Below are 54,384 nucleotides of genomic sequence, written 5' to 3' on the forward strand. Positions count from 1 at the left end.
GATGGCGACGCGGGTACGGCCGTCCTGCCACGGCATGATGCTCTGCACCACGCCGTCAGCCGGGGAGATCACCCGGCCCTGGCCGATTTCCCGCTCCGGGTCCCGGAAGAACCACAGCATCCCGGCGGCGAGCGCCGTCGCGGGTACGGCGACCAGTGCGGCGCGCTTCGACCTGCGGGCGCGTGCCAGGCTGAGAGCCGCCGTCGCGACGGTCGGGACGAGCCACGGCGAGGCTCCGCGTGCCAGGCGCACCCGGGGTGTACCGGGCGTGCCGTGGTCGGTGCCGGACGAGGGAGAGCCGCTGGGTGCTGTGGATGGGCTGTGGGGCATGAATGACCTTCGTAGCGGAGGGAGCCGCGTAGGTGACAGGGGGACGGCGGCTTTCCCGGGATGCTATCGGTTTCTGATGGCAACTGGGCAAGCCAGCGGGCCAGTCAGTGACCGAAGTCCCGGTCCGGGGTGCGCCTTGAAATTTCAAGAAAACACCCCGAAACGGTCATTCAGCCCTGGCTGCGGTACTCCTCCAGGAGCCGCCGGCCCACGATCATTTTCTGGATCTCTGCGGTTCCTTCGCCGATCAGCAGCATCGGCGCCTCCCGGTAGAGCCGCTCGATCTCGTACTCCTTGCTGAAACCGTACCCGCCGTGGATGCGGAAGGCGTCCTCCACGACCTCCTTGCAGTACTCGGAGGCGAGATATTTCGCCATTCCCGCCTCCAGGTCATTGCGTTGGCCGGAGTCCTTCTTGCGGGCGGCACCCACCATCAGGGCGTGTGCTGCCTCGACCTTCGTGGCCATTTCGGCCAGCTTGAACTGAATGGCCTGATGCCCCGCTATGGGCTTGCCAAACGTGTGACGCTGCTGTGCGTAGTCGATACCGAGCTCGAACGCACGCTGCGCGACCCCGCAGCCACGTGCCGCGACATTCACCCGGCCGACCTCGACCCCGTCCATCATCTGGTAGAAACCGCGCCCGGTCGCGCCGCCGAGCACCCGGTCGGCCGGAATCCGCAGGTCGTCCATGATCAGCTCGGTGGTGTCGACGCCCTTGTAGCCCATTTTGTCGATCTTGCCGGGGATGGTGAGCCCGGCCCTGACCTGGCCGAAACCAGGCTCCTTCTCCACCAGGAACGTCGTCATCGACTTGTGCGGAGGCGTGCCGTCGGGATGCCCCTCGTCCGTGCGGCACAGCACCGCGACGAGCGTGGAGGAGCCGCCGTTGGTCAGCCACATCTTCTGCCCGTTGAGCAGGAAGTCACCGCTGCCGTCCGGAGCGGGGACGCCCTTGGAGGTGATGGCCGACACGTCCGAGCCCAGGCCCGGTTCGGACATCGAGAAGGCGCCGCGGACCTCGCCCGTGGCCATCTTCGGCAGGAAGTGGTCCTTCTGCTCCTGCGTGCCGTGCTGCTTGAGCATGTACGCCACGATGAAGTGCGTGTTGATGATGCCGGAGACGCTCATCCAGCCGCGTGCGATCTCCTCCACGCACAGCGCGTAGGTGAGCAGCGACTCGCCCAGCCCGCCGTACTCCTCGGGAATCATCAGGCCGAAGATGCCCAGTTCCTTCAGGCCCTCGACGATCTCGCTGGGGTACTCGTCCTTGTGCTCCAGCTCCGTGGCGACCGGCAGGATCTCCTTGTCGACGAAGCTGCGCACCGTCGAGAGGATCTCCTGCTGTATCTCCGTCAGACCCTCGGTCTGCGCCAGCCGTCCCATCTCACCTACCGCCCTTCGGCGCCGGCTCGCGCAGTTCGGGGCGGCCCGGCTGCTCACCGCCGCGCTCCTTGACGTAGGTCTCGGTCGGCACCATCACCTTGCGCCGGAAGACGCACACCAGGGTGCCGTCCTGCTTGTAGCCCTTGGTCTCGACGTGCACGATCCCGCGGTCGCTCTTCGACTTCGACGGGGTCTTGTCCAGCACCGTCGTCTCGCCGTAGACGGTGTCGCCGTGGAAGGTCGGCGCCACGTGCTTGAGCGACTCGATCTCCAGGTTGGCGATGGCCTTCCCCGACACGTCCGGCACCGACATGCCCAGCAGCAGCGAGTAGATGTAGTTGCCCACCACCACGTTCTTGCCGAAGTCGGTCGTCGACCCGGCGTAGTTGCTGTCCAGGTGCAGCGGGTGGTGGTTCATGGTGAGCAGACAGAACAGGTGGTCGTCGTACTCGGTGACCGTCTTGCCCGGCCAGTGCTTGTAGGTCTCGCCGACGGTGAACTCTTCAAAGGTGCGTCCGAACTGCATGGATCAGTCCTCCGGAGGGGTGAAGGAGGTGGTGCGCCGCATGCCGGCGGCGCGGCCCTTGCCGGAGATGACCAGCGCCATCTTGCGGCTGGCCTCGTCGATCATCTCGTCGCCGAGCATCGCCGAGCCCTTCTTGCCGCCCGCCTCGGAGGTGTAGTACTCGTACGCGTCCAGAATCAGCTCGGCGTGGTCGTAGTCCTCCTGGGAGGGGGAGAAGACCTCGTTGGACACCTCCACCTGGCCCGGGTGCAGTACCCACTTGCCGTCGAATCCGAGCGCGGCGGCGCGCTGGGCGACCTTCCGATAGCCCTCCACATCGCGGATCTGCAGATAGGGCCCGTCGATCGCCTGCAGGTCGTGGGTACGGGCGGCCATCAGGATCCGCATCAGGATGTAGTGGTAGGCGTCGGCCGGATAGCCGGGCGGCTGCTCGCCCACCACCAGCGACTTCATATTGATGGACGCCATGAAGTCGGCCGGGCCGAAGACGATGGTCTCCATCCGGGGCGAGGCCGCGGCGATCTCGTCGACGTTCACCAGGCCCTTGGCGTTCTCGATCTGCGCCTCGATGCCGATGCGGCCCACATCCAGGCCCACCGTCTTCTCGATCTGGGTCAGCAGCATGTCCAGGGCCTGCACCTGCGCGGCGTCCTGCACCTTCGGCAGCATCACGCAGTCCAGGTTGGCGCCCGCGCCCTCCACGACGGTCACCACGTCGCGGTAGGTCCACTCGGTGGTCCAGTCGTTGACCCGCACGACGCGCGTCTTGCCACTCCAGTCGCCCTCGTTGAGGAACTTCACGATGGTGTGCCGCGCCTCCGGCTTGGCCAGCGGGGCGCAGGCGTCCTCCAGGTCGAGGAAGACCTGGTCGGCGGGGAGGCCCTGCGCCTTCTCCAGAAACCTCGGGTTGCTGCCCGGCACGGCCAGGCAGGAACGGCGCGGGCGGAGCGCACGCTGCCGGTTGTCGCTGTTCACGAGGTGACCTCCAGTGGTTCCATCTGGTCGCGCTCGCTGCGCTCATCGCGCGTATCGAGCTTGTGCTGTGTCCGGATCTCGTCGACGATACGGCCGATGATCCGGGTGATCCCGAAGTCCTTCGGGGTGAAGACGGCGGCGACCCCCGCCTCGCGCAGCGCCCGTGCGTCCGCGGCCGGGATGATTCCGCCCACGACCACGGGGACGTCGGCCGCGCCCGCCTTCCGCATCCGCTCCAGCACGTCGGGCACCAGTTCGGTGTGCGAGCCGGAGAGGATGGACAGGCCCACGCAGTGCACGTCCTCGGCGAGCGCCGCCGAGACGATCTCCTCGGGTGTGAGCCTGATGCCCTGGTAGACCACCTCGAAGCCCGCGTCCCGGGCCCGTACGGCGATCTGTTCGGCACCGTTGCTGTGGCCGTCGAGCCCCGGCTTGCCCACCAGCAGCCGCAGCTTTCCGACGCCCAGCTCCGCGGCGGTGCGCTCCACCTGCTGCCGCACCGCGGCCAGCTCGGAGCCCTCCTCGGCGGTCACCGCGACCGGGGCCGAACTCACCCCGGTCGGCGCGCGGAACTCGCCGAAGACCTCGCGCAGCGCGCCCGCCCACTCCCCGGTGGTGACCCCCGCGCGGGCGCACTCCAGCGTGGCCTCCATCAGATTGGTGTCGCCGGCCGCCGCCTGGCGCAGCGCCGCCAGGGCCTGCTCGGCGCTCGGGTGCAGTCCCGGCTCGCGGGTGCCCTCGCGCCAGAACGGCTCGTCCCGGGTCTCCCGCCAGCGCTTGACGGCCTCCACGGTGGCCGCCTCACCGGCAGGGTCCACCGTGAGGATCGCGGTGTCCAGATCGGCGGTCAGCGGGCTCGGCTCGGTCGACTCGTAGCAGTTGACGCCGATGATCTTCTCCTCGCCCGACTCGATCCGGGCACGCCGCTGAGCGTGCGAGGCGACCAGCTGGGACTTGAGGTAGCCGGACTCGACGGCCGCCATCACCCCGCCCATCTCCTCGATCCGCGCCATCTCGGCCAGCGACTCGTCCACCAGTGCGTCCACCTTGGCCTCGACGACGTGCGAGCCGGCGAACAGGTCCTCGTACTCCAGCAGATCGCTCTCGTACGCCAGCACCTGCTGGATGCGCAGCGACCACTGCTGGTCCCAGGGGCGGGGCAGACCCAGCGCCTCGTTCCAGGCGGGCAGCTGCACGGCACGCGCGCGGGCGTCCTTGGAGAGGGTGACGGCCAGCATCTCCAGCACGATGCGCTGGACGTTGTTCTCCGGCTGGGCCTCGGTCAGCCCGAGCGAGTTGACCTGCACGCCGTAGCGGAAGCGGCGCTGCTTGGGGTCGGTGATGCCGTAGCGCTCGCTGGTGACCCGGTCCCAGATGCGGGTGAAGGCCCGCATCTTGCACATCTCCTCGACGAAGCGGACGCCCGCGTTCACGAAGAACGAGATCCGCGCGACGACCCGCCCGAACTCCTCGGGCGGCACCTGACCGCTGTCACGTACCGCGTCCAGCACCGCGATCGCCGTCGCCATCGCGTACGAGATCTCCTGCACCGGCGTGGCCCCGGCCTCCTGCAGGTGGTAGCTGCAGATGTTGACCGGGTTCCACTTGGGCAGGTGGGCGACCGTGTAGGCGATCATGTCGGTGGTCAGCCGCAGCGAGGGCCCCGGCGGGAAGACATGCGTCCCGCGCGAGAGGTACTCCTTGACGATGTCGTTCTGCGTCGTGCCCGTCAGCTGGGTGATGTCGGCGCCCTGCTCCTCCGCGACCACCTGGTAGAGCGCCAGCAGCCACATGGCGGTGGCGTTGATGGTCATGGAGGTGTTCATCTTCTCCAGCGGGATGCCGTCGAAGAGCCTGCGCATGTCGCCCAGATGGGAGACCGGGACCCCGACCCGGCCGACCTCGCCGCGGGCGAGGACGTGGTCGGGGTCGTAGCCGGTCTGGGTGGGCAGGTCGAAGGCGACGGACAGCCCGGTCTGGCCCTTTTCGAGATTGCGCCGGTACAGCTCGTTGGACGCCTCCGCGGTGGAGTGGCCGGCGTATGTGCGCATCAGCCAAGGGCGGTCGCGCTTCCTGTGCTCCCGTTCCTCACTCATGGGGGCGCCTCACACGTTCCGGAACCTGTTGATGGCCTCCAGGTGCTTCGCCCGCTTCTCCTCGTCGCGCACGCCCAGTCCCTCCTCGGGGGCCAGCGCGAGGACGCCGACCTTGCCCTGGTGCACGTTGCGGTGCACGTCGTGGGCGGCCTGCCCGGTCTCCTCCAGCGGGTAGCTCTTGGAGAGCGTCGGGTGGATCTTGCCCTTGGCTATCAGCCGGTTGGCCTCCCAGGCCTCGCGGTAGTTGGCGAAGTGCGAGCCGACGATCCGCTTCAGCGACATCCACAGGTAGCGGTTGTCGTAGCTGTGCTCGTAGCCGGAGGTGGAGGCGCAGGTGACGATGGTGCCGCCCTTGCGGGTGACGTAGACGCTCGCGCCGAAGGTCTCGCGCCCCGGGTGCTCGAAGACGATGTCCACGTCCTCGCCGCCGGTCAGCTCGCGGATGCGCTTGCCGAAGCGCTTCCACTCCTTGGGGTCCTGGTTGTGCTCGTCCTTCCAGAACCGGTAGCCCTCGGCCTTGCGGTCGATGATGGCGTCGGCGCCCATCCGGCGGCAGATCTCGGCCTTCTCCTCGCTGGAGACGACGCAGATCGGGTTGGCGCCGCCGGCCAGCGCGAACTGGGTCGCGTAGGAGCCGAGTCCGCCGCTGGCACCCCAGATGAGCACGTTGTCGCCCTGCTTCATACCGGCGCCGTTGCGGGAGACGAGCTGCCGGTAGGCGGTGGAGTTGACCAGCCCGGGGGCCGCCGCCTCCTCCCAGCTGAGGTGGTCGGGCTTGGGCATCAGCTGGTTGGACTTGACCAGCGCGATCTCGGCGAGCCCGCCGAAGTTGGTCTCGAAGCCCCAGATCCGCTGCTCGGGGTCGAGCATCGTGTCGTTGTGCCCGTCGGCGGACTCCAGTTCGACGGAGAGGCAGTGTGCGACGACCTCGTCGCCCGGCTTCCAGGAGTTGACGCCCGCGCCGGTGCGCAGCACGACGCCCGCCAGGTCGGACCCGATGATGTGGTACGGCAGGTCGTGCCGCTTGGCCAGCGGCGAGAGGCGGCCGTAGCGCTCCAGGAAGCCGAAGGTCGACAGCGGCTCGAAGATCGAGGTCCACACGGAGTTGTAGTTGACCGAGGAGGCCATCACGGCCACCAGGGCCTCTCCCGGGCCGAGTTCGGGCACCGGCACCTCGTCGAGGTGCAGTGACTTGCGCGGGTCCTTGTCCCGGGTCTCCAGCCCTTCGAACATCCCGGCGTCGTCCTTGTGGACGGTCACGGCGCGGTAGGACTCGGGCAGCGGGAGGGCGGCGAAGTCCTCCGGCGAGGTGTCGGACGCGAGGATCGCGTCGAGGATCTGGTTCACGGTATGCCTCCGGCGAAGCGCGAAGTTACAAGATCGCTTGAGGGACGTCGGTGGTGAGGCAGTGCCGTCGGTTCGGCTCTTGCGGTGTTCGCGCGGGTGTGCGCGGCTCGCTTGTGACGCCAAGCGTTCCGGGGCACACGGTTTTCGCCGTGGGGACAGCGCCCGGACTGATGCCAAGCTATGACACCCAGTGCCAGAGCACAAGACACTGCGTGCCGCGAAATCTCACATGGCGCGATCCCTACTCATCTGAGCGATGATCGATCATCGCGGCCCCTCCAGGAGCGCCCCTCTTCCCCGGCCCAGGCGCGCCGCTTGCGTGTCCTGCAAGGGGCTGCGCTTGCCGGCCCTGCGCCCTGGGGGCACCTCCCGGCCGAAGGCTGGGGGAGCAGAACTCCCAGGCGGAAGAGCTGAGGCCTTCAGGGGCGCGGGCAACTGCGCGACCAGCTACAACTCACCCGCAGCCTGCGACGGCGAAAACCGGGGCAGCCCCTCGGCGGAAGCGCAGCAGCCCTCACGGCACGTGGTGCGGCGTCGGCTCCTCGCCCCGCCGCAGCCGGCTCTTCCGCCGCCCGTAGACGGCGTACAGCACGGCCCCCAGTGCCATCCAGCCGGCGAACCGTGCCCATGTCTCACTCGGAAGGTTCAGCATCAGCCACAGCGAGGTCAGTACCGAGGCGATCGGCAGCACGGGCACCAGCGGGGTACGGAAGGCGCGCGGCAGATCCGGCCGGGTACGCCGCAGAATGATCACACCCAGTGCCACCACGGCGAACGCGAAGAGCGTGCCGATGTTCACCAGCTCGGCCAGCTCGGAGAGGCTGACGAAGCCCGCCACGACCGCGACCAGCACCCCGAGCAGGATCGTGGAGCGGTACGGGGTGCCGAAGTGCGGGTGCACCCGGGCGAAGAAGGGCGGCAGCAGCCCGTCCCGGCTCATCGCGAAGAACACCCGCGACTGTCCCAGCAGCAGGATCATGCACACGGTCGTCAGTCCGACCGCCGCCCCGAAACTGATCAGTCCGGCCCAGAACGGCTCGCCCACGGCCTTGAACGCGTCCGCCAGCGGAGCGTCCACCGTCAGCTCGGTGTAGTTGCGCATCCCGGTCACCACGATCGAGACCGCGACATACAGCACCGTGCAGATGATCAGCGAGCCGAGGATGCCCCGGGGCATGTCCCGCTGCGGGTTGCGGGTCTCCTCGGCGGCCGTGGCCACCACGTCGAAGCCGATGAAGGCGAAGAAGACGATGGCCGCGCCGGTGAAGATGCCCATCACGCCGAACGTGGTCGGCTCGTACCCCGACATCAGCTGGATCAGCGGCGCGGCGAACCCGGAGGCGGACTCCGCGGTGCCCTGCGCGGGCGGGACGAACGGGTCGTAGTTGTCGGCCGTGACGAAGAAGGCCCCGGCGACGATCACCAGCAGCACCACCCCGACCTTGACGGCCACGACGGCGGAGGTGACCCGGGCCGACAGCTTCATCCCGGCCACCAGAACGGCCGTCAGCAGCAGCACCAGCACGCAGGCCAGCAGATCGAAACCGAACCCGCCCTGCTCGCTGCTGCCCGAGAGCCACCCCGGCAGATTCCACCCGACGCTCTCCAGCAGGGAACGCACATATCCCGACCAGCCGACCGCCACCACCGCACAACCCAGCGCCAGCTCCAGCACCAGGTCCCAGCCGATGATCCAGGCGGGCAGCTCACCGAGTGAGGCGTACGCGAAGGTGTAGGCGGAGCCGGCCACCGGAACGGTCGAGGCGAACTCGGCGTAGCACAGCGCGGCCAGCGTGCACACCACACCGGCCGCGGCGAACGAGATCGCCACCGCCGGGCCCGCCGTCGACCTGGCCACCTGGCCGGTCAGGACGAAGATGCCGGTGCCGATGATCACGCCGACGCCGAAGACCGTCAGGTCGAGCGCCGAGAGCGATTTGCGCAGCCCGCCCTCGGGGTCGTCGGTGTCGAGGATCGACTCCTCGACGGACTTGGTCCGCAACCAGGGCCTGGATCTGATCGCCTTGTGCCTGGGACCCTTCGCCCCGCCCGGCGCCATCGACACTGCCGCACCTCCACGTCGCCTTCGCGTCATGGTTCCGGCTCGCCGCGCCGGGAGCGGGTACGCGGGGCGGGAAGGCGGGGCAATTCACCCGACTCCCTCGCGGGAAGCCGGGGGCGAGGCTCAGTCCCGGGAGAGCGCGCGTTCGATGGTGGACATGATCTCGCCGAGCGGGGCGTCGGTACGGGCGACCGTCACCAGCACCTCGTCCCGGCGCTCCACGGACGCCGCGGGCTGCTCGGCGGCGGGCCGGTGCGCGCCGAACCCGGTGCCGAACGTACGCCGCACGATGGCGAAGGCGTGGTCGAGCTGCGCCATCACATCGCCGGCGGCGCCCGAGCGCAACCAGCGCCGCAGCACATGGTTGTGCGCGGTCACCACCGCTGAGGCGGCGACCTCGGCCAGCAGCGGCTCGTCGTAGCCGCTGACGCCGTCGCGGTGCGCCTCCTCGTCGAAGTGGCCCAGAAGATAGCGGGTGAACAGCCGCTCGTAGCGGGCCACCGAGGCGATCTCCCGCTCCCGCAGCGCCGGTACCTCGCGGGTGAGCTTGTACCGCTCGACGCTGCCCTTGGGGGAGGCGGCGTACATCTTCATGACTTCCTTGATGCCCCGGCACACGGTGTCCAGCGGGTGCTCGTGGGCGGGTGCCGCCTCCAGTACCGCCTGGGCACGCACGAGAGTGTCGTCGTGGTCGGGGAAGATCGCCTCTTCCTTGGAGCGGAAGTGCCGGAAGAAGGTGCGCCGTGCGACGCCCGCGGCGGCGGCGATCTCATCCACCGTCGTCGCTTCGTAACCCTTCGTGGCGAAGAGCTCCGTCGCAGCGGCGGCCAACTCGCGTCGCACCCTGAGTCGCTGGGTCGCGGCACCGTTCGCACGCTGGCTGGTCGTACGGGAGTTCTTCTCGGGCTCTGGCATGTGGTGAACGTTACACGCCGTTACAGGCTGGGGGGACGGGCCGTTGGCCGTGCTGCTCACCGACGGCTCCAGCAGCCCGCCCCACCCGGCGACGCCGCCGGTCACCGGCGTGCGTACTCGCGGAAGCCGCGCCCTGTCTTCCTGCCCAGACACCCCGCGGCCACCAGATGCTCGAGCAGCGGGGCCGGTGCCAGCCCCGGGTCCCGGAACTCCTCGTGCAGCACCCGCTCGATGGCGAGCGAGACATCGAGGCCCACCACGTCCAGCAGTTCGAAGGGGCCCATCGGGTAGCCGCCGCCGAGCTTCATCGCCGCGTCGATGTCGTCCAGCGAGGCGTAGTGCTCCTGGACCATCTTCACGGCGTTGTTCAAGTAGGGGAAGAGCAGCGCGTTGACGATGAAGCCGGCGCGGTCGCCGCAGTCGACCGGGTGCTTGCGGACCTTGGTGCAGACCTCGCGGACGGTGGCGTGGGCCTCCCGGTCGGTCAGCACGGTGGAGACCACCTCGACCAGCTTCATGGCGGGCGCCGGGTTGAAGAAGTGCATGCCGATCACGTCGTGCGGCCGGGAGGTGGCGCGGGCGCAGGCGACCACCGGCAGCGAGGAGGTGGTGGTGGCCAGTACGGCACCCTGCTTGCAGACCGCGTCCAGCCGCCGGAACAACTGCCGCTTGACATCGAGGTCTTCGGCCACCGCCTCGACCACCAGGTCCACCTCGGCGACCGCGTCCAGCGACCCGGCCGGGGTGATGCGCGACAGCGTGGCGTCCCGCTCCTCGGCCGTCATCCGGCCCTTGTCGACCGAGCGCCCCAGCGACCGCTCGACGCGCTCCTTGGCCGTCGCCGCCTTCTGCTCGCTGCGCGCCGCCAGCACCGTCGGGTAGCCAGCCTTGGCGAAGACCTCGGCGATACCGCCCGCCATCGTCCCCGAGCCCACGACGCCCACCGCGGTGACGGGGCGGCCCTGGGCGCGGGGCGCCGACGGGTCCCGGGTGAGGGCGTCGGGCACCACTTCACTGCTGCCGGGCGCGGCGTAGGTGTAGAAGCCGCGGCCCGACTTGCGGCCGGTCAGCCCCGCCTCACTCAGCTGTCGCAGGATCGGCGCCGGGGCGTGGAGCCTCTCCCGGGACTGCTCGTACATGGCCTCCAGTACGGTGCGTGCCGTGTCGATACCGATCAGATCGAGGAGGGCGAGCGGGCCCATCGGCAGACCGCACCCCAGTTTCATGGCGGAGTCGATGTCCTCGCGAGTGGCGTAGCGCGACTCGTACATCGCGGCTGCCTGGTTCAGATATCCGAACAGCAGCCCGTCCGCGACGAATCCGGGACGGTCACCGACCGCGATCGGATCCTTGCCCAGTTCCCGGGCCAACTCGGTGACGGCGGCCACCGCCTGCGGCGAGGTGAGCACCGAGGAGACGATCTCCACCAGCTTCATGGCCGGTGCCGGATTGAAGAAGTGCAGCCCCAGCACGCGCTCGGGCCGGTCGGAGTCGGCGGCCAGCCGTGTCACGGACAGCGCGTTCGTGCCGGTCGCCAGAATGGTGTCCGGCTTGACGACGGTGTCCAGTTCCGCGAACACCTGGCACTTGGTGTCGTACTCCTCCGGCACCACCTCGATGACGAGATCGGCCTCGGCCGCCGCGTCGAGGCCGGTGAAGGTGCGAAACCGCGCCAGCACGTCCTGGCGCTCGCTCTGTGTCATCCGCTCGCGTTGCACCGAGCGCGCGGTGGAGGACTCCAGCGCGGCAACGGCCCGCCGCGCGGCTGCTTCGTTCGTGTCGATGCCGATGACCTCACGCCCGGCGCGGGCGAGAATGTCGGCGATGCCGGTGCCCATCGTGCCGAGGCCGACGACGGCGATCGTGCGCAGGGGAGGACGGTCCATCAGGGGACTCCAGAGGGTGTGACACAGGCCCCCGGCCAGGGGGCGCGATTGATGAGGGTGAGGGTTTCGTGCACTACCGGGCGCGCGGGCGTACGCACGCGCAGGGCAGGGGAGTTACCGGTCACGCCCCGCTGCGCGGCCCTGTCCCGGGGCCCGGTCACGAGGCGGTCCGTACGGGTCCGACGCGCCTGGGCGCGTGCCGGGCCCACTGCCGAACCGACGTCACTCTCGGCGGCTGCGTCACCAAGCCGCCTGAGCGGGGGTACCGCTCTGATGAGCACCTTAACTCGTGGGTAACCATAAAGCCAGGGGTAGGAACACTTCCACCGCTGTGGAACTCAGCACGTGAGGGGGAGCCGGAGTGGGCGACGCGTTCCGAGCGCTGATCGACCGTGTGCGGCCCGAGGCCGAGCCCGTCGAGTACGCACGTCTGGTCACGCTGGCCAGGCAGCGCAGCACAGAGGCGCGCGACCAGCTCGCCGCCGTGCTCGTGGAGACCGAACGGCCGCTGTGGGCCCGCGAGATCGCGGCCTTCGCGCTGGGCAGCGCGGGGGACAGGAGGGCCTTCGAGACCCTGGTCTTCATGCTGAACTACCGAGACCCGGTCTGCTGCGCCAGCGCGGCCCAGGCGCTGGAACGGCTGCGCGACCCCCGTACGGCCAAGGCCGCGGCGGCCCTGGCCACCAACGAACTGCGCACCGCCTACGCGCTCTACCCGGTACGCCTGCTGACCGCGCTGCGCGCCCCGGAGTCGGTGCCCACCCTCATCAACGTCCTCCAGAGGCTGCTGATCGGGCCCCTGCACTACTGGCCGATCGCCGAGGCCTGCGTCGTCGGCCTCGGCGCGCTGGGTGACAAGCGCGCCATCCCGGTCCTCGACGCGGCAGCCGAACACCACCGCCTCTCCCCCTCCGCGAAGGCGGCGCTGGCCCGCATCCCGGCCTGATGCTCCACGCCCCCTTCTCACTCCCCGGTCAGGACGCGCACGTAGCGGACGTCGGGCACCTGCGCGCCCCCGACCAGGAAGGTGTCGGTGCGGCCGTCGGCGGCAAAACCCGCCCGCTCGTAGAAGCGGCGGGCACGGGCGTTGCCCGCCAGGACCCACAGGAACATCCGGGGGCAGCCGCGTGCTGCGGCCCCGTCGAGGACCGAGGCCAGGAGCAGCCGGCCCACACCGGTCCCGATGTGCTCCGGACGCACATACAGCGCGTACAGCTCCTCGTCCTCGCCGGGCGCTCCCGGTCGCGGTACGGCGTCCGAGGTGCGGTACGGCCCCACCGCTGCCCAGCCTGTGACCCCGCCGCCCGCGGTGTCGTCCTCGGCGACCACGTTGTGCACGAATCCCCGGCTCGCGCCGAAGTGGCCCCGGCGCCGCTGCGCGTCCTCGGCAGGCGACATCTCCTCCAGATAGTCCTGCGGGACCAGCCCCCGATAGGCGTACTGCCACCCGCGCACCCGTACTTCGGACACGGCGTCGATGTCGTCCTCGGTCATCTCTCGTACTCGCATGGAACGAGGGTGGTCCAAGGCCGTGCGGCTCGGCACCGGATTTTCCTCCGGCCGACACGCGATACCCGACGGAAGATGTCCGGTTACCGCGTCAAGGTGGTGCCATGACGAGGACGCACACCAGGGAAGAGCTGTCCGCACCCGGCGCGAGCTGGGCCGAGTTCCACAAGGCGGAACCCGCGTTCGCCGAGACGGTGGAGCAGCGCTTCCGGAAGTACACGCACCATGTACTGGCCACCCTGCGCAAGGACGGGTCACCGCGGCTGACGGGGCTGGAGGCGGACTTCCGGGCGGGTCAGATGTGGCTCGGGATGATGCCGAACTCGCTCAAAGCGCTGGACCTGCGCCGGGACCCCCACTTCGCGATGCACGCCAACCCCGGCTCCGGCACGGAGATGGACGGCGGGGACGTACGGGTCTCGGGGCGCGCGGTGGAGGTCACGGACGACCCGGGGGAGATGGCGAGCTGGGCCGCGGGCGTGCCCGCGGGCGAGGTGCCCGAGGTCTTCCATCTCTTCCGGGTGGAGGTCACCGAAGTGGTGCGGGTGACCATCGAGGGGGAGCAGATCGTCTTCCGCACCTGGCGGCCCGGGCGTCCGCTGCGCACCATCCGGCGCGGCAACGACGACGCGCCGCCGCGCGAGGACCCGGTGGGCTGAGGACTACTGCGGCGGTGCGGGGTCGGCCTGCTGTCCGGTCTGCTGCCCCGTCGGTTGCCCGCTCTGCTGGGTGCGGGTGCCGGAGCGGCCGATCGTGTGGACGAACAGTTCCTTGCGGCCGGGCGCTCCACGGCGCTCGGGGACGGGCAGCTCGTAGGTGACCGGGCGCGCGTGATCGGCCAGCTGCCGGTCGGCGTTGTAGACGCGGCCGAACTTCCACAGCATGTGGGCGAAGTTCGTCTGGCCGTGTGCCAGATTGCGGCCGAGGACGCGCATCGCGCCGATGGCCGTGCGCAGCCCCAGGTGCTTGCGGTTGATGACGGCCTGGGTGCTGACCAGCTCCCGGTAGAACTGCTCCAGCGGCAGCCGGGTGGGCACGACGGCGTGCTGGATGTCGAAGAGCCGGTAGTCGCGCGTGGTGAGCTGGCGGCCCTCGGTGTGCCACACCTCCGTGCCGGGGTACGGCGTCATGACGGTCAGGTGCACGATCTCCGGTACCGCCAGGGCGAACTCGCGCACCAGACGGAACTGCTCCTCGTCCCAGCCCGGATCGACGATCAGGTTGATCGCCACGCTGATGCCCATACGGCGCGCCGTCTCCAGCGCCTTGAAGTTCTCGTCCGGGCTGATGCGCTTGCGGAACTGGTCGAGCCCCTCGGCGTCCAGCGCCTCCATGCCGAGGAACATGTACTTCAGCCCCAGCCGGGTCCAGCGCTCGAAGACCTCCTCGTTGCGCAGCAGGACGTCCGCGCGGGTCTCCAGGTAGTACCGCTTGCGGACGTTGCGGCGCTCCAGCTCGGCGGCGATGCCGTGGCCGTGGTCGGGCTTGATGAAGGCGACGTCGTCGACGATGAAGACGTTCGGCTCGCGGATGGAGGCCATCTCCTCGGCGGCCGCCTCCGGCGCGGCCCGCCGGTAGCTGCGGCCGTAGAACGTCCACGCGGAGCAGAACGAGCAGTCCCAGGGGCAGCCGCGGGTGAACTCGATGGAGGCACAGGGGTCGAGCTCGCCGATGAAGTAGCGGTTGCGGCGGCGCATCAGGTCCCGGGCGGGGCGCGGCCGGTCGATGCTGTCGAGCATCTTGGGCGCCGGGCCGCGCCCGTCCGCCGTCACCACGCCGGGCACGGTGTGCGCCGCCTTGTCCCGTGCGGCCTCCAGCAGCGGCACGATGACGGTCTCGCCCTCTCCCCGGGCGATCGCGTCGACCGCGCCCTCGGCCTGCTCCAGCACATGGTCGCCGACGAAGGAGATGCTGTGCCCCCCGAAGAAGACGAAGCACCCCGGGGCGGCCGCCTTGGCGCTCTGGGCGATCCCGATGGCCTCGGGGATGTTGGCCAGATAGTTGAGGGAGATGCCCAGCGCCTCGGGCTGGTAGGAGCGCAGCTCCCTCTCCAGCAGCTTCCGGTCCAGCACCTGCAGGTCCACCACGCGTACCTGGTGTCCGGCCTCCCTGGCGGCGGCGGCGACGCGTTCGAGCCCGAGCGGCTCCAGACGGAGGAAGATTTCGGAGTACATCAGCGCACTCGGGTGGACCAGCATCAGGCGCATACGGGCGCTCCAGATCTCCAGGGCGAGGCGGTCGGCGTGCGGTCGTGGCCAGGGAGCGATGGCCAGGGACATGCCCCTTCGAGGAAATTATCCGTTCAACGCCTTTTCGTCCTGGGACACGCCGATTCGTCCACGTATGCCCGAGTCGCTGCCGGGTGGTCCGCCCGGAGCGGTCATCCCGGCGGGAGCACGGCGAACGCTTCGACCTCCATGAGAAGTTCCGGCCGTATCAGCCCGGCCACCTGCACGGCGCTGCTCGCGGGGAGCCGCCCCGGGTCGAGATACCGGTCGCGTACGGCACGCAGCGCGGGCATGACGGACAGGTCGGTCACGAAGAAGGTGAACTTCACGACGTCGGTGAAGCCGGCTCCGGCCTCCCGCAGACAGCGCTCCAGGTTGGCGAACACCTGCTCCGCCTGGGCTTCGGGGTCGCCCTCGCCGACGACCTTGCCGTCCGCGTCGAGCGCGATCTGCCCGGATATCGCGGCCAGCCTGCCCTCCGCGATGACGAGATGGCTGTAGCCGTTGCCGGGCGCGAGGCCCTGGGGGGCGATGATGTGAGTGGGCGACGATGACATGCGGCGCATGCTGTCAGAGCAGAGTGAGCTGTGTGCAGTGGTTTTCCCCGGCGTCGGCGAGCTCCGGGGCGTCGAGTTCTGCGTCGTCGAGCGCCGGGGCTTCGAGCTGGGCGCCGCCGGGCACCGCGCCGCCGGGCGAGTTCGGTGCGTCCGGCTCGATCCGCCGGGCCGCGCCGGACGTCGAGGGCCCCACGCCGTACTCGGCGGCCAGCTCGTGCACCTGCCGCGTGATGCGCCGCTGGTACCACTTGGGCGCGTACGCGCCGCCCGAGTAGAGCGCCTCGTAGTGCCGCACCAGCTGCGGATGGTGCTGGTGCAGCCACCGGAAGTACCACTCGCGGGCTCCCGGCCGCAGATGCAGCGCGAGCGGAGTGACGGAGGTGGCCCCGGCCGCGGCGATGGCGCGCACGGTCGTACGCAGCTGCGCCGGCGAGTCGCCCAGGAACGGGATCACCGGAGCCATCAGCACCCCGCACGGAATACCGTGCTGCGCGAGCGTGCGTACGACATCGAGCCTCCGCTGCGGAGCCGGGGTGCCGGGCTCCACCGTGCGCCACAACTCCTCGTCCGTGAAGCCCACGGACACCGAGATCCCGACGTCCGCGATGGCGGCGGCAGAGCGCAACAGGTCGAGATCGCGAAGGATGAGTGTGCCCTTGGTGAGGATGGAGAAGGGATTCGCGTAGTCGCGCAGGGCGGTCAGAATGCCCGGCATCAACCGATAGCGTCCTTCCGCCCGCTGATAACAGTCGACGTTCGTGCCCATGGCGATGTGCTGGCCGCGCCAGCGGGAGCTGCTCAGCTCCTTGCGCAGCAGTTCGGGCGCGTTCACCTTGACGACGATCTGGGTGTCGAAGCCCTCTCCCGTGTCCAGGTCCAGATAGCTGTGCGTCCTGCGTGCGAAGCAGTAGACGCAGGCGTGGGAGCAGCCCCGATAGGGGTTCACGGTCCATTCGAACGGCATCCGTGAGGCGCCGGGTACCCGGTTCACCAGCGAGCGGGCCCGTACCTCGTGGAAGGTCATGCCGCGGAACTCCGGGGTGTCGAACGTCCTGCTCGTCACGGCGGAGGTGCCGAAGAGGGCGGGCGCCGCGGTCCGGCTGTGCTCGTCCGTGTCCCTCAGCTCGTCCCAGCGCATCGTCGGCCTCCTCGGTGGTGGTGTCGCGTCCCTCTGGCGGCACTGTCGCTTCTTCGTCCTCAGAATAGAACACTCGTTCGCACCGAACGTGTCAAGGCGGATTTGGGGAGCCGACCCGAGGGTGATTGGCTGGCCACCTCGTCCACCACAGGCCGTCCCAACACAGGCCGTCCAACCACAGGAGGAGTCATGGCGCAGGTCGAGGCGACCACGCAGCGGGAGATCGCCGCCGGGCCCGATGAGGTGTTCGATGCGCTGGCCGACTACAGCGGGACCCGGGCCGAGCTGCTTCCCGACCACTTCAGCGAGTACGAGGTCAAGGAGGGCGGCGACGGCGAGGGCACCCTCGTGCACTGGAAGCTCCGGGCGACCAGCAAGCGCATCCGTGACTGCCTGCTCGACGTCACCGAGCCCGAGGACGGTGAACTGGTCGAGAAGGACCGCAACTCCTCCATGGTCACCACCTGGCGGGTGACCCCGGGCAGCGAGGAGAAGACGGCCCGGGTCACCGTGACGACGGTCTGGAACGGCGCGGGCGGTATCGGCGGTTTCTTCGAGAAGACCTTCGCACCCAAGGGCCTGGCCCGGATCTACGACGAGGTGCTGCAGCGGCTGGCCACCAGGATGGAGCAGACCGGCTGACCCGTGCCCCGCACCCGGGGTCTCGCGGCGCGGCGCGCACTCACCGGATCGGGTGGTTTCCGCCGAAGAGTGCTGCTGCGCCGCTGATCCTCCGCCTCGGCGAAAACCCCTGCTCGGCACGGTGACGGACGCCTCGGGCAACCGAATTCGTTCCCGCCGGCCCCACGCCGCGCAGCCGAACCGTGCTTGAACGCTCTTGTCGTGCAATGCGAGAAATACTCCCCCAGCAGCAGCGGCAAGGGGAGTGCGATGGGCGGGACCGGCGGGGCGATCCTCGACAGCAGGGACGACGAGAATCCCGTGCCAGGGGCGGGAGTTCGCGCGGGCGGCCCCGGCGCCCGGGGCGGTGCCCGGGTCACTCCCGCCACGGCCGCCCCGGCCGCCGTCGAGGTCACCCTGGAACTGCCGGGCCGGCGTGAGATTCCGGTGCAGGCCACGCCTGTATGGGCGCCCGCGCCTGCGGGTGCTGAGGCTGCTGCTGGGACTGCGGGCGCTGCGGGGCCTGTGGGTGCTGTGGGTGCTGCGGAGTCTGAAGCGCCGATGGGGGCTGCTGGGCCTGCGGGTGCTGCTGGGGTTGCAGCAACGGCGGGTACTGCGGGGGCTGCAGAGTCTGGGGGCCCTGCCGCGCCTGGCGGGGCTGCGGATGCTGGGAGGTTCGGTGCGGTCGGGGCGCCGACCGCACCGCCGTCGGCACAGCCGACTCCCTCGTCTGCTGCGACTCGGTCGGCCCCCGCGCCCGGCCCGCACCGGCCGTTCCCCGGACCCGACGCGGCGGTGCCGGACGACGGTTCACCGCAGGTCTCGCTCTCCCCGCGCCGCCTCAGGCTGGTCTTCGGGGCACTGATGCTGTCGCTGCTGCTGGCGGCGCTCGAACAGACCATCGTCGCCACGGCACTCCCCAAGATCGTCGGCGAACTCGACGGCCTGCGGCAGATGTCCTGGGCCGTCACCGCCTATCTGCTCGCAGCGACCATCGGGCTGCCCATCTACGGCAAGCTTGGCGATCTGTTCGGCCGCAAGGGGCTCTTCCTCTTCGCCATCGGCGTCTTCACCGTCGGTTCGGCCCTCGCCGGCTGGGCCGGATCGATGGAGGAGCTGATCATCTACCGGGCGGTGCAGGGCACCGGCGCGGGCGGACTCATGATCGGCGTCCAAGCGATCATCGCGGACGTCGTACCGGCCCGGGAACGCGGGCGCTACATGGGTCTGATCGGCGCCGCCTTCGGGCTGGCCTCCGTCGCCGGTCCGCTGCTGGGCGGCTGGTTCACCGACGACCTGTCCTGGCGCTGGTGCTTCTGGTTCAACGTGCCGGTCGGCCTGCTCGCCCTCCTGGTCACCTCCTTCGCCCTCGAACTGCCGCGCGCCCGTGTCCGCCCCAGGCTCGACATCCTCGGCGCCCTGCTGATCGCGGTGTTCTCCACCTGCCTGGTGCTGCTCACCAGCTGGGGCGGTACGACCTACGACTGGGACGACCGCGTCATCGTCGGGCTCGCCGCCGGCGCGCTGATCAGCGGAGTCCTCTTCCTCGTCGCCGAGCGCTTCGCGCCCGAACCCGTACTGCCGCTGCGGCTGTTCCGCGACTCCGTCTTCAACGTCACCGGACTGGTGGGCGCTGCCATCGGCATCGCGCTGTTCGGCGCCGCCAGCTATCTGCCCAGCTTCCTGCAGATGGTCGAGGGCGTCAGCGCCACCTCGTCGGGGTTGCTGATGCTGCCGCTGATGTGCGGGGTCGTCGTCTCGTCCCTGCTGTCCGGTCAGCTCATCTCCCGTACCGGGCGCTACAAGATCTTCCCCATCCTCGGCTGCGCCCTCTCGGCCGAGGGCATGTGGCTGCTGTCCAAGCTGGACGAGGACACCTCGCGGCAGGTCTTCGGTGTCTGGTCGGGCATCCTCGGCCTCGGCATCGGCTTCGTGCTGCCGGTGCTGGTGCTGGCCGTGCAGAACTCGGTACGCCCCGCCGACATCGGGGCCGCCACCAGTGCCAACAACTACTTCCGGCAGATCGGCGGCAGCGTCGGCGCCGCCCTCTTCGGCACCCTCCTCGCGCACCGGCTCGCGGACGCCCTCGCCCGCGAACTCCCCCGCGGCCAGGGCGAGGTGCCCGACCCGGACTCCATCACCCCGCAGCTCGTGCGCGCGCTGCCCGCACCACTGCGTGACGGCTACGTCCACGCGTACGCGGACGCCATGCCGCGGATCTTCCTCTACCTCGTTCCGGTGCTCGTCCTCGGGCTGGCACTGTCCCTCTTCCTCAAGGAGAAACCCCTGGTGTCCCAGCACACGCCTGTGCCGTCGGCCCGTACCGCCGAAGCGCCCGCAGCGTCCGCGCCCGACGCCGATCGCGCGGCACCGCACCTCCAGGCGCAGCCCGCGCCGTACGCGGCGGGCGTCCCGGTCTGCGGCACCGTCCGGCACCACGACGGCAGCGCCGTCCCCCGCGCGGCACTCACCCTCGTCGACACCGCGGGACGGCAGATCGGACGTGGCGCCACGGAGGAGAACGGGCGGTACGCGCTGAGCACCCCCGGTGAAGGCTCCTATGTACTGATCGCGGCGGCCGGCGGGCACCAGCCGCGTGCGGTCAGCGTCACCGTGGGCGAACGTCCCGTCGACCTCGATGTGGTGCTCGGCGGAGCGGGCAGGCTGGCGGGCAGCGTGCTGACGGCCGACGGCAACCCCGTCAAGGACGCCATCGTCACGCTCACCGATGTACGCGGCGAGGTGGTCGCCACCACCCGTAGCAGCCGGGAAGGCTGCTACGTCATCACCGAACTCGTGGCCGGGGAGTACACGTTGGCGGCCAGCGCGCCCGTCTACCGCCCGGCCGCACTGCCCGTCTCCGTACAGGCGTCCCGCGAGACCCGGCAGGACGTCGAGCTCGCGGGTGGCGCCGTACTGCGCGGTACCGTCCGGGCCACCGGCGGGCGCCCCGTCGAGGACGCCAGGGTGACGCTGCTGGACGCCGCGGGCAACGTCGTCGACACGGCGACGACCGGCGCCGACGGTATCTTCCGCTTCGTCGACCTGGCCTCGGGCGAGTACACGGTGGTGGCCGCCGGCTATCCGCCGGTCGCCACCGTCCTGCAGATCGCCGGCGGCGGGCGCACGGAGCGCGACCTGCAACTGGGCCACGAGGACTGAGCACGGGCCGGCCCGGTTGCCCGGCGGCCCGGCGGCGTAGGGACGGGGCGCCTGCCGCCGCCCGGAAGCGGCTGCCCGCCTCGCGGCGCGTCCCCCGTTCGGGCGTCACCCGCCCGGTCGTTGCGCTCCGGCTCTACGGTGGTGCAGGCCGCGCCGTCGCGGCGGGACCGGCCGTCGCCGGGAGAGAGGACTGGTCCGATGGGAAGCGAGCCGTACGCCGGCCGAGCGGCCTGGAGGGCAAAGACCCCCGGCACGGCGGAGACCCTCGTCGCCGTGCGCGGTTGCCTTCCGACCGCCGCGGTGGCCATCGACGCGCGCGGCACCGTGGCGCACTGGAGCGCCGGAGCGCGGGCGCTGTTCGGACACCGCCGCAAAGACGCGCTGGGCGCAGCCGCGGGCGAACTGCTGCCGGTGACCGGCGCCTTGAACGCCGCCGCGCGCCCCGGTGACCACCACTGGCTCGCCGGCATCGGGGATCTGGCGGGGTCCGGCGAGGCGATGGCGGGCCGCGCTCGCGTGCCGGCACCCGGCGGTGCCCGCGCGGACGTGCTGTGGTGGGGCTACCCCCTGGCGGCACCCGCGCCCTTCCGGCTGCTGGTACTGGCCACCGGGACCGCGCGGCTTCAACGGCAGCGGGCACTGCGCGGTACCCGTGTCGTGCCCGGCTTCGGCCCGTACGGCCGGTTCCCCGAGGGGGCCGACCTGGGCGTGCGGCTGCCGCGGATGTTGGGCCGTGCGGAGCCGGAGGCGGCGGCGCCGGTGCTCGCGCGGATACGGGAACTCGGTTGCCCGGTGGTGGAGGTGCATCGTCCCGTCGACCGGGACGACCCTGCACTCGCGGTGCTGAATGCGCAGGTCAGCGGAGGGTGCGCAGAGCGTTCTCACCCGCCGGAGTGAAAACGAGTGGTGTGGACCAGTGGAGTTATCCACAGGGGTGTCCTGGCGCTTGGCTACCGCGTAACGTTCCGCGCATGAAGATCCTCATCAGCGCCGACATGGAGGGCGCAACGGGAGTCACCTGGCCGGCCGACGTCCTGCCGGGCACGCCGCAGTGGGAGCGCTGCCGGTCGATGTTCACCTCGGACGTCGACGCCGCCGTCCGGGGGTTCTTCGAGGCAGGCGCTGACGAGGTGCTGATCAACGAGGCGCACTGGACGATGCGCAACCTCCTGCTGGAGAAGCTGGACGAACGGGCCGAGATGATCACCGGCCGGCACAAGTCGCTGTCGATGGTCGAGGGCATCCAGCACGGCGACGTGGACGGCGTCGCCTATATCGGCTACCACACCGGCGCAGGCAGCGAAGGCGTCCTCGCCCACACCTACCTCGCCAACTCCCTGACCGGGGTGTGGGCCGACGGCGTACGGGCCAGCGAGGGATGCCTCAACACGCTGGTGGCCACCGAGTTCGGCGTACCCGTCATCCTGGTGACCGGTGACGACCGCACCGTCGAGGACGCCAAGGGCTACGCACCCGAGGCGTTGGGCGTCGCCGTCAAGGACCATGTGTCGCGGTACGCCGCGGTCTGCCGGCCCCCGGCCCGCACCGCCGCCGACATCCGGGAAGCGGCCCGCCGCGCCGCGCCGCTGGCGGTGCGCCGCACCCCGCCCGAGCCCGAACCGCACACCGTCGAGATCGAGTTCGACGCGGAGCACCTGGTGGGGGCCGCCACGGTCGTGCCGGGCGTGGAGCGCACGGGCGAACGCCGGGTGGCCTACACCGCGCCCAGCGCCTACGAGACGATCCGCTGCTTCAAGGCGGTCACGACCGTCGTCTCCGCGGCGGTGGAGGAGCAGTATGGCTGAGCTGACCGAGCAGTCCGCGTCGAGGGAACCGGAAGAGAGCACGATGACGCCTGGGCCACGGCAGAGCCACCTCGACGCGCAGGTCTTCGAGGAGGTGGTGCGGGCGACCTCGGAGCTGATCCGCCTGGACACCACCAACCGCGGCGGCGGCGAGGGCAACGAGCGCGCGGCCGCCGAGTACGTCGCCTCCGGACTCGCCGACGCGGGCATCGAGCCGCGGCTGCTGGAGAAGAAGCCCGGACGGACCAATGTGGTGGCCAGGATCGAGGGCACCGATCCCACCGCGGGGGCACTGCTGCTGCACGGCCATCTCGATGTGGTCCCGGCCGAGCCCGCCGACTGGACCGTGCACCCCTTCTCCGGCGAGGTCCGGGACGGTGTGGTGTGGGGCCGGGGTGCCATCGACATGAAGAACGCCGACGCGATGGCACTGAGCCTGGTGCGCGCCTGGGCCCGCGCGGGGGTCCGGCCGCCCCGCGACATCGTCCTCGCCTTCACCGCCGACGAGGAAGACAGCGCGGAGTTCGGCTCGGACTTCCTGGTGCGGGAGCACCCCGAGCTGTTCGAGGGCTGCACCGAAGGCATCAGCGAGTCCGGCGCCTTCACCTTCCACGCCGGGCCGGGCATGCGGCTCTACCCCGTGGCGGCGGGGGAGCGCGGCACCGCCTGGCTCGAACTGACCGCACACGGCAGGGCCGGTCACGGCTCCAAGGTCAACCACCACAACGCGGTCAGCCGCCTCGCCGCCGCCGTCCACCGCATCGGCGAGCACGAATGGCCCGTACGGCTCACCCCCACCGTGCGGGCCGCGCTCGCCCGCCTCGCCGAACTGCACGGGCTGCGGCCGCTCGGCCGCGACGCGCAGGACGCCGAGGTGGACGCGCTGCTCGCCCAGCTCGGCCCGGCCGCCGCGCTGATCGAGCCGACCGTGCGCAACAGCGCCAACCCGACCATGCTGGAGGCCGGTTACAAGGTCAATGTGATCCCCGGAACGGCCAAGGCGCGGGTGGACGGCCGGATGCTGCCCGGTGCCGAAGAGGAGTTCCACGCCACCCTCGACACCCTCACCGGCCCCGATGTGCGCTGGGAGTTCCAGCACCGCGAGATCCCGCTCCAAGCGCCCGTCGACTCCCCGCTGTTCGCCGCCATGGGCGAAGCGCTCGAACACTTCGACCCGGGCGCACACGCGGTGCCGTACTGCATGTCGGGCGGCACCGACGCCAAGCAGTTCTCCCGGCTCGGCATCGTCGGCTACGGCTTCACCCCTCTCAAGCTGCCCGAGGGCTTCGACTACCAGGCGCTGTTCCACGGTGTGGACGAGCGGGTGCCCGTCGAGGCCCTGCACTTCGGCATCCGCGTCCTGGACCGCACCCTGCTCGGCACCGCCACCGCCACCGCCACCGCCACAGACCGCGACGCGACCACCCCGTCAGGAGACTGACCCTCATGACCGTCCAGGCCCCCTACGGCACCTGGCCCTCACCGATCGACGCCGGCACCGTCGCCGCGCACGACGGGCGGCCCGAGTTCCTCGGCTCCGTCGGCGAGGAACTGTGGTGGACCGAGCCGCGCCCCGAGGAAGGCGGGCGCCGCGCTCTGCTGCGGCTCGCGGCCGACGGGCAACACCCCCCGGTCAGTGTGCTGCCCGCGCCGTGGAACGTGCGCAACCGCGTGATCGAGTACGGCGGTCTGCCCTGGGCCGGTGCACCCCGGAGCGAGGGTGGGCCGCTGATCGTCTTCACCCACTTCGCCGACCAGCGGCTCTACGCGCTGGAACCCGACGCCCCCGACGCCCGCCCCCGGCCCCTCACCCCGCTGTCGGAGGCCACCGACGGCGGGCTGCGCTGGTGCGATCCGGTGGTGCTCCCCGAGCGCGGCGAAGCGTGGTGCGTGCTGGAGGAGTTCACCGGGGAGGGGCCCACCGACGTGCGCCGGGTGCTGGCCGCCGTGCCGTTGGACGGCTCGGCCGCCGAGGACCGCGGGCGGGTGCGGGAGCTGACCGGGGACGGCGACCGGTTCCTGACCGGGCCGCGGCTCTCCCCGGACGGCCGCCGCCTGGCCTGGCTGGCCTGGGACCACCCGGCCATGCCCTGGGACGGCACCCGCGCCATGACCGCGCGGATCCGGGAAGACGGCACGCTGGAGACCCCGCGCGCGGTCGCGGGCGGGCCCGAGGAGTCGGTGGCGCAGGCCGAGTTCTCCACCGACGGCTCGCTGCTGATCGCCTCGGACGCCGGCGGCTGGTGGAACCTCCAGCGGGTGGACGTCGAAGCCGCCGAGACGGCCGAGGCCGCCGAGCCGGGCCGGGGCCCCGCCGTACCGCGGGTGCCGCTGTGCCCCCGCGAGGAAGAGTTCGCCGGCGCCGCCTGGAAGATCGGCCAGCGCTGGTTCGCACCGCTGCCCGGCGGGCTGGTGGCCGCACTGCACGGGCGCGGCGCACAGCGCCTCGGCGTGCTCGACCCGGAGACGGGTGAACTGGTCGACGCGGCCGGGCCCTGGACCGAGTGGGCGCCCTTCCTCGCCGTCATCGACTCCCGCGTCACCGGTGTCGCCGCCGGCCCCCGCACCTCCTACGAGATCGTCGAGCTGGACACCCGCACGGGCCACACCGTCGTACTGGCCTCCCACCACAAGGACCATGTGGACCCGGCCTACTACCCGGAACCGCAGATCCGCACCTTCACCGGGCCCGACGGCCGCGACATCCACGCCCACATCTACCCGCCCCACCACCCCGACCACATGGCCCCGGCCGGCGAACTGCCGCCGTACGTGGTGTGGGTGCACGGCGGGCCCACCAGCCGCGCCCCCCTGGTGCTCGATCTGGAGATCGCCTACTTCACCTCGCGCGGCATCGGCGTGGCGGAGGTCAACTACGGCGGCTCCACCGGTTACGGGAGGGAGTACCGCAACCGGCTGCGGCAGCAGTGGGGCGTCGTCGACGTCGAGGACTGCGCCGCGGTCGCCCGCACCCTCGCCCGCGAGGGCACCGCCGACCCGGCGCGGCTGGCCATCCGGGGCGGCAGCGCGGGCGGTTGGACCAGCGCCGCCTCGCTCACCTCCCCCCTCGCGGAGGGCCTGTACGCCTGCGGCACCGTCACCTACCCCATCCTCGACCTGACGGGCTGGGCGACGGGGGAGACCCACGACTTCGAGTCGCAGTATCTGGAATCCCTGGTCGGCCCGCTCGCCGAGGTACCGGGCAGATACCGCGAGCGCTCCCCACTGCACCAGGCGCAGCGGATCGCCGTTCCCTTCCTGCTGCTCCAGGGGCTCGACGATGTGATCTGCCCGCCCGTGCAGTGCGAGCGTTTCCTCGAACAGGTCAAGGGCAGAGGGGTCAGCCACGCCTACCTCGCCTTCGAGGGGGAGGGACACGGCTTCCGCAGGGCCGACACCATCGTGCGCGCGGTGGAGGCCGAACTGTCGCTGTACTCCCACACCTTCGGCCTGCGCCGCGAGGACGTCCCCCCGCTGGAACTGCGCTCATGAGCATTCCGCCGCTCCCCGAGTCGGAGCCCGCTCCGACCGTTGCCGACCCGCACGAACTGCTGGAGGGCTATCTCGACCACTACCGCCGCACCCTGCTGCGCAAGGCGGCAGCCCTGTCCGAGGAGGATCTGCGCTCCACCCAGCTCCCCTCGGGGTGGACCCCGCTGGAGCTGATCCGGCATCTGCAGTACGTCGAACAGCGCTGGCTGAACTGGGGCTTCGCGGCCGAGCAGGTCTCCGATCCATGGGGCGACCGGCGCTCGGGGGATGTGCGGGACCGTTGGCACGTGCCCGAGGAGATGAGCACCCAGCAGGTGCTCGACGCCTTCCACGCGCAGTGCGACCGCTCCCGGCAGGTCACGGCGGCCGCACGGCTCGAGGAACGTGCCGCGGTCGGTGGCCGCTTCCCCACCGAGGAGGAGGCCCCGACCCTCGCCTGGATCCTCTTCCATGTGCTGCAGGAGTACGCGCGGCACGTCGGTCAGCTCGATGTAGCGGTGGAACTGGCGGGCGGTGGCACAGGGGAGTAACACGGAAGGGCGACTGCTCGGGCAGGACGGGCAGGGCGTAACGGGAGACGGGGGACTCATGGTTTCGGCAACGTGCCGGAGGGTGGGCGAGGTGGGGAAGCACGGTGGGGCGAACGTGAGACCGGCTCCGGTCACGGCGGTGCGGTTTCGGCGTATGGCCGGTCTCGCCGCGCTGGCCGCGCTCTGCGTGCCGGCTGTGGCCGGCTGCGGTGATGCCGACGAGGACGCCGACAGCGCCAAGCCGCCGGCCTCGGGCGCGGCCAAGAGCCCTGCCGCCACCTCGGCCAGTCCGTCCCCCACCGTGACAGCGGCTGACGGGAGCGACCACGAGGCCTGCTCGGACGGAAACTGCGAGATCGCGGTGTCCGAACCGGTGACGATCCGCTTCAAGATCGCGGGAAAGCCCGCCAAGCTGTTTCTGACCGAGGTCGGCAAGAACCGGGTCGCCTACAAGGTGACCTCCGGCAGCGGAAGAACGAGCGGCGAGGCGAGCGGTAAGGGCAGCGGCTGCACAGCCGTCTTCCGCAGCGGCGGCAGCAGCAGCTCGTGCGGCGGGGTGGGCGGGGCACCCGACAAGGTGGACGGCGCGGTCGTGCTGCAGGTGGCGGCAGGGGCCGACGGCACCGCGATCCTGCGCCTCGTCTCGGACTGAGACGGCGGGACGGTCCGGGGTCACAGGCCGGCGACATCCGCCAGGGTCCGGGCCTGGCGCAGCAGCGTGATGCTGTGCTCCAGGTCGTCGTCCTCGTCGACCGACCACAGCGCGTATTCGACATGGCGCGCCATCGACCAGGCGCGCACCCGGTCGGTGTCCTCCCCGAGCGCGTCGGCGAGCAGCGCCGTGCGGTGGCGGAGCACGCGGTGCGGGTCGGGATGCTCGAAGGGGTCGTCGACCTGTTCGAGCAGAGGCCAGGGATCGAAGGCGGGGTCGCCGGTCATCGGCTTGGCGTCGATGGCCAGCCACGGAGCGCGCCCGGCCGCCAGCAGGTTGCCGGGGTTGAAGTCTCCGTGCAGCAGGACCTCGCGCCGGGCGGAGCGCGGCAGTTCGCGGAACAGCTCGGCGGCCGGCCGGTAGAGCCCCGCGTCGAGCTGCGGGGGCCAGTCGCGGGCGGCCTGCCGCTCGGCGAGGTCGGCCCAGGTGGCGGTCGTGTCCGCGACCGGGCCCACGCCGAGCGCGGTCGCCTCGGCCGGGTCCGCGTCCCACAGCCGGCGGAGTACGTCTGCTGCCATGAGCAGCCGTTCGTCGGCCGGAAGGTGGTCGGCGCCGCCCAGTTCGGTGCCGGGCTCCACACGCTCCAGCAGCAGCGCGAAGAGCTCCGCGTCCTGCTCCAGCACCCGTACGGCACCGTTCCCGTCCCACAGTCGGAGGGCGGCGCCCTCGGTGCGGGCCTCCGGGTGGGGCCAGGTCAGTTTGAGTACGGCACGGGTGCCGTCCGGTCGCTCGGCGGGTGCCACCCAGGAGCAACTGCCCCCGTGGAAGGGGGTGCCCAGTCGCAGCTTCCAGCGCTCGCGCATCTGCTCCACCAGCGCGGGGAGCCCGGCGAGCCAGTCGCGGCCGTCGGCCGTATGGCTCATCTCGGTGAGCACGGGCAGGGTGGGAGGGAACAGGGCGGCAGAAATGGGGTCGGCGTCGGTCACGTCACCATTCCAGGCGGTCTTGTGCGGCTGCGGTTGTGCGGTGGGCAGGCCTTGCAACGCTACGGCGCTGACCGCGGGTTCCCGAGTGGTTTTCTACCGCCCGCGGCCCAGACCGCCGGGGTCCTCCGGGGTTCGCGGGAACGCGAGGGCGCGGCAGCGCCGCCGTCCCCCGTTCGGGTACGGTCGCGACATGACGAGCGTCGTACCCGGCATCGACGATCCCGCCCGCTCTCCCGCCATCCATGTGCTCCGCGTCTCCGAGCACGCTGCCGAGACCAGGGCCTCCGGTGCTCTGGCACCGCTCTCGCGGGAGGAGCGGGAGCGTGCGGCGGCGTTCATCCGCCCTGTCGACCGTGAGCGCTATCTGGTGGCGCATCTGGCGTTGCGCAGGGAGCTGGGCGCGCTGCTGGAGCTGGACCCGGCCGAGGTGCGGTTGACCCGTGCGGACTGCCCCGTGTGCGGGGGCCCGCACGGCAGACCGACCGTGCCCGGCGATCCGGTGCACTTCTCCCTTTCGCACGCGGGGGATGTCGTGATGCTGGCGTTCGCCGCCGTGCCCGTGGGCGTGGACGTGGAGGAGTACCCGAGTGTCGCCTCCGCGCGCGAGACGATGACCGCGCTGCACCCCCGCGAGCAGGCCGAGCTGGCGGCGGTCGAGGACACCACCGCGTTGCCCGCCGTGTTCGCACGCTGCTGGACCCGGAAGGAGGCGTATCTCAAAGGCACGGGAACCGGGCTCGGCGAGGACCCTTCCGTCACGTATGTCAGCGCCCTGGACGAGCCGGCGCCGGTCCCCGGTTGGCGCCTGACCGATCTTCCGGCACCCGCCGGTTATTCCGCCGCCGGCGCGCTGCGGCAGAGCACGACCCACGAGGCCGGGTGAGGGCAGCGGCGGTGCTGCGGTTTTCCGCACGGTGCGGGATGCGGGGAACCGGAAGGGGTCCGACGGCGATCCCCATACCGGCGGCGAACCCGGGTTCCTAGCGTAGCGGGCATCGGGGCTCCGGCCCCGGGAAACCGGCTCCGGGAGCGACCCGACGGCGGCGCCGCCGCTGTGCGGAGCCGCTGCCCGGCAGGCGTCACCCGTGCCGTGCCCCCTGAGAACCCGCCCGTGAAGATCTTCGTGGAGACCTCTGTGCATCTCACCTCCCAGGCCCTGCCGAGCGAGCCGGCCGGCGGTATCGCCGGCTGGGCCGCCGACCTCGTCGACACCATGGGCGGTCCCGGAGCCGGCCTGGCCATCGCGCTGGAGAATCTGTTCCCACCGCTGCCGAGCGAGGTGATCCTGCCGCTGACGGGGTTCGCCGCCGGCCAGGGGGTGCTCAGTCTGGCGTCGGCGCTCTTTTGGACGACACTCGGTTCGGTCGTGGGCGCCGTGGTCCTGTACTGGATCGGCAGGCTCTTCGGCCGCGACCGTATGCGCGCCATCTGGGCGAAGCTGCCGCTGGTGAAGCTGTCCGACCTGGAGCGCACGGAGGCGTGGTTCGCGAAGCACGGCACCAAGGCGGTCTTCTTCGGCCGTATGGTGCCGATCTTCCGCAGTCTCGTCTCCATTCCGGCCGGGGTGGAGCGCATGCCGTTGCCCGTGATGGTCACGCTGACCATGCTGGGCAGTCTGATCTGGAACTCCGTCCTGGTACTGGCCGGTTACTGGCTGGGTGACCAGTGGGACCTGGTGGAGACCTACGTCGGGATCGTCTCCAAGGCCGTGCTGGTGCTGGTGGTGCTCGCCCTCGCGGTGTACGTGACCGTACGGGTGCGCGGCCACCGCCGTGCCAAGCACCGCCGCGTCTGATGGCTGTTCACGCCGGTTCCGAGCGCCACCGTCCCGGCCGCAGGCCGGTACCGGGTTCCGACCCCGTGCGGGATGCCGGGGGAGTGGAAGCCGGGGGAGTGGACGCCGAGGTGAGCGCCGCCGCACCCGCCCCCTGGCCGCTGAGGCTGCTCGGCGTCCTCCTCGGCTGCTGCACGGCGCTGCTCGGCTTCGCGTACCTCGTCCTCGCCGGTGCCGCTCTCGGCCCGTTCCTGCTGTGGCCGGCCACCCGCGGCGGTGCCCTCGGCCGGCTCACGGCTGGAGCGCGGGGGCTCTCGGGAGTGGAACGGGCCCGCCGGTCCGTCTTCTTCGGCGACCGCTTCCCCGAGCACTACAGGGTGTCCGGCCAGAAGCTGTTGCGCTATCTCGCCGTCCGCAGTGGTACGGGACTGCTGTGCGCCGTGGTGCTCCTTCTGCTGGGCTTCGGCGTCACCCTGGCGGGTCTGACGGCGCTGCGGACGGTGCAGGGCGCGTTCGGCGTGGAGGATCTGCTGGTGCAGTTGCTCCTCGGGGGCGTGTTGCTCTTCCTCGACATCCAGGGGCTCCGCTCGCTCAGCAAGCTGGACGCACGCAGCGCCCGGGAGTGCTTCGGACCCTCGGAGCGGGAGTTGCTGCGGCGCCGTATCGATGAACTGGCCACCAGCAGGGCGGCCGTCGTGCACGCGGTGGACGCCGAACGCCGTCGTATCGAGCGGGATCTGCACGACGGGATGCAGCAGCGCCTGGTGGCGCTCGCCATGCTGCTCGGCCGCGCCCGCAGGGGCCGCGATCCCGGGCAGGCCGAAGCGCTGCTGCGCCAGGCGCACCAGGAGTCGCAGGACATCGTCACCGAGCTGCGCGAAGTGGCCTGGCGGATCTACCCCTCGGCGCTGGACAGCCTGGGGCTTCACGAGGCGCTCGGTGGGGTGTCCGAGCGGTGCGCCGTCCCCGTGCGCATCGAGTTCGACGTCGGGGAGCCGCTGCCGCAGCCCGTGGAGACGGCCGCGTACTTCGTGGTGTCGGAGTCGGTGACCAACGCGGCCAAGCACTCCGGTGCCACGGCCGTCTCCGTGGGAGTGACGCTTCGCCGGCGTCCCGGCACCGGCCTTCCCCGGGTGCTCGTGGTGCGTGTCCAGGACGACGGCAAAGGCGGAGCCGATCCCCTCGGCAGTGGGCTGAGGGGCCTGCGCAGCCGGGTGGCGGCGCTCGACGGCGCGCTGCACGTCGACAGCCCCCCTGGAGGACCGACCACCATTACCGCGGAGCTGCCATGCACGTGATGATCGCCGAGGACTCGACCCTGTTGCGGGAGGGGCTGGTGCGGCTGCTCGTCGAGGAGGGCCACGAGGTACCGGCCGCGTTCGGCGAAGCGGAACCGCTGCTGGCGCAGATGGCGGCGCGGCAGCCGGACATGGTCGTCCTCGACATCCGGATGCCTCCCACACACACCGACGAGGGCCTGCGGGCGGCGCTGGAGATCCGCGAGCGCTGGCCGCAGGTCGGCGTACTGGTGCTCTCGCAGCACATCGAGCGCAACTACGCGGCTCAACTCCTGTCGGCCAACGCCGAACGGGTGGGGTATCTCCTCAAGGACCGCGTCGCACAGGTCGAGGAGTTCCTGGACGCTTTGGAGCGCATCCACGCGGGCGGTGCCGTCATCGACCCTGAGGTGGTGCGGCAGTTGGTCTTCCGCACCACGCACGGAGATCCGCTGGCCCGCCTCACCCCACGGGAGCGCAGCGTTCTGGAGGCCCTGGCCCAGGGGCACACCAACACGGCCATCGCGCAGAAGCTGCACATCTCGCTGAGCGCGGTGGAGAAGAACCTGGGTGCTGTCTTCGACAAGCTGGAGCTGTCGCAGACCACCGGCTACAGCCGAAGGATTCTGGCGGTCCTGCGGTATCTGGAGTCCTAGCCGCATCGGCGTCGGCCTCGCATCTGCGTCTGCAGTCGCAGCGTGGCGCAGCCGTACGGGCTGGATGCGGCTGCCGATGCCGCCGAAAGGATCTGGCGCGTGGGCAGTGGAGCGTGTTCCATGGTCATCGGGGGGTCCCGGTCAGGCGGCGGCGCCCGTTGACGACGTATGGAAGAAGCGAGGTTGCCGTGGCCACGACCGTACGACGCAGCACCCGGACCCTGCCCGCCGCGCCGCTCGGCCCCGAGAATCCGCTGCCCGCACTGCTGCCGCTGGACGAGGCCCACACGCTCACCGAGGCGGACCGCGCCGCGCTGCCGCCCGGGATGGCGCGGCAGGTCGGGTACGGGCCGCTGCGTTCGGTGCTGCCCACCCGCGTTCTCGACGGCTACGGGCGGCAGCGCACCCACACCCGGCTCGACACGCTCGTTCTGGAGAACGACCGGCTGCGCGCCACCGTCCACCCCGGTCTCGGCGGCCGGCTCGCCTCCCTCTTCCACAAGCCGACCGCGCGGGAACTGCTGTATGTGAACCCCGTGCTGCAGCCCGCCGACTTCGCCCTCAACGGGGCCTGGTTCTCCGGCGGTGTCGAGTGGAACATCGGCGCGACCGGCCATACGACGCTCTCCTGCGCTCCGCTGCACGCGGCCCGGGTGCCCGCGCCGGGCGGGGACGGTGCGATGGTGCGGCTGTGGGAGTGGGAGCGGCTGCGCGACACCCCGTTCCAGGTGGACCTGTGGCTGCCGGAGGAGTCGGACTTCCTGTACGTCGGGGTCCGCGTCCGCAACCCGCACCACCGCACGGTGCCGGTCTACTGGTGGTCCAACATCGCCGTGCCCGAGGACCCGGGGGCGCGGGTCCTCGCCCCTGCCGAGGAGACCTGGTATTTCGCGTACGAGCGCAGGCTGCGGCGGATACCGGTGCCCGAGTGGGAGGGCACCGATCTGACCTACCCGCTGCACAGCCGGTTTCCCGCCGACTACTTCTACGAGGTGCCCGAGAGCTCCCGGAAGTGGATCGCCTCGCTCGACGAGAAGGGCCGAGGGCTCGTCCAGACCTCGACGGATCTGCTGCGCGGCCGCAAGCTGTTCGTCTGGGGCGCCGGACCCGGCGGCAGGCGCTGGCAGCAGTGGCTGACCGAACCGGGCACGCCCGGCTATGTGGAGATCCAGGCGGGGCTCGCCCGTACCCAGCTCGAACATCTGCCGCTGGAGGCGGGCGGCGAGTTCTCCTGGCTGGAGGCGTACGGGCCGCTGAGTGCCGACGCCGAGACGGTGCACGGCGCCGACTGGTCGGCCGCCCGGACCCACACCGAGCGGCGGCTGGAGGAGGCGCTGCCGCGCGGCGCGGTGGAGGCGGCCTACGCGGCATGGCGGCCGCAGGCGGACGTCGAACCGGAGGGCGGGCCGACGGACGGGTGGCTGGCGTGCGGTTCGGGGTGGGGAGCGCTGGAGGTGGAGCGCGCCGGCTTCACTCTTCCGGGTACACCGTTCCCGCCCGGGACGCTCGGTGCCCAGCAGCGGCCGTGGCGCGAACTGCTGCACACCGGCACCCTGCCGTGCGGCCCTGATCAGGTGCCTCCGGGGCCCACGCTGGTCGCGGCCGAATGGCGTGAGCTGCTGGAGTCCGCGGACGCGGAGCCGACCGTGGACGCGGCGGGCAAGGCGGCCCGGCGCGAGTTGGATCATCACCTGGGTGTGGCGCAGTGGCACGCGGGTGACCGCTCGCAGGCGGTCCGCAGCTGGGAGCGGTCCCTCGAACAGGGCGTGTACTGGCCCGCGTTGCGCTGTCTGGCCGTCGCCGACCAGCAGGACGGGAACGGGGCCCGCGCCGCCGAGCGCTACATGGCGGCCGTGCGGGACGCCGGCGAACGGCTCGACGCCGACGACCCCCTCGGTGCCGCGGCACTCGCCGCGCTCGCGCGGGAGGCGGTCGAGGTGCTGCTGGCCGAGGACCGCGCAGGGGACGCCGAGAGCGTGCTGGACGGGCTCTGTGACGAACTGCGCGCCCGGGGGCGCTGCCAACTGCTGCGCGCCCGTGTGCTGCTGGCGCAGGGCGACGTCAAGGGCGCTCGGGCGCTCTTCGACGCCGGTTTCGAGGTGGAGGATCTGCGGGAGGGCGAGGAGGTGCTGAGCGACACCTGGGCGGCGCTGACAGCCGATCCCCTCCCTGCCCGCTACGACTTCCGGATGCGGCCCTGACGGATCGCGCGGGGGGCTACTGCTCGGTTGCTGCCCCCTGCTTCCGGTCCACGTACTCGAAGACGCTGCCGTCGGGGTGGCGGGCGACCAGGTTGCGGCCGATGGGGGTGGGCTTGGGGCCCGCGATGACCTGCGCTCCCACGGTGTGCAGATCGGCCAGCGCGTCGTCCACGTCCTGCACCGCGAGGGTCGCCTTGACCTTGCTGAGCACGTTGAGGTGCTCCTCGGGGCCGCTCATCAGGAAGAAGGGGCCGACGGCGGCGACCTCCACCGGGCCGTTCTGGAAGCGCATCGCCTCCGCGCTTGCCAGTCTTTCGTACACCGGTACGGCGGCGTCCAGATCGTCGACGCAGATGCGCAGCGAGGTCCCCAGAATATCCATGGCCCCACCCTAGAGCGGGGCCGCCCGCCGTGCCGAACCACGGGGTCCACGTGCGCAGTTGCGCACTCGTGCGGTGCCGCGTCGGCGGCTCTCACACCCGGCAGAGGATCTCGCCGTGGACGACGGTGAACCAACCGTCGGCCTCCCTGCCCCAGGCCCGCCACGCTTCGGCGATCTCATGCAGCCCGTTCTCGGTGGCCAGGCCGCCGTCGACGGCGACGGCGGCATAGCTGGAGGCCACGGTGCGGTCCGCCCACAGCTCGCTCCACCACGCACGCTCCTCCGGGGTACTGAAACACCAGGTGCTCGTGGTGACGGTGACATCGTCGAAGCCGGCCTCGCGCGCCCACGCGTGCAGCCGTCGTCCGGCATCCGGAACGCCCCCGTTGGCCTGTGCGACCCGGCGGTAGAGATCCAGCCAGACGTCCATACCGGGCGTCTGCGGATACCAGAACATGCCCCCGTAGTCCGCGTCCCGGACGGCCACCACTCCGCCGGGTACGCATACCCGCCGCATCTGACGCAGCGCACCCACCGGGTCGCCCACGTGCTGGAGGGTCTGGTGGGCGTGGACGACGTCGAAGGAGTCGTCGGGAAAGTCGAGCGCGTGCACGTCGCCGGTGGTGAACCCGACGTTGGCCACGCCGCGTTCCGCCGCGGTCGCGCGCGCCTGCTCCAGCACCCCGGCCGCCGCGTCCAGCCCGGTGACCGAGCCCTGCGGGACCAGCGCCGCGAGGTCGGCGGTGATCGTGCCGGGGCCGCAGCCGATGTCGAGGACACGGTGGTCCGGGCGCAGTTGGTCGAGCAGGTACGCGGCGGAGTTGGCGGCGGTGCGCCAGCGGTGCGAGCGCAGGACGGACTCGTGGTGGCCGTGGGTGTACACGGCGGTCTCGTGTGCCATGCACGCACTGTAGCCTGGTGTCTTGCCATGCGAGCAAGAAGATTCCGAAATGTGGACACTCTTACTCTCGCTCTCGGGTCGAGGAGCGGGTGCCGGTCACCGTCGGCCGGCCGCGCCCTCCTCGGACCAGGTGTCCGGCGCGCGGCGGCTGATGTGGGCCAGCGTCGAGCCGGGATCGCTCGCCTGCGCCAGGTCGCCGAGGCTCACCATCCCGGCGAGTCTGCCGTCCTCCAGTACCGGCAGCCGCCGCACCGCATGGGTGCGCATCAGCTCCGCCGCCGCCTCGATCCGGGTGCCGGGTGTGACGGTCACCGGGGCGGGCGTACAGGCCGACAGACAGTTCACACTCAGCGGATCCACGCCGTCGGCCACCGCGCGCAGCGTGATGTCCCGGTCGGTGAGCAGCCCCAGCAGCTTGCCGTCCTTGACGACCAGCACGTCGCCGATCTCCTGTGCCCGCATCAGTTGCGCGGCCTCCACCAGGGTCGCGTCGGGGCGCACGGTCGTCGCCGCCGGCGTCATGACGTCGCTCACCAACCGCTCCGTCTGTGGGCCCTCTTCCTTGGACGTCATGGCCTCGCCTCTTCGTCTCTCGCCCTGCGGGAGGGGACGACGTACCCCGTGCGGCCCGGCCGACACCCGTGCGGACAAAGGCAGTTGGCGATCCTGGCGGCGGTGCGGATGTCGGGTGGAGGTTCCGTGGACGGATCGCCGCGGCCGGGTTTGCGGTTCGACGGGTCGGGCACCCGCACACTCGTGCTTCGGAAAGAAGGCACCTTCCGCGGGAGCGACCTGTGCGCCTCGGTCCCCCGCACGTGCCTTCGCTGCCGCGGTGACCGTCAGACGACGCGACCGCTACGGGAGCACAGCTGATGAACGTTCGTACGACACGCTCCAAGCACCCCCACGACGACGCCCCCGACACCACCGCCGAGTTCCGACGCATCGCCGAACTGCCCGAAGGACCCGAGAAGGAAGAGCTCCGCCAGCGCGTGGTGCGGGCCTGGATGCCGATGGCAGGGCGGCTGGCCAGGCACTTCCGCAACCGCGGTGAGGCACTGGAAGACCTCGAACAGGTGGCGGCGCTGGGACTGGTGAAGGCCGTCGCGCGCTACGACATCTCCCGTGGCTGCGCCTTCGAGAGCTTCGCGATCCCCACCATCGTCGGCGAGGTGAAACGGCACTTCCGCGACCACATGTGGGGGCTGCACGTACCCCGGCGGATCCAGGAACTCCGCAACCGGGTGCGCAACAGCCAGCGCGAGCTCAGCTACTCCCTGGACGGGCGCAGCCCGTCCGTGCGGCGCATCGCCGAGCACTGCGGCCTCAGCGAGGAGGACGTACTGCTGGGCATGGAGGCGCTGGAGAGCTACAGCACGCTCTCCCTGGACGCCGAGATGCCCGGTGCCGACGACGGCTACTCTCTCGCCGACACGCTCGGCAACCGCGAGCCGGGCTTCGACCAGGTCGTCTACCGCGAGGCCGTCAAACCACGGCTCGCACGGCTGCCGGAGCGTGAACGCCGCATCCTCTACATGCGGTTCTTCTGCGACATGACCCAAAGCCGCATCGCCGAACAGTTCGGCATCTCCCAGATGCACGTCTCCCGGCTCATCAGCCGCACCTGCCGCCGTATCCACCAAGAGGTCGAGAACGACCGGCGGCTCGAACGCGAGGGGTCCCGCCGTGAGGGGGAGACGGTGCGCCGCGAGCCGGCGCGGCACGAGACGGCCCACCGGGAGAAGACCCGGCAGGGCGCCGTGCGGCACGGGCCGCACCGCCGCGAGGCCACCCGGACCCCGCGTGGGCACCGCACCCACGCCCCCGCCGCTGCCTGAGCCGCGACGCACACGCGGGCGGCACGCGCGCAGGAGCGCACGTGTCGCCGCTGCCGGTGTCACCGCCGTCTGCCAAGGTGTACGCAAGAAAGGTTGTCAGATAAGCGGTGGAGGCTGAGACGGATGCGGCCGGACCAGGGCGACTCGGACAGCGCGGGTCCCCGCGCGGCGCCGTCGGCGACCGCTGTGCGCGAGGGCGCGTGCGGCTACTGGGACCGGCGCGGGCTGCCGACCGAGCCCGCGCAGGTCGCCGTCGCGCCCGGTGGCCCTCTGCTGCTGCTCGCCGTCCTGGCCGCGGCGGCCGGAGCCGGCACGGGCACCGGAGGAGGTGCCGGCGAGCGGGGGACCGGCGGTGTGCTGCTCCCGCATCCGTGCCCGCCCTGGTACGCGGAGCAGGCGCGGCTGCTCGGCCGGGCGGTGCACACCGTGCCGGTGCCCGTGGAGTGCGGCGGGATCCCGGATCCTTTCGCGCTGCTGGAGGCCGTGCGCAGGACCCGCGCGGCGGGCGAGGTCCCGCAGGCGTTGGTGCTCTCCGTCGCCGACGACGTCACCGGGACGGCCCCGCCGCCCGAACTGCTGCACGAGGTGTGCGAGGCGGCCGTCGCCGAGGGGCTGCTGATCGTCAGTGACGAGACCTGGCGGGACACCTCGCACGATCCGCACGACACCGTCGTGGTCAGCCCTGCCGAAATGCTCACCGAGGCGGGTCGGGCCGACCATGTGGTGGTGCTCGCCGGCCTCGAGGCCGCGTTCGAGTCCACGTTCGGGACCGGAGCCGGTGCCGCGCCCCGACGGCCCGGCCCGCCCCCCGCCATCGCCCGGGTCCCCGCCACGGGCCGCGGGCGGCTCCTCGGTGAACGGGTGCACGAGGTGCTGGCCGCGCTCCGCGCCGACCTGCCCGGCCCGGCGGCGGAGGCCGCCGCCGAGGCGCTGCGTGAGCCCGCCGAGCTGCTGTCCCGGCGTGCCGAGGCGGCCCGGCTGCACGGCGGACTGGCCCGCGCGCTGCACCAGGCGGTCACCGGGGCGGGCGCGCTCTGCCGTCCCCCGCACCTGGGACGACATCTGTACGCCGACCTCGATCCGTTCCGGCCCCGGCTGGCCCGGCGCGGTATCACCGACGCCGCCGGGCTGGAGGCGGAGCTGGTGCGGCGGCTGGGCCCGTACGCGCTGGGCGGGCACCGCTTCGGCGACGACCCGCACGAGCTGCGGGTGCGGCTGACCACCGAACTGCCGGCCGCCGCCCTCCCCGCCGCCGACCGGGCCGCAGACCGGCCGGTGGGCACCGGAGGGTCCGGGGCGACTGCCCGACCGGAGCCGGGGGAATTGCCGGGCGCGGCCGAGACGTTGGCACAGGTGCAGTCGGTGCTGGTCGACCTCACGGATGGGAGTCCTCAGTAGATGACCGAACGGACCGGGCAGCCCTCCGAGCGCTCCCCCCTGACCGACGGGGCCACGGGCTCGGAAACCCCCGAGACGGCCGAGACCCCGCCGGCCGGAGCTCCCGCCCCCACCCCCGCGGCCGAAGCCCCGGCCGGAACGCCCGCGGCGGCCGGACCCGCACCGGCAGGGCCCGCGCCCGCCAACGGCGGCACCACGCACGGTGCGCCGTCGTCACCGGGCGAGGGGCCCTCCTGCGCCGGGGGCGGTGGCCGTAGCGGTCCCACCGACGTGCTCGTCCAGCCACCGCCGCCGGCCCTTTCCCCGCCGCGCCCCGTCGGGGCCCGCCGCATCTGGCCCCGGTCGTTCACGGACCGGCTCACCTCCCCGCTGCCCGGTGTCCGCGCGATGGCCCGGCTCGCCCGCGAGGGCGCCATGCGGCCGATCGGCGCCGCGCTCGCCGAGGAGATCCCCAAGCTCCCCTTCGCGCCGGGCCCGATCCCTGACCCCGGGCCCGACACCGTCTCCGTCACCTGGGCGGGGCACGCCAGCTGGGTGGTGCGGATCGGCGGTCTGACCGTGCTGACCGACCCGGTCTGGTCCCGGAAGATCCTCGGCACCCCGGCGCGTATCACCCCTGTCGGCGTGGCCTGGCAGGATCTGCCGAAGGTGGACGCCGTCGTCATCTCGCACAATCACTACGACCATCTGGACGCCCCGACGCTGCGCAGACTTCCGCGCTCCACCCCGCTGTTCGTACCGGCGGGGCTGGGCGCGTGGTGCCGCAAGCGCGGCTTCACCACCGTCACCGAGCTCGACTGGTGGGAGGGCGCCGAACTGCCCGCCGCCGGGGGCGCCACCGAATCGAAGACCGGGGCTCGGGCGCGGGTGCGGTTCGACTTCGTGCCCGCCCACCACTGGTCCAAGCGCACCCTCACCGACACCTGCCGCTCCCTGTGGGGCGGCTGGGTGCTGACCGACCAGCACGGGCAGCGGGTGTACTTCGCGGGTGACACCGGATACGGGCACTGGTTCGGCGAGATCGGCCGCCGCTACCCGGACATCGACCTGGCCCTGATGCCCATCGGTGCCTACGACCCGCGCTGGATGCTGCGCCCCGTGCACACCGACCCCGAGGAGGCGGTGCTCGCCTGCCAGGACGTGGGCGCGCGCCGGATGGCACCCATGCACTGGTCCACCTTCCTGCTCTCGGGCGAGCCCCCGCTGGAACCGCTCATCCGCGTGCGGGCAGCCTGGCGCAAGGCCGAACGCCCTCGCGAGGACCTGTGGGACCTCCCGGTGGGGGCCTCCAGGGTGCTGGAGCCCGCCTGACGCCTCCCCGTCCCTTCCCCCACGCCGCCCGGCGACCCGCGGTCTTCCCTCTAGGCCCGTGACCCGCGCAGGCGGCGCCACACCGATGGTGCCGAGCTCACCAGCAGCGTCAGCGCGACGGCCGCGACGACGCCCTCCCAGGGGCGGGGGAAGAGGGAGCCTCCCGCGACACCGATGAGCTGGTAGACGGCGGCCCACGCCAAACAGGCCAGTACGTCGCCGCGGGCGAACTCCCGCACCCGCATCCGGGACAGCAGACAGGCGAGCATCACGGGGATGCGGCCTGCGGGGATCAGCCGGGAGACGACCAGCACCGCCACCCCGTGTTCGCGCAGCCGTGCGTCGGCCTGGGCGAGCCGTTCGGGTGCGGCCCGCTCGCGGAGCGCCGACAGCCAGCGGGAGCCGTTCTTGGAGCCGATCCCGCGTTTGCCCAGCCAGTACAGCCCGAGGTCGCCGAGGAAGGCGGCGACCGAGGCGACGCCGAAGACGGCGAGCAGGGCGAACACCGGCAGGCTCTGGTGCAGCGCCACCACGGCGGCGCCGCTGACCAGCGCCCCGGTCGGGACGACGGGCACCAGCGAGCCGAGCACCACCAGCAGGAACAGCGAGGGGTAGCCCAACGCCTGCTGGGTGGACTCTGGAGGGCGTACCACCGCCTCCGAGACGGTGTGGGCGACCGCGCTCAGACCGTCCACGAGCGCAGTACCGTTCACCTGTTCGCCCCCAGTCGTACGCTCTGCCCGTGCTCCAGCAGATGCACCGCCACCTGCGGTGCCGGCCGCGCGGCCAGCCGCTTGAACTCGGCCCCGGGCGCATGGAACTCGTGCGGTCTGACCGCGTCGAGACCGACCGGCCAGTAGGTGCCGAAGTGCACCGGTACCGCGCTGCGCGGGCGCAGCCGGGTCAGCGCCTCGGCGGCTCGGCGCGCGTCCAGGTGCCCTTCCCCGAGGAAGGGCCCCCAGCCGCCGACCGGGAGCAGTGCCGTGTCCACGTCGCCGACCGCCTCCGCCATCCCGTCGAACAGCCCGGTGTCACCGGCGAAGTAGGTACGCTCCTCGCCCGAGACGACGAACCCCAGCGCGGGTGAGACCTGCCGCCCCACCGGCAGCCGCCGCCCGTCGTGCGCGGCGGGGACCGCCCTTACGGTCACCGGGCCCACCGCGACCTCGTCGCCCGGGACCACCTCGGTCAGCCGCAGCAGCGGTGCCAGCCGCCGCAGCCCGGGCACCGCGTGCACCGCGCCGCGCGGGACGACGACACGGGTGCCCGGAGCCAGCATGGCCAGCGACCCCGGATGCAGATGGTCGGCGTGCAGATGGGAGACGAGCACCAGATCGGCCCGGACCGCGTCCGGCGGCGGCAGCGCGCCGCGCCTGCGGCGCAGATGAGCCAGGCGGCGCACCAGCAGCGGGTCCGTCAGCACCGTGACCCCCGAGTCCCGCACGGTGGCGGTGGCGTGACCCCACCAGGTGACCTCGACCGGCACGTGCGCTCATCCTCCTCGGGGCCGTCCGGGCTGCACAGGGCACCTACGAGCCTAAGCGTGCACCGGCGCGCCCGTGCCGCCGCCTTGGTGCCAGGACCGCACCGCCCCTGTCGTTCCGAGCCCGTCGCCCGTTCCGGGCATGCACTTCCTCCCGAGCCTTCCGAACGCTTCGAGCGCCGTCCTGCCCGCGGACGAGACTGTGCAAAAGTGGAGGTTGTCCCATCAGCCGTGAGGGAGGTGACCCGACGGACGTGCGCGTCTCCCGCATACCGTGGCGCAGGCTGGGTGCCGCCTCGTTGCGCGTCGGAGCCGTCTGGCTGGTGAGTACCCTCACGATGCTCGTGCTCGCCGGGGTGCTGCCGGACTTCCAGCTCCAGTCCCGCGGCGGCGACAGCGCCACCGTGATCGGTATCACCGCCGCAGCGGGCGCCGGTGCCTTCGGGCTGCTGAGCGCACTGGTGTGGCCGCTGCTGGTACGGGCCTTCCTGCTGGTGCCCGCCCTCGTCCTCGGGCTGCTCGTCTTCTTCCTCAACGGCTCGCTGCTGTGGCTGGCACTGTCCCTGATCCCCTACGGCAGGGGGAGTGCCGATCCGTCGATGGCCGTCGTGGTGGCCGCCGTCATGTCCGCCGCCTCCTCGGCGACCAACGCCTTCCTGGTGGTACGGGACGACCGCGCCTACCGGCACCGGCTCGCCCGGATCGCGGGCCGCAGGAGGCGCAGGGAGGGGCAGGGCGCACCGCCGAGCACACCGGGCACGGTCTTCCTCCAGCTCGACGGGCTCGGCCACGCGGTGCTCAAGGAGGCGCTGGAGGCCCCGGAGGGCGGCGAACCGCTGATGCCCGCCGTGGCCGAGCTGTACGGGCGCACTCACCGGCTCACCCGCTGGCGCACCGACTGGTCCAGCCAGACCGGCGCCAGCCAGCTGGGCATCCTGCACGGCAGCAACGAGGACGTGCCCGCCTTCCGCTGGTACGAGAAGGAGACCGGCGAGGTCGTCGTCAGCAACCGGCCCACCAGCGCCGCCGAGCTCCAGCGCCGTGCCGTCGAGCGCACCGGTGATCTGGGGCTGCTGGCGCAGGGCGGCGCCAGTCGCGGCAACCTGTTCACCGGTGGCGCCCGGCAGGTGGCGCTGGTGCTGTCGGTCTCGGCACGCCGAGGCAAGGAGACCCGGTCCCGGGCCGGTTACTTCGCCTACTTCTCCGACCCCGCCAACGCCACCCGGACCGCCGTCTCGTTCGTCGCCGAGGTGTTCCGCGAGATCGTCCAGTCCACGCGTGCGCTGCTGCGCCGCGAGCGGCCGCGGGTGGGCCGGGGCGGGCTGTACCCGTTCATCCGGGCCTTCGCCACCGTCGTCGAGCGGGACGTGGTGGTGGCCGCCGTGCTCGGCGACATGCTCAGCTGCCGTACCGCCGTCTACGCCGACCTGGTCGGCTACGACGAGGTGGCACACCACTCCGGGCCGCGTGGCCGCGACACCCGGCAGGTGCTGCGCCGGCTGGACAGATCGGTGCGGCTCATCGCGAAGGTCGCCGAGCGCGCCCCACGCCCCTACCGGCTCGTGCTGCTCTCCGACCACGGACAGAGCCCGGGGGAGACGTTCGAGGAGGCATACGGGCTGTCGCTGGATGACCTGGTACGGGCGGGCAGCGGGCTCCAGGTGCCCCGCCGCGCCGGGCGTACGGCCAGCGGCTCGGAGGCACGCGCGGCGGCCCGTGCCGCGCGGCGCCGCCCCGAGGAGTCCGGCCAGGAGGCGCCCCGCAAGCCGCGGCGCGACACCGGGCCCGTCGTGCTGGCCTCCGGCAACCTGGGGCTGATCTCCGTCCCCGAGCACCCCGGGCGGCTGACCCGGGAGCGCGTCGACGAACTGCGCCCCGCGCTGCTGCCCACGCTGGCCGAGCATCCGGGCATCGGTTTCGTGCTGGTGCACAGTGCCGAGCACGGTCCGGTGGTGCTGGGCTCCGGTGGGTGCGAGTACCGGCTGGAGACCGGCGAGGTGGTCGGCCGGCGCGATCCGCTGGCCCCGTTCGGGCCGGGTGCGGCGGCGGCGGTGCTGCGTACGGCGCGGTTCCCGCACGCCGCGGACATCATGGTCAACTCCGCGTTCGACCCCGAAACCGGCGCCGTGCACGCCTTCGAGGAGCAGGTCGGCTCGCACGGCGGGCTGGGCGGTGAGCAGAGCTACGCATTCCTGCTGTCCCCGCTGGAGCTGTCGCCGCCGGTGGAGCCGGGGGAGGAGCTGGTCGGCGCCGAGGCCGTGCACCGGGTGCTGCGGCGCTGGCTCGCCGAGTCCGCCGAGCCGCGCGTTCTCGGGGGCGCCGATCACTTGGCAGCCCCCCACGGGGCGGAACCCCTGCCGGCAGCACCCCATCTGTGAAAGGGGCCCCGGTGAAGGGCCCCCGGCTGCGCGCCGGAGGCCCGCCAGGAGAGGGTTACGCCTTCGGGGCGGGGGAGTCCTCGCGCAGCGGGGCGCCCACGTCGTGCAGATGACGCATCGCCTCGCGCCAGGAGGCGACCAGCCCCGTCTCGTGGTAGGAGATGCCCAGCTCGGCGCAGTAGTCGCGAACCAGGGGGCGCGCCTTGCGCAGGTGCGGGGACGGCATGCTGGGGAAGAGGTGGTGCTCGATCTGGTAGTTGAGGCCGCCCAGCGCCACGTCGGTGAGGAGCCCACCGCGCACATTGCGGGAGGTGAGCACCTGGCGGCGCAGGAAGTCGGGCCGCTCGTCGCCCTTGAGGGTGGGCATGCCCTTGTGGTTCGGCGCGAAGATGCTGCCCAGGTAGACGCCGAAGACCGCGTGGTGCAGGAAGAGGACCGCCAAGGCCATACCGGCCGGCAGCGCCCAGAACAGCGCCACCAGGTAGGCGGCGGTGTGCACCAGCAGCAGGCCGCCCTCCAGCCACTTGCGCTTCAGATGCGGTTGGCGCAGCGCGCGGAAGCTGGAGACGTGCAGGTTGAACCCCTCCAGTGTCAGCAGCGGGAAGAACAGCGCGGCCTGGTGCCGTCCGATGAACCGGGGCAGTCCCCGCGCCTCGGTCGCCTGCTCCCGCGACCAGACGAGGATGTCGGGGGCGACGTCCGGATCGAGGTCCTCGTGGTTGGGGTTGGCGTGGTGGCGGGTGTGCTTGTTCATCCACCAGCCGTACGACATGCCTATGCACAGGTTGCCGACCGCGCGCCCGAACAGTTCGCTGGCCCGGCGGCCGCGGAAGACCTGGCGGTGGGCCAGGTCGTGGGCGACGAGCGCCAGCTGGCCGTAGACCACGCCCAGATACGCGGCGACGGCCAGCTGCCACCACGAGGTGCCCACGGCGAACACGGCCACCCAGCCGGCGGCGAAGGCCACCCCGACCAGGGTGAGGCGTACGGCGTAGTAGAGCGGCCTGCGGTTCATCAGTCCGGCTGCCGAGATCCGGGCGGAGAGCTCGGAGAAGTCGCTGCCCTGCCGGCCACTCCGGGAGCCGCCGGCGGATGCGCGGCGGGGCGTGCGGCCGGGGTCCGGGACGGTCCTCGGCTGCGGGGCGTCGATCGCTGTCGTCATACCCATGAGCCTTCCGGGTACGGGCGGGGGCCGACAGCCGGGCAGCATGCCTGTCGCGGTGGGGGTCTGGCCTCCTGGTCGGGTGTAGCTAGCTACACCCGGCTCTCCGGGAGATCCCGGAGAGCCGGTCGGGGAGCGGCCCGTAGGGGACGGTCAGTAGTCCTGGTCGGAGGCGGCCGTGCCGGGCGCCGCATGGTGCGCCTTGCGGAGGTGGAGCTGGCGGGTCAGCCGGAGGAGGGGGCGGATCAGCAGCTCTACGCTGCCGAACACGAAGCACCAGGTACCGGTACGGGTCCACTCCGGTGAGAAGAACATGATGCTGCCGATCAGGAACCAGACCGCGATCAGAACGTCGTTGGCGATGCTGGCCGCTTCGTAGCGCTGCCGGATGACCAGTTCCTCGTTGCCGATGTGCAGGGTGAGACTGCCGGTCTTGTTGTGCGGGGGCCGCTCATGTTCTGACATGGGACCGGACGCTAGTGGATCACCCGGTGCCGTGCAGCGCCTTGGCGGTCGCCGGATCGGCCGGCAGGAAGGTCTCCACGGCCAGCTCCGAGACGGTCACGTCCAGGGGCGTGTTGAAGGTGGCGATGGTGGAGAGGAACGAGAGGATCTGCCCGCCGTGCTCGATGACCATGGGGAGGGCGAAGCGGGACTCCACGGGATCGGCCGGGTGTGCGGTGTCGCCGTCGCTGACCGGTTCGGGCATCGGATACGCGGCGACCTCGTCGTGCAGGGCGCGCAGCGCCCGGGAGCGGTGCAGGGCCAGTTGCCGGCTCATCTGGTCCAGCAGATGGCCCCGCCAGGCGGCGAGGTTGCGGATGCGGGGGGCCAGGCCCTCGGGGTGCAGGGTGATCCGCATGGCGTTCAGCGGGGGCTCCAGCAGCCGCGGCGCCACCCCCTCCAGCAGCCCCGCTATGCCCTGGTTGGCGGCCACCACCGTGTAGCAGCCGTCCAGGACCAGCGCGGGGTACGGCTCGTAGGCGGCGACCATCCGCTCCAGCGCCCCGCGTACCTGGTCGAGAGCGGGGTCGTCCAGCGGGGTCGCGGCGAAGGCGGGGGCGAACCCCGCCGACAGCAGCAGCGTGTTGCGTTCGCGTATCGGGACGTCCAGCGTGGTGGCCAGCTTGAGCACCATGTCGCGGCTCGGCGCGGTGCGTCCCGTCTCGATGAAGCTGATGTGGCGTGCGGAGGAGTCGGCGCGCAGCGCCAGTTCGAGCTGGCTGAGCCCCGCGCGTTCGCGCCAGTCGCGCAGCAGCACTCCGACGGTGGGGGTGCCTTCGGGCTCTTCGGTCGCAGCGGTCATGGACCAGACGGTAACCGAACCCGCGTGGCACGCTGGGGTCGTGGACGGACGGTAGGACGGTCCGCGAGAGGATCACGCAGCCGACCCGAGGAAGGGAACTCCATGGCGCCCCAGCCGCTGACCCCAGAGGAGACCGAGCAGGCGCTGTCCGGCCTTCCGCACTGGACGACCGACGGAGACAGCGTCTCCCGCTCCTACTCCCTCGCCGGCCACCTCCCGGCCGCCGCGATGGCCCTGCACATCGCGGCGATCCAGGAGGAGCTGAACCACCACTCCGAGCTGACGCTGGGCTACAACTCGCTCTCGGTCACAGTCAACACCCACAGTGTCGGCGGTCGGATCACCGAGCTGGACATCGCCCTGGCCCGGCGGATCGAGCAGATCGCGCCGGGCCACGGGGCGAGCTGAGGGCCGCCGGGGACGGTTCGCCGACGGCGGCCTGGGCCGGCAGGCCCTTGAGCCGTCAGCCCAGCCAGTTCATGGTCTCCGGGTCGGGGCCCAGCCGGGTGTCGGTGTTGAGCTCCGCGATTCGGGCCATGTCCTCGCCGCTCAGCTCGAAGTCGAAGACGTCGATGTTCTCGCGCACCCGGGCGGGCGTGACCGACTTGGGAATCGCCACGTTGCCCAGCTGGAGGTGCCAGCGCAGCACCACCTGGGCGACGGTCTTGCCGTGCTTGGCGGCGATCTCGCCCAGCGCCGGATCGTCGAGCAGGTCGCCGCCCTGGCCGAGCGGGGACCACGCCTCGGTGGCGATGCCGTGGTCGGCGTGGAAGGCCCGCGGCACGGACTGCTGCAGCCGGGGGTGCAGCTCGATCTGGTTGACGGCGGGCACGGTGCCGCCCAGCTGGATCAGCCGGTTGAGATGCGTCGGCTGGAAGTTGGAGACACCGATGGCGCGGGCGCGTCCGTCGGCGTAGATCTTCTCGAAGGCGCGCCAGCTGTCCTCGTACTTGTCGACGTCCGGCATCGGCCAGTGGATCAGGTACAGGTCCACGAAGTCGAGACCGAGCCGGTCGAGGGAGGCGTCGAAGGCGCGCAGAGCGGTGTCGTACCCCTGCTCGGCGTTCCACAGCTTGGTGGTGATGAACAGCTCGTCGCGGGGGAGGCCGGACTGGGCGATGGCGCGGCCCACGCCTTCCTCGTTCTCGTACGCCGCCGCCGTGTCGATGCTGCGGTAACCGGACTCCAGCGCCGTGGTCACCGCCGTTGCCGCCTCGTCGGCCGGCACCTGCCAGACGCCGAAGCCGAGCTGGGGCATCGTGACGCCGTTGTTGAGCGTGGTGGTGGGAACGTTGCTCACGCGATGGGTCCTTACGTTCGTTCGTCGTTCTGCGTTGTCGGCGCGTGTTCCGCCCCTGGGTGAACGCCCGGAGCCGGACACCTGTTCCAGGTCGAACACGCGTTCGGGTGAAGTGTGGCCCGCTCGGCCCACCGGCGCTTCAGCCCTGGTACAGCGCTTCTATCTCCGCCGCGTACGCCATTTCGATCGCCGCCCGCCGCAGCTTGAGCGAGGGTGTCAGCAGCCCGTCCTCCTCGGTGAAGGGCGTCGCCAGGATGCGGAACGTGCGGATGGACTCCGCCTGGGAGACCTGGGTGTTCGCCGCGACGACCGCCCTGCGCATCTCCGTCTCCAGATCCTCGTCCCGCAGCAGCTCGGCCGGGTCCAGCTCCGGCTTGGCCCGCATGGCGAGCCAGTGCTGCACCGCCTCCTGGTCGAGGGTGAGCAGCGCCGATACGTAGGGCCGGTCGTTGCCCAGCACCACGCACTGCCCGACGAGCGGGTGCTCGCGCACGCGCTCCTCCAGCAGGCCGGGGGAGACGCTCTTGCCGCTCGAAGTGACCAGGATCTCCTTCTTGCGACCGGTGATGGTCAGATAGCCGTCGTCGTCCAGGGTGCCCAGATCACCGGTGGCCAACCAGCCGCCCCGCAGAGCGGCCTGGGTGGCGCGCGCGTTGTTCAGATAGCCGCCGAAGACATGGCCGCCGCGCAACAGGATCTCACCGTCCTCGGCTATCCGCACGGTGGTGCCGGGCACCGGCTGGCCGACGGTGCCGAAGCGGGGGCGCTCGGGCGGGTTGGCGACGGCCGCCGCCGTCGTCTCCGTCAGCCCGTACCCCTCGAAGATCCGCATGCCGGCGCCGTCGAAGAACAGCCCCAGCCGCCGCTCCATCGCCGAGCCGCCCGACATGGCGTACCGGCACCGGCCGCCCAGGGCGTGTCGCAGCTTGCTGTAGACGAGCTTGTCGTAGAGCTGATGCTGCATCCGCAGCGAGGTGCCGGGGCCCGGGCCGGTGCCGAACGCCTTGTGCTCCACCGCCTCGGCGTACCGGACCGCCACGTCCACGGCCTTGTCGAACGGGCCGAGCTTCCCCTCGGACTCGGCCTTGCGGCGCGCGCCCTGGAAGATCTTCTCGAACAGGTGCGGCACCGCTTGGACGAAGGTGGGCCGGAACGCCGCCAGGTCGGGCAGCAGCGCCCGTGCCGACATCTGCGGCTGGTGCCCCAGCTTGAGGCCGGCGCGTACCGCCGCGACCTCCACCATGCGGCCGAAGACGTGGGCCAACGGCAGAAACAGCAGCAGCGAGCCCTGCTCACCGGCCTTGGCGCTGAAGACCCGGTCGTACCGGGCGATGATGTTGTCGGTCTCGGCCATGAAGTTGGCGTGCGTGATCACACAGCCCTTGGGGCGGCCGGTGGTGCCGGAGGTGTAGATGACGGTCGCGACCGTGTCCGGGGTGAGTGCCAGCCGGTGCCGGTGGACGACCTCGTCCTCCAGATGCGCGCCGGCGGCCATCAGCTCCTGCACGGCGCCCGCGTCGAGCTGCCACAGCTTCTTCAGCCGCGGCAGGCCGTCGACCACCGAGCCGACGGTCATCGCATGGTCCTCGTGCTCGACCACCGCGGCCGTCACCTCGGCGTCGTGCAGCATCCACGCCACCTGCTCGGCCGAGGAGGTCGGATAGACGGGGACGGGCTGGGCGCCGACCGCCCACAGCGCGAAGTCCAGCAGTGTCCACTCGTAGCGCGTACGCGACATCAGCGCGACGCGGTCCCCGAACCGGACGCCTTGGGCCAGCAGCCCTTTGGCGACCGCCACCACCTCGTCCCGGAACCGGGCCGCCGGTACGTCCTGCCAGGTGCCGTCCGCGTCCTTGCGCGCCAGTAGCGGCAGGTGGGGGGTCTGGTCGGCGTGCGCGAAGACGGCATCGGCCACCCCGCCCACCTGAGGTGCCGTTGCCAGGGCCGGAACGGTGAACTCGCGCAAAGACTCTGCTCCTCGACTGCACAGTGACATGTGACACTGCGCGAGTGACCGTATCCGATCGGGCAGGTTGATCGGGAGGGGTGTCGACGCAGGTCAGTCGGTCAATTGGGACAGTTCGTCGACGTGCTCACGGATGGCCGCGAGGTCGTTTCCCGACCCGTCCGGTTTCTGCACGGAACCTTCGCGAGCCGAATCGGACTGTTTGCGGGACACGAGGGTTACTGGGGGTAGGTGTGACAGATGTGGCGTCGCCTGGACGGGGCGGAACGCGCGAGACCCGGGGCGGGTACCGCGTCGGTCAGAGCGGCGGAAGCTGCCCGTGCGGGGTCGGGTCGTAGGTGCACGGTGACCACGCCCGGCCTTCCAGCGTCCCGGCCCCGTGCTCGCCGGCCAAGGTCCAGTACAGGCCCACGGTGTCGCCGTCCTGCTCGGCGCGCAGCCTCTGGTGCGAGCCCGTGTCCTCGCGGACGGTGACGTGCCAGCCGTGCCGGCGCAGATACCCGGCGGCGCGGCGCATCGCGGGCCGCGCCTCGGCCTCGGGGACGTGCTCCAGTTGCCAGGCGTGCGACAGGAAGAACGCGTCGGCGACCGGTTCCTCGAGGGCGCCTTCCAGGCCGTCGGGATAGCAGAAGGCGGGGCCGACATCGACCGCCGGGTCCTGGCCGCGCCACTGACCGCCCCACCCGTCGACGGTCGGCCCGCCGAGGTCGAGCACCCGCACCAGCTCGGCCGAGGTGCCCGTGATCCTGCGTGCCACAACCTCCGGTTCGGCTTCGGGATAGTCCTCCGGGACCGCACGCTGGATCAGATACATGGCGATGAGCACGGCGACCAGCAGGAACGGCGCCGCGAGCAGGGCGCCACAGCCGAACCTGGCGGCCCGCACGGCCCGCCGCCGCGCCCCGTCCTCGTTCTCCCCCCGCGCACTCACGAGCGGCAGACTACGGCCGGGCGCGTAACGGGCCCGTCAGTACCGTCGGCCGCGAACGGGCCCTCGGACCGCACCGGCCCGCGACGGTGCTCGGTGGAGCCGTCAGCCGGTGCCCACCGGGAGGGACAGCCGGTGGGCGCCCGCGTAGATGTTCATCGAGGCGCCGCGCAGAAAGCCGACCAGGGTCAGGCCCGTCTCCTGGGCCAGGTCGACGGCGAGCGACGAGGGGGCCGAGACGGCGGCCAGTACCGGGATGCCCGCCATCACGGCCTTCTGCGCCAACTCGAACGAGGCGCGGCCCGAGACCATCAGCAGGGCGTCGCGCAGCGGTAGTGCGCCGTCCTGCGCCGCGCGGCCCACCAGCTTGTCCACGGCGTTGTGCCGGCCCACGTCCTCCCGTACGTCGAGGAGTTCGCCGTCGGGCGAGAAGAGGGCGGCCGCGTGCAGTCCGCCCGTACGGTCGAAGACCCGTTGTGCGGCGCGCAGCCGGTCCGGCAGCCGGGCCAGCAGTTCGGTGCCGATGCCCAGCGGCCGGTCGCCGTCGAGTTCCCAGCGCGCCGTGGTGCGCACCGCCTCCAGGCTGGCCTTGCCGCACAGTCCGCACGAGGACGTGGTGTAGACGTTGCGCTCCAGCGTGCCGAGGTCGGGCGCCGGTACGTGCGGCGCCAGGCGTACGTCGACGGTGTTGTAGGTGCTGACGCCGTCCTCGTCGCGGGCGCTGTCGCAGTAGACGATCCCGGCGAGGTCGTCGGCCGCGGAGGCGATGACCCCCTCGCTGACCAGGAAGCCGGCCGCGAGGGCGAAGTCGTCGCCCGGGGTGCGCATGGTGACCGCCAGCGGTTTCCCGTCGAGGCGGATCTCCAGGGGCTCCTCGGTGACGAGGGTGTCGGGGCGCGTACTGAGCGCGCCGTCCCGGATCCGGATGACGGAGCGTCGTGTTGTGACCCTGCCCATGACCTCACCCCGGTGGTCCGAACCTCCGATGGTCCGACCCTAATGGAACCCTCGGCGTTCCGTGCGCCGAGCCTTTGTCCATTCTCGGGAAGAAGTCGAACCAGTTCATGCAGAACTTCTTCCCAACCCCGGCCGCCACTGCTACGTTCCCCGTGCATTCCCGGACGCGACGCCGACACGGACGGCTGGAGGGGTAGCGGTGAGGCGCATGACTGCACGGCCCGCGAACGCGCACCAGGCGCGGCTGCTCCGCCTGCTGCGTGACGGCGGCCCCAGGTCGCGCGCCGAACTCGGGGACCGCGTCGACCTGTCCCGCTCCAAGCTGGCCGTCGAGGTCGACCGGCTGCTGGAGACGGGGCTGGTCGTCGCGGACGGTCTCGCCGCCTCGCGCGGCGGGCGCCGCTCGCACAACATCCGGCTCGCACCCGGACTCCGCTTTCTGGGCGTCGACATCGGCGCCACCTCCATCGACGTCGCCGTCACCAACCCCGAGCTGGAGATCCTCGGCCATCTCAACCAGCCGATGGACGTCCGCGAGGGACCGGTCGCGGTCTTCGACCAGGTGCTGGCGATGGTGGCCAAGCTGCGGGACAGCGGGGTCGCCGAGGGGTTCGACGGCGCGGGTATCGGGGTGCCCGGCCCCGTCCGCTTCCCGGAGGGTGTGCCGGTGGCGCCGCCGATCATGCCCGGCTGGGACGGCTTCCCCGTCCGGGAGGCGCTCAGCCAGGAGCTGGGGTGCCCGGTGATGGTCGACAACGATGTGAACCTGATGGCCATGGGCGAGATGCAGGCCGGAGTCGCCCGTTCGGTGCGCGACTTCTTCTGCGTCAAGATCGGCACCGGCATCGGCTGCGGCATCGTCGTCGGCGGCGATGTGCACCGCGGAACCACCGGCAGCGCCGGCGACATCGGGCACATCCAGGTCGAACCCGACGGCCGCCAGTGCGCCTGCGGCAACCGAGGCTGCCTGGAGGCCTACTTCGGCGGAGCCGCGCTGGCGCGGGACGCCGAGGCGGCGGCCCGTGAGGGGCGCTCGCCGGAACTGGCCCGGCTGCTGGAGGACAACGGCCGCCTCGGCGCCGCCGACATCGCCACCGCCGCCTCCGCGGGGGACGGCACCAGTCTCGACCTCATCCGCGACGGCGGCGCCCGGGTGGGCCAGGTCATCGCGGGACTCGTCAGCTTCTTCAACCCCGGCCTGGTCGTCATCGGCGGCGGTGTCACCGGGCTGGGCCACACCCTGCTCGCCAGCCTCCGCACCCAGGTCTACCGCCAGTCGCTGCCGTTGGCGACCGGCAACCTTCCCATCGTCCTGGGCGAGTTGGGCCAGGTCGCGGGGGTGACGGGCGCGGCCCGGCTCACCAGCGACCACCTGTTCTCGCCCGCGTAGCGCACTCCGTCGTCGGCGCTTTCCGCCGACGCCCCCGGCACAGCACTCGGCACAGCCCCCCCACGGCACGCGGCACCGACCAGCACCATCCCGCCCCACCAGTACGACACCAGTACGACGCACAGCGCAGCGCCCTGCACCGCCCGCTTTCGCCCTGCACCGCTACCGCACAGCGAGTCCCGTACGGCCCCCTGGGACGGAGGTCCTGCATGCCCCTGTTGACGATGTCCTCGATCACCAAGTCGTTCCCCGGTGTCCGTGCGCTCGACGGTGTCGACCTCGACGTCGAGGAAGGCGAGGTGCACTGCCTGCTCGGCCAGAACGGGGCGGGCAAATCCACGCTCATCAAGGTGCTCGCCGGCGCCCACCAGCCCGACAGCGGCGACATCACCTGGCAGGACGGGCCGGTGCGGCTGACCAGTCCGGTCTCCGCGATGCGGCTGGGTATCGCCACCATCTACCAGGAACTCGACCTGGTGGAGCACGTGTCCGTGGCCGAGAACGTCGTCCTCGGCCACGAGCTCGCCACCCGCGGTATCGTCCGCCCCCGCGAGGCGCGGGCCCGCACCGCTGAACTGCTGGCCCGGCTCGGACACCCCGAGATCGATCCGGCGGCGCTGGTGGGCTCCCTCTCAGCGGCCGGCGCACAGGTCGTGTCCATGGCGCGCGCCCTCTCGCACGACGTACGGCTGATCATCATGGACGAGCCGTCGGCGGCGCTCGATCCCGACGAGGTCGACAACCTCTTCCGGATCGTGGGGGATCTGACCGCGGACGGCGTCGCCGTCATCTACATCTCCCACCGGCTGGAGGAGATCCGCCGCATCGGCGACCGTGTCTCCGTCCTCAAGGACGGCCGGGTGGCGGCGCGCGACCTGCCGGCGCGCACCACGCCCACCGAGGAGCTCGTCGCCCGGATGACGGGCCGGAACGTGCAGTACGCCTTCCCCGAGCCGACGGTCGACGACGTACCGCCTGCCGAGCCGGTGCTCGTGGCCGAAGGACTGGCGCGCCAGGGCGAGTTCGAGCCGCTCGATCTGGAGCTGCGCCCCGGCGAGATCGTCGGCCTGGCGGGGCTGGTGGGATCCGGCCGCTCGGAGCTGCTGGAGACGCTGTACGGCGCCCGCCGCCCCACCGCCGGGCGGGTCCTGGTGGACGGCAAGCCGCTGCGCCCCGGCAGCATCGTGGCCGCCGTACGCGCCGGTATCGGGCTGGCACCCGAGGAGCGCAAGTCGCAGGCGCTGCTGATGCTGGAGTCCGTCACCCGCAACGTGTCCGTCTCCTCGCTGCCCCGCTTCTCCCGCGGCGGCTGGCTCGACCGGTCGCGGGAGCGGGCCGAGGCCCGCCGGCACACCCGTGAGCTGGGGCTCAGCCCCGACGACCCCGAGCGGCCGGTGCGCACCTTCTCCGGCGGCAACCAGCAGAAGGCCGTGCTCGCCCGCTGGCTGCTGCGCGGGTGCCGGGTGCTGCTGCTGGACGAGCCGACCCGCGGTGTGGACGTCGGCGGCAACGCGGAGGCCTCCCGGCTGGCGGGCATCGCCGTCAAACGGCAGCGGCTGCTGCTGTATCTGCTC

General features: G+C 71.7%; 48 protein-coding genes (1 of these 48 running past the window's edge). 22 read left to right on the forward strand and 26 right to left on the reverse strand.

Annotated features, from left to right (window positions below):
• The 9 genes from KBY19_RS08960 to KBY19_RS09000 form a co-directional block, all read right to left on the reverse strand.
• Positions 1–330 carry the start of a phosphatidylserine decarboxylase gene (locus KBY19_RS08960; RefSeq protein WP_247690770.1) on the reverse strand. It extends 360 nt beyond the left edge of the window, so 330 of the gene's 690 nt are visible here — the first part of the coding sequence; its start codon is at positions 328–330; the stop codon falls past the left edge of the window.
• Positions 331–500: 170 nt separating this feature from the next.
• Positions 501–1,715, reverse strand: a complete 1,215-nt coding sequence (locus tag KBY19_RS08965) for an acyl-CoA dehydrogenase family protein (protein WP_099885054.1) — start codon at positions 1,713–1,715, stop codon at positions 501–503.
• A gap of 1 nt (position 1,716) precedes the next feature.
• Entirely contained in the window at positions 1,717–2,241 is a 525-nt protein-coding gene (locus KBY19_RS08970) for a MaoC family dehydratase (RefSeq protein ID WP_099885055.1), read from the reverse strand.
• Between the two features lie 3 nt (positions 2,242–2,244).
• Complete coding sequence (locus KBY19_RS08975) at positions 2,245–3,216, reverse strand: CoA ester lyase (protein ID WP_099885056.1); 972 nt, start codon at positions 3,214–3,216, stop codon at positions 2,245–2,247.
• Positions 3,213–5,312, reverse strand: a complete 2,100-nt coding sequence (locus KBY19_RS08980; RefSeq protein ID WP_210965551.1) for a protein meaA — start codon at positions 5,310–5,312, stop codon at positions 3,213–3,215. The genes KBY19_RS08975 and KBY19_RS08980 overlap by 4 nt, the downstream gene beginning before the upstream one ends.
• A 9-nt stretch (positions 5,313–5,321) precedes the next feature.
• Entirely contained in the window at positions 5,322–6,659 is a 1,338-nt protein-coding gene (gene ccrA, locus KBY19_RS08985) for a crotonyl-CoA carboxylase/reductase (protein WP_099885058.1), read from the reverse strand.
• A 514-nt stretch (positions 6,660–7,173) separates the two neighbouring features.
• The gene (locus tag KBY19_RS08990; RefSeq protein ID WP_210965567.1) at positions 7,174–8,718 is read right to left on the reverse strand and encodes an amino acid permease; all 1,545 of its coding nucleotides are present in this window, start codon (positions 8,716–8,718) and stop codon (positions 7,174–7,176) included.
• A 126-nt stretch (positions 8,719–8,844) separates the two neighbouring features.
• The gene (locus KBY19_RS08995; RefSeq protein ID WP_180289796.1) at positions 8,845–9,636 is read right to left on the reverse strand and encodes a TetR family transcriptional regulator; all 792 of its coding nucleotides are present in this window, start codon (positions 9,634–9,636) and stop codon (positions 8,845–8,847) included.
• Between the two features lie 101 nt (positions 9,637–9,737).
• Entirely contained in the window at positions 9,738–11,522 is a 1,785-nt protein-coding gene (locus tag KBY19_RS09000; RefSeq protein WP_099885061.1) for a 3-hydroxyacyl-CoA dehydrogenase family protein, read from the reverse strand.
• A 361-nt stretch (positions 11,523–11,883) separates the two neighbouring features.
• Between KBY19_RS09000 and KBY19_RS09005 the strand changes: the two genes are divergently transcribed.
• Positions 11,884–12,468, forward strand: a complete 585-nt coding sequence (locus tag KBY19_RS09005; RefSeq protein ID WP_099885062.1) for a PBS lyase — start codon at positions 11,884–11,886, stop codon at positions 12,466–12,468.
• Between the two features lie 17 nt (positions 12,469–12,485).
• Here the strand turns inward: KBY19_RS09005 and KBY19_RS09010 are convergent, their stop codons facing one another.
• Positions 12,486–13,031: a GNAT family N-acetyltransferase gene (locus tag KBY19_RS09010; protein WP_247690771.1), complete on the reverse strand. Its 546-nt coding sequence runs from the start codon at positions 13,029–13,031 to the stop codon at positions 12,486–12,488.
• Positions 13,032–13,135: 104 nt separating this feature from the next.
• Between KBY19_RS09010 and KBY19_RS09015 the strand changes: the two genes are divergently transcribed.
• The gene (locus KBY19_RS09015; RefSeq protein WP_210965552.1) at positions 13,136–13,690 is read left to right on the forward strand and encodes a pyridoxamine 5'-phosphate oxidase family protein; all 555 of its coding nucleotides are present in this window, start codon (positions 13,136–13,138) and stop codon (positions 13,688–13,690) included.
• Between the two features lie 3 nt (positions 13,691–13,693).
• Here the strand turns inward: KBY19_RS09015 and hpnR are convergent, their stop codons facing one another.
• The 3 genes from hpnR to KBY19_RS09030 all read right to left on the reverse strand — a co-directional run bounded on the left by hpnR (position 13,694) and on the right by KBY19_RS09030 (position 16,954).
• The gene (gene hpnR / locus KBY19_RS09020) at positions 13,694–15,238 is read right to left on the reverse strand and encodes a hopanoid C-3 methylase HpnR (protein WP_247690782.1); all 1,545 of its coding nucleotides are present in this window, start codon (positions 15,236–15,238) and stop codon (positions 13,694–13,696) included.
• Between the two features lie 173 nt (positions 15,239–15,411).
• Positions 15,412–15,816 (reverse strand): RidA family protein, encoded by a 405-nt coding sequence (locus KBY19_RS09025; RefSeq protein WP_099886875.1) that lies wholly within the window; start codon positions 15,814–15,816, stop codon positions 15,412–15,414.
• 13 nt (positions 15,817–15,829) lie between these two features.
• Positions 15,830–16,954 carry an Rv2578c family radical SAM protein gene (locus KBY19_RS09030; RefSeq protein WP_210965554.1) on the reverse strand — a complete coding sequence of 375 codons (1,125 nt, stop codon included), beginning with the start codon at positions 16,952–16,954 and terminating at the stop codon, positions 15,830–15,832.
• Between the two features lie 189 nt (positions 16,955–17,143).
• Here KBY19_RS09030 and KBY19_RS09035 point away from each other — a divergent pair, with 189 nt between their 5' ends.
• The 8 genes from KBY19_RS09035 to KBY19_RS09070 all read left to right on the forward strand — a co-directional run bounded on the left by KBY19_RS09035 (position 17,144) and on the right by KBY19_RS09070 (position 27,216).
• The gene (locus KBY19_RS09035; protein ID WP_099885066.1) at positions 17,144–17,596 is read left to right on the forward strand and encodes an SRPBCC family protein; all 453 of its coding nucleotides are present in this window, start codon (positions 17,144–17,146) and stop codon (positions 17,594–17,596) included.
• 249 nt (positions 17,597–17,845) lie between these two features.
• The gene (locus KBY19_RS09040; RefSeq protein ID WP_210965569.1) at positions 17,846–20,737 is read left to right on the forward strand and encodes an MFS transporter; all 2,892 of its coding nucleotides are present in this window, start codon (positions 17,846–17,848) and stop codon (positions 20,735–20,737) included.
• Positions 20,738–20,935: 198 nt separating this feature from the next.
• Positions 20,936–21,634 (forward strand): PAS domain-containing protein, encoded by a 699-nt coding sequence (locus KBY19_RS09045; RefSeq protein ID WP_210965555.1) that lies wholly within the window; start codon positions 20,936–20,938, stop codon positions 21,632–21,634.
• 74 nt (positions 21,635–21,708) lie between these two features.
• Positions 21,709–22,542, forward strand: a complete 834-nt coding sequence (locus KBY19_RS09050) for a M55 family metallopeptidase (RefSeq protein ID WP_099885070.1) — start codon at positions 21,709–21,711, stop codon at positions 22,540–22,542.
• Positions 22,543–22,585: 43 nt separating this feature from the next.
• Positions 22,586–23,983, forward strand: coding sequence for a M20/M25/M40 family metallo-hydrolase (locus KBY19_RS09055; RefSeq protein WP_210965570.1), 1,398 nt, complete (start codon positions 22,586–22,588; stop codon positions 23,981–23,983).
• 5 nt (positions 23,984–23,988) lie between these two features.
• Positions 23,989–26,034 carry a prolyl oligopeptidase family serine peptidase gene (locus KBY19_RS09060; protein WP_099885071.1) on the forward strand — a complete coding sequence of 682 codons (2,046 nt, stop codon included), beginning with the start codon at positions 23,989–23,991 and terminating at the stop codon, positions 26,032–26,034.
• Positions 26,031–26,564, forward strand: coding sequence for a DinB family protein (locus KBY19_RS09065; protein WP_185018429.1), 534 nt, complete (start codon positions 26,031–26,033; stop codon positions 26,562–26,564). Before KBY19_RS09060 ends, KBY19_RS09065 begins: the two co-directional genes overlap by 4 nt.
• Before the next feature lie 139 nt (positions 26,565–26,703).
• Positions 26,704–27,216, forward strand: coding sequence for a hypothetical protein (locus tag KBY19_RS09070; protein WP_307843475.1), 513 nt, complete (start codon positions 26,704–26,706; stop codon positions 27,214–27,216).
• Between the two features lie 20 nt (positions 27,217–27,236).
• On the opposite strand, the gene KBY19_RS09075 is transcribed toward KBY19_RS09070, so the two are convergent.
• The gene (locus KBY19_RS09075) at positions 27,237–28,202 is read right to left on the reverse strand and encodes an aminoglycoside phosphotransferase family protein (protein WP_307843476.1); all 966 of its coding nucleotides are present in this window, start codon (positions 28,200–28,202) and stop codon (positions 27,237–27,239) included.
• Between the two features lie 190 nt (positions 28,203–28,392).
• Here KBY19_RS09075 and KBY19_RS09080 point away from each other — a divergent pair, with 190 nt between their 5' ends.
• From KBY19_RS09080 to KBY19_RS09100, 5 genes are all read left to right on the forward strand, one after another.
• Complete coding sequence (locus tag KBY19_RS09080) at positions 28,393–29,085, forward strand: 4'-phosphopantetheinyl transferase superfamily protein (RefSeq protein WP_210955690.1); 693 nt, start codon at positions 28,393–28,395, stop codon at positions 29,083–29,085.
• 252 nt (positions 29,086–29,337) lie between these two features.
• Positions 29,338–29,997 (forward strand): DedA family protein, encoded by a 660-nt coding sequence (locus tag KBY19_RS09085; protein WP_210955827.1) that lies wholly within the window; start codon positions 29,338–29,340, stop codon positions 29,995–29,997.
• Positions 29,997–31,274 carry a sensor histidine kinase gene (locus KBY19_RS09090; protein WP_210965556.1) on the forward strand — a complete coding sequence of 426 codons (1,278 nt, stop codon included), beginning with the start codon at positions 29,997–29,999 and terminating at the stop codon, positions 31,272–31,274. Before KBY19_RS09085 ends, KBY19_RS09090 begins: the two co-directional genes overlap by 1 nt.
• Positions 31,265–31,909, forward strand: a complete 645-nt coding sequence (locus KBY19_RS09095; RefSeq protein ID WP_180289797.1) for a response regulator transcription factor — start codon at positions 31,265–31,267, stop codon at positions 31,907–31,909. Before KBY19_RS09090 ends, KBY19_RS09095 begins: the two co-directional genes overlap by 10 nt.
• A gap of 188 nt (positions 31,910–32,097) precedes the next feature.
• Positions 32,098–34,110 (forward strand): DUF5107 domain-containing protein, encoded by a 2,013-nt coding sequence (locus tag KBY19_RS09100; protein WP_210965557.1) that lies wholly within the window; start codon positions 32,098–32,100, stop codon positions 34,108–34,110.
• A gap of 16 nt (positions 34,111–34,126) precedes the next feature.
• On the opposite strand, the gene KBY19_RS09105 is transcribed toward KBY19_RS09100, so the two are convergent.
• The 3 genes from KBY19_RS09105 to KBY19_RS09115 all read right to left on the reverse strand — a co-directional run bounded on the left by KBY19_RS09105 (position 34,127) and on the right by KBY19_RS09115 (position 35,966).
• Positions 34,127–34,492: a VOC family protein gene (locus KBY19_RS09105; protein WP_209211923.1), complete on the reverse strand. Its 366-nt coding sequence runs from the start codon at positions 34,490–34,492 to the stop codon at positions 34,127–34,129.
• A gap of 91 nt (positions 34,493–34,583) precedes the next feature.
• Positions 34,584–35,393: a methyltransferase domain-containing protein gene (locus KBY19_RS09110; protein WP_210965558.1), complete on the reverse strand. Its 810-nt coding sequence runs from the start codon at positions 35,391–35,393 to the stop codon at positions 34,584–34,586.
• Positions 35,394–35,489: 96 nt separating this feature from the next.
• Complete coding sequence (locus tag KBY19_RS09115; RefSeq protein WP_210965559.1) at positions 35,490–35,966, reverse strand: CBS domain-containing protein; 477 nt, start codon at positions 35,964–35,966, stop codon at positions 35,490–35,492.
• 299 nt (positions 35,967–36,265) lie between these two features.
• Between KBY19_RS09115 and KBY19_RS09120 the strand changes: the two genes are divergently transcribed.
• The 3 genes from KBY19_RS09120 (at position 36,266) to KBY19_RS09130 (ending at position 39,940) form a co-directional block, all read left to right on the forward strand.
• Complete coding sequence (locus KBY19_RS09120) at positions 36,266–37,231, forward strand: SigB/SigF/SigG family RNA polymerase sigma factor (protein ID WP_099885080.1); 966 nt, start codon at positions 36,266–36,268, stop codon at positions 37,229–37,231.
• A 123-nt stretch (positions 37,232–37,354) separates the two neighbouring features.
• On the forward strand, positions 37,355–38,629 hold the full coding sequence (locus KBY19_RS09125) for an aminotransferase class I/II-fold pyridoxal phosphate-dependent enzyme (protein WP_099885081.1): 1,275 nt from the start codon (positions 37,355–37,357) through the stop codon (positions 38,627–38,629).
• The gene (locus KBY19_RS09130) at positions 38,630–39,940 is read left to right on the forward strand and encodes an MBL fold metallo-hydrolase (protein ID WP_247690773.1); all 1,311 of its coding nucleotides are present in this window, start codon (positions 38,630–38,632) and stop codon (positions 39,938–39,940) included. It begins immediately after the preceding gene.
• Positions 39,941–39,990: 50 nt separating this feature from the next.
• Here the strand turns inward: KBY19_RS09130 and KBY19_RS09135 are convergent, their stop codons facing one another.
• Entirely contained in the window at positions 39,991–40,626 is a 636-nt protein-coding gene (locus KBY19_RS09135) for a DedA family protein (RefSeq protein ID WP_247690784.1), read from the reverse strand.
• A gap of 23 nt (positions 40,627–40,649) precedes the next feature.
• Complete coding sequence (locus KBY19_RS09140; RefSeq protein WP_210965560.1) at positions 40,650–41,426, reverse strand: MBL fold metallo-hydrolase; 777 nt, start codon at positions 41,424–41,426, stop codon at positions 40,650–40,652.
• Between the two features lie 251 nt (positions 41,427–41,677).
• Here KBY19_RS09140 and KBY19_RS09145 point away from each other — a divergent pair, with 251 nt between their 5' ends.
• Entirely contained in the window at positions 41,678–43,801 is a 2,124-nt protein-coding gene (locus tag KBY19_RS09145; protein ID WP_210965561.1) for a phage holin family protein, read from the forward strand.
• A 55-nt stretch (positions 43,802–43,856) separates the two neighbouring features.
• On the opposite strand, the gene KBY19_RS09150 is transcribed toward KBY19_RS09145, so the two are convergent.
• The 3 genes from KBY19_RS09150 to KBY19_RS09160 form a co-directional block, all read right to left on the reverse strand.
• Positions 43,857–44,963, reverse strand: a complete 1,107-nt coding sequence (locus KBY19_RS09150; RefSeq protein ID WP_099886880.1) for an acyl-CoA desaturase — start codon at positions 44,961–44,963, stop codon at positions 43,857–43,859.
• A gap of 153 nt (positions 44,964–45,116) precedes the next feature.
• A complete protein-coding gene (locus KBY19_RS09155; RefSeq protein WP_099885084.1) occupies positions 45,117–45,428 on the reverse strand; it encodes a YrhK family protein in 312 nt (103 codons plus the stop codon).
• A gap of 19 nt (positions 45,429–45,447) precedes the next feature.
• On the reverse strand, positions 45,448–46,269 hold the full coding sequence (locus KBY19_RS09160; protein WP_099885085.1) for a helix-turn-helix domain-containing protein: 822 nt from the start codon (positions 46,267–46,269) through the stop codon (positions 45,448–45,450).
• 102 nt (positions 46,270–46,371) lie between these two features.
• Here KBY19_RS09160 and KBY19_RS09165 point away from each other — a divergent pair, with 102 nt between their 5' ends.
• Positions 46,372–46,677, forward strand: coding sequence for a 4a-hydroxytetrahydrobiopterin dehydratase (locus KBY19_RS09165; RefSeq protein ID WP_099885086.1), 306 nt, complete (start codon positions 46,372–46,374; stop codon positions 46,675–46,677).
• Between the two features lie 55 nt (positions 46,678–46,732).
• On the opposite strand, the gene KBY19_RS09170 is transcribed toward KBY19_RS09165, so the two are convergent.
• The 4 genes from KBY19_RS09170 to fdhD form a co-directional block, all read right to left on the reverse strand.
• Positions 46,733–47,569: an aldo/keto reductase gene (locus KBY19_RS09170; RefSeq protein ID WP_099885087.1), complete on the reverse strand. Its 837-nt coding sequence runs from the start codon at positions 47,567–47,569 to the stop codon at positions 46,733–46,735.
• Between the two features lie 139 nt (positions 47,570–47,708).
• Positions 47,709–49,535, reverse strand: coding sequence for a long-chain fatty acid--CoA ligase (locus KBY19_RS09175; protein WP_185018435.1), 1,827 nt, complete (start codon positions 49,533–49,535; stop codon positions 47,709–47,711).
• 298 nt (positions 49,536–49,833) lie between these two features.
• Complete coding sequence (locus tag KBY19_RS09180; protein WP_210965562.1) at positions 49,834–50,466, reverse strand: hypothetical protein; 633 nt, start codon at positions 50,464–50,466, stop codon at positions 49,834–49,836.
• Positions 50,467–50,568: 102 nt separating this feature from the next.
• A complete protein-coding gene (fdhD, locus tag KBY19_RS09185) occupies positions 50,569–51,420 on the reverse strand; it encodes a formate dehydrogenase accessory sulfurtransferase FdhD (protein WP_210955683.1) in 852 nt (283 codons plus the stop codon).
• A gap of 208 nt (positions 51,421–51,628) precedes the next feature.
• Between fdhD and KBY19_RS09190 the strand changes: the two genes are divergently transcribed.
• Entirely contained in the window at positions 51,629–52,810 is a 1,182-nt protein-coding gene (locus KBY19_RS09190) for an ROK family transcriptional regulator (RefSeq protein WP_210965563.1), read from the forward strand.
• A 209-nt stretch (positions 52,811–53,019) separates the two neighbouring features.
• Positions 53,020–54,384, forward strand: a 1,365-nt coding sequence (locus tag KBY19_RS09195; protein WP_210965564.1) for a sugar ABC transporter ATP-binding protein, incomplete at its 3' end; no start/stop codon positions are given.

The sequence above is a fragment of the Streptomyces sp. B15 genome (assembly GCF_018070605.1).
Classification (GTDB): domain Bacteria; phylum Actinomycetota; class Actinomycetes; order Streptomycetales; family Streptomycetaceae; genus Streptomyces; species Streptomyces smyrnaeus.

What these genes read in the sequence shown, in the direction of transcription:
- KBY19_RS08965 (WP_099885054.1), bottom strand. Translation starts at nt 1,715, where the DNA reads ATGGGACGGCTGGCGCAGACCGAGGGTCTGACGGAGATACAGCAGGAG.
- KBY19_RS08970 (WP_099885055.1), bottom strand. Translation starts at nt 2,241, where the DNA reads ATGCAGTTCGGACGCACCTTTGAAGAGTTCACCGTCGGCGAGACCTAC.
- KBY19_RS08980 (WP_210965551.1), bottom strand. Translation starts at nt 5,312, where the DNA reads ATGAGTGAGGAACGGGAGCACAGGAAGCGCGACCGCCCTTGGCTGATG.
- KBY19_RS08990 (WP_210965567.1), bottom strand. Translation starts at nt 8,718, where the DNA reads ATGGCGCCGGGCGGGGCGAAGGGTCCCAGGCACAAGGCGATCAGATCC.
- KBY19_RS08995 (WP_180289796.1), bottom strand. Translation starts at nt 9,636, where the DNA reads ATGCCAGAGCCCGAGAAGAACTCCCGTACGACCAGCCAGCGTGCGAAC.
- KBY19_RS09000 (WP_099885061.1), bottom strand. Translation starts at nt 11,522, where the DNA reads ATGGACCGTCCTCCCCTGCGCACGATCGCCGTCGTCGGCCTCGGCACG.
- KBY19_RS09010 (WP_247690771.1), bottom strand. Translation starts at nt 13,031, where the DNA reads ATGCGAGTACGAGAGATGACCGAGGACGACATCGACGCCGTGTCCGAA.
- KBY19_RS09015 (WP_210965552.1), top strand. Translation starts at nt 13,136, where the DNA reads ATGACGAGGACGCACACCAGGGAAGAGCTGTCCGCACCCGGCGCGAGC.
- hpnR (WP_247690782.1), bottom strand. Translation starts at nt 15,238, where the DNA reads ATGCGCCTGATGCTGGTCCACCCGAGTGCGCTGATGTACTCCGAAATC.
- KBY19_RS09025 (WP_099886875.1), bottom strand. Translation starts at nt 15,816, where the DNA reads ATGTCATCGTCGCCCACTCACATCATCGCCCCCCAGGGCCTCGCGCCC.
- KBY19_RS09030 (WP_210965554.1), bottom strand. Translation starts at nt 16,954, where the DNA reads ATGCGCTGGGACGAGCTGAGGGACACGGACGAGCACAGCCGGACCGCG.
- KBY19_RS09035 (WP_099885066.1), top strand. Translation starts at nt 17,144, where the DNA reads ATGGCGCAGGTCGAGGCGACCACGCAGCGGGAGATCGCCGCCGGGCCC.
- KBY19_RS09040 (WP_210965569.1), top strand. Translation starts at nt 17,846, where the DNA reads ATGGGCGGGACCGGCGGGGCGATCCTCGACAGCAGGGACGACGAGAAT.
- KBY19_RS09045 (WP_210965555.1), top strand. Translation starts at nt 20,936, where the DNA reads ATGGGAAGCGAGCCGTACGCCGGCCGAGCGGCCTGGAGGGCAAAGACC.
- KBY19_RS09050 (WP_099885070.1), top strand. Translation starts at nt 21,709, where the DNA reads ATGAAGATCCTCATCAGCGCCGACATGGAGGGCGCAACGGGAGTCACC.
- KBY19_RS09055 (WP_210965570.1), top strand. Translation starts at nt 22,586, where the DNA reads ATGACGCCTGGGCCACGGCAGAGCCACCTCGACGCGCAGGTCTTCGAG.
- KBY19_RS09060 (WP_099885071.1), top strand. Translation starts at nt 23,989, where the DNA reads ATGACCGTCCAGGCCCCCTACGGCACCTGGCCCTCACCGATCGACGCC.
- KBY19_RS09065 (WP_185018429.1), top strand. Translation starts at nt 26,031, where the DNA reads ATGAGCATTCCGCCGCTCCCCGAGTCGGAGCCCGCTCCGACCGTTGCC.
- KBY19_RS09080 (WP_210955690.1), top strand. Translation starts at nt 28,393, where the DNA reads ATGACGAGCGTCGTACCCGGCATCGACGATCCCGCCCGCTCTCCCGCC.
- KBY19_RS09090 (WP_210965556.1), top strand. Translation starts at nt 29,997, where the DNA reads ATGGCTGTTCACGCCGGTTCCGAGCGCCACCGTCCCGGCCGCAGGCCG.
- KBY19_RS09095 (WP_180289797.1), top strand. Translation starts at nt 31,265, where the DNA reads ATGCACGTGATGATCGCCGAGGACTCGACCCTGTTGCGGGAGGGGCTG.
- KBY19_RS09105 (WP_209211923.1), bottom strand. Translation starts at nt 34,492, where the DNA reads ATGGATATTCTGGGGACCTCGCTGCGCATCTGCGTCGACGATCTGGAC.
- KBY19_RS09110 (WP_210965558.1), bottom strand. Translation starts at nt 35,393, where the DNA reads ATGGCACACGAGACCGCCGTGTACACCCACGGCCACCACGAGTCCGTC.
- KBY19_RS09115 (WP_210965559.1), bottom strand. Translation starts at nt 35,966, where the DNA reads ATGACGTCCAAGGAAGAGGGCCCACAGACGGAGCGGTTGGTGAGCGAC.
- KBY19_RS09120 (WP_099885080.1), top strand. Translation starts at nt 36,266, where the DNA reads ATGAACGTTCGTACGACACGCTCCAAGCACCCCCACGACGACGCCCCC.
- KBY19_RS09125 (WP_099885081.1), top strand. Translation starts at nt 37,355, where the DNA reads ATGCGGCCGGACCAGGGCGACTCGGACAGCGCGGGTCCCCGCGCGGCG.
- KBY19_RS09130 (WP_247690773.1), top strand. Translation starts at nt 38,630, where the DNA reads ATGACCGAACGGACCGGGCAGCCCTCCGAGCGCTCCCCCCTGACCGAC.
- KBY19_RS09150 (WP_099886880.1), bottom strand. Translation starts at nt 44,963, where the DNA reads ATGACGACAGCGATCGACGCCCCGCAGCCGAGGACCGTCCCGGACCCC.
- KBY19_RS09155 (WP_099885084.1), bottom strand. Translation starts at nt 45,428, where the DNA reads ATGTCAGAACATGAGCGGCCCCCGCACAACAAGACCGGCAGTCTCACC.
- KBY19_RS09160 (WP_099885085.1), bottom strand. Translation starts at nt 46,269, where the DNA reads ATGACCGCTGCGACCGAAGAGCCCGAAGGCACCCCCACCGTCGGAGTG.
- KBY19_RS09165 (WP_099885086.1), top strand. Translation starts at nt 46,372, where the DNA reads ATGGCGCCCCAGCCGCTGACCCCAGAGGAGACCGAGCAGGCGCTGTCC.
- fdhD (WP_210955683.1), bottom strand. Translation starts at nt 51,420, where the DNA reads ATGGGCAGGGTCACAACACGACGCTCCGTCATCCGGATCCGGGACGGC.
- KBY19_RS09190 (WP_210965563.1), top strand. Translation starts at nt 51,629, where the DNA reads ATGACTGCACGGCCCGCGAACGCGCACCAGGCGCGGCTGCTCCGCCTG.